This is a genomic window from Streptomyces sp. NPDC031132 (genome assembly GCF_055570595.1).
Map to the genome: position 1 here is coordinate 316754 of NZ_JBVIGX010000002.1, position 40490 is coordinate 357243.

General features: G+C 73.8%; 37 protein-coding genes, 1 other RNA gene and 2 pseudogenes. 21 read left to right on the forward strand and 19 right to left on the reverse strand.

The window, feature by feature from the left end:
- Positions 1 to 119: 119 nt before the first annotated feature.
- Complete coding sequence (locus tag ACZ49B_RS04440; RefSeq protein WP_468300321.1) at positions 120 to 1148, reverse strand: endonuclease/exonuclease/phosphatase family protein; 1029 nt, start codon at positions 1146 to 1148, stop codon at positions 120 to 122.
- A 340-nt stretch (positions 1149 to 1488) separates the two neighbouring features.
- Here ACZ49B_RS04440 and panB point away from each other — a divergent pair, with 340 nt between their 5' ends.
- The 3 genes from panB (at position 1489) to ACZ49B_RS04455 (ending at position 4343) form a co-directional block, all read left to right on the forward strand.
- Positions 1489 to 2349 (forward strand): 3-methyl-2-oxobutanoate hydroxymethyltransferase, encoded by an 861-nt coding sequence (gene panB / locus ACZ49B_RS04445; protein ID WP_468300323.1) that lies wholly within the window; start codon positions 1489 to 1491, stop codon positions 2347 to 2349.
- Positions 2350 to 2460: 111 nt separating this feature from the next.
- Positions 2461 to 3495, forward strand: coding sequence for an ATP-binding cassette domain-containing protein (locus ACZ49B_RS04450; RefSeq protein ID WP_468300325.1), 1035 nt, complete (start codon positions 2461 to 2463; stop codon positions 3493 to 3495).
- Positions 3492 to 4343 carry an ABC transporter permease gene (locus tag ACZ49B_RS04455; RefSeq protein ID WP_468300327.1) on the forward strand — a complete coding sequence of 284 codons (852 nt, stop codon included), beginning with the start codon at positions 3492 to 3494 and terminating at the stop codon, positions 4341 to 4343. The genes ACZ49B_RS04450 and ACZ49B_RS04455 overlap by 4 nt, the downstream gene beginning before the upstream one ends.
- A gap of 59 nt (positions 4344 to 4402) precedes the next feature.
- Here ACZ49B_RS04455 and ACZ49B_RS04460 read toward each other — a convergent pair whose 3' ends face one another.
- Positions 4403 to 7780: an AfsR/SARP family transcriptional regulator gene (locus ACZ49B_RS04460; protein WP_468300329.1), complete on the reverse strand. Its 3378-nt coding sequence runs from the start codon at positions 7778 to 7780 to the stop codon at positions 4403 to 4405.
- A 73-nt stretch (positions 7781 to 7853) separates the two neighbouring features.
- Here ACZ49B_RS04460 and ACZ49B_RS04465 point away from each other — a divergent pair, with 73 nt between their 5' ends.
- Positions 7854 to 8651, forward strand: a complete 798-nt coding sequence (locus ACZ49B_RS04465; protein ID WP_468300331.1) for a site-2 protease family protein — start codon at positions 7854 to 7856, stop codon at positions 8649 to 8651.
- Between the two features lie 4 nt (positions 8652 to 8655).
- Here the strand turns inward: ACZ49B_RS04465 and ACZ49B_RS04470 are convergent, their stop codons facing one another.
- Positions 8656 to 8841 (reverse strand): hypothetical protein, encoded by a 186-nt coding sequence (locus tag ACZ49B_RS04470; RefSeq protein ID WP_030291561.1) that lies wholly within the window; start codon positions 8839 to 8841, stop codon positions 8656 to 8658.
- Between the two features lie 141 nt (positions 8842 to 8982).
- On the opposite strand from ACZ49B_RS04470, the pseudogene ACZ49B_RS04475 reads away from it, so the two are divergent.
- Positions 8983 to 9876: pseudogene (locus tag ACZ49B_RS04475) on the forward strand (TerD family protein); the annotation flags it as partial.
- A gap of 64 nt (positions 9877 to 9940) precedes the next feature.
- On the opposite strand, the gene npdG reads toward ACZ49B_RS04475, so the two are convergent.
- Complete coding sequence (npdG, locus tag ACZ49B_RS04480; RefSeq protein WP_468300333.1) at positions 9941 to 10669, reverse strand: NADPH-dependent F420 reductase; 729 nt, start codon at positions 10667 to 10669, stop codon at positions 9941 to 9943.
- Positions 10670 to 10784: 115 nt separating this feature from the next.
- Between npdG and ACZ49B_RS04485 the strand changes: the two genes are divergently transcribed.
- Positions 10785 to 11393 carry a hypothetical protein gene (locus ACZ49B_RS04485; protein ID WP_468300335.1) on the forward strand — a complete coding sequence of 203 codons (609 nt, stop codon included), beginning with the start codon at positions 10785 to 10787 and terminating at the stop codon, positions 11391 to 11393.
- Positions 11394 to 11449: 56 nt separating this feature from the next.
- Here the strand turns inward: ACZ49B_RS04485 and ACZ49B_RS04490 are convergent, their stop codons facing one another.
- Positions 11450 to 11689: a hypothetical protein gene (locus ACZ49B_RS04490; RefSeq protein WP_468300337.1), complete on the reverse strand. Its 240-nt coding sequence runs from the start codon at positions 11687 to 11689 to the stop codon at positions 11450 to 11452.
- A gap of 82 nt (positions 11690 to 11771) precedes the next feature.
- On the opposite strand from ACZ49B_RS04490, the gene map reads away from it, so the two are divergent.
- On the forward strand, positions 11772 to 12629 hold the full coding sequence (map, locus tag ACZ49B_RS04495; RefSeq protein WP_468300339.1) for a type I methionyl aminopeptidase: 858 nt from the start codon (positions 11772 to 11774) through the stop codon (positions 12627 to 12629).
- A 180-nt stretch (positions 12630 to 12809) separates the two neighbouring features.
- Entirely contained in the window at positions 12810 to 13457 is a 648-nt protein-coding gene (locus ACZ49B_RS04500) for a biliverdin-producing heme oxygenase (RefSeq protein WP_468300341.1), read from the forward strand.
- A gap of 60 nt (positions 13458 to 13517) precedes the next feature.
- On the opposite strand, the gene ACZ49B_RS04505 is transcribed toward ACZ49B_RS04500, so the two are convergent.
- The 3 genes from ACZ49B_RS04505 to ACZ49B_RS04515 form a co-directional block, all read right to left on the reverse strand.
- Positions 13518 to 14189: a PhzF family phenazine biosynthesis protein gene (locus tag ACZ49B_RS04505; protein ID WP_468300343.1), complete on the reverse strand. Its 672-nt coding sequence runs from the start codon at positions 14187 to 14189 to the stop codon at positions 13518 to 13520.
- A 19-nt stretch (positions 14190 to 14208) separates the two neighbouring features.
- Complete coding sequence (locus ACZ49B_RS04510) at positions 14209 to 15621, reverse strand: HtaA domain-containing protein (RefSeq protein WP_468300345.1); 1413 nt, start codon at positions 15619 to 15621, stop codon at positions 14209 to 14211.
- Positions 15622 to 15697: 76 nt separating this feature from the next.
- Positions 15698 to 15934, reverse strand: a complete 237-nt coding sequence (locus ACZ49B_RS04515) for a hypothetical protein (protein ID WP_468300347.1) — start codon at positions 15932 to 15934, stop codon at positions 15698 to 15700.
- 80 nt (positions 15935 to 16014) lie between these two features.
- Between ACZ49B_RS04515 and ACZ49B_RS04520 the strand changes: the two genes are divergently transcribed.
- The 5 genes from ACZ49B_RS04520 to efeU all read left to right on the forward strand — a co-directional run bounded on the left by ACZ49B_RS04520 (position 16015) and on the right by efeU (position 21388).
- The gene (locus ACZ49B_RS04520) at positions 16015 to 16938 is read left to right on the forward strand and encodes a FecCD family ABC transporter permease (protein WP_468300349.1); all 924 of its coding nucleotides are present in this window, start codon (positions 16015 to 16017) and stop codon (positions 16936 to 16938) included.
- Positions 16939 to 16949: 11 nt separating this feature from the next.
- Positions 16950 to 17822 carry a heme ABC transporter ATP-binding protein gene (locus ACZ49B_RS04525; RefSeq protein WP_468300760.1) on the forward strand — a complete coding sequence of 291 codons (873 nt, stop codon included), beginning with the start codon at positions 16950 to 16952 and terminating at the stop codon, positions 17820 to 17822.
- Between the two features lie 196 nt (positions 17823 to 18018).
- The gene (efeO, locus tag ACZ49B_RS04530) at positions 18019 to 19167 is read left to right on the forward strand and encodes an iron uptake system protein EfeO (protein WP_468300351.1); all 1149 of its coding nucleotides are present in this window, start codon (positions 18019 to 18021) and stop codon (positions 19165 to 19167) included.
- A 29-nt stretch (positions 19168 to 19196) separates the two neighbouring features.
- Positions 19197 to 20501, forward strand: coding sequence for an iron uptake transporter deferrochelatase/peroxidase subunit (gene efeB, locus ACZ49B_RS04535; protein ID WP_468300353.1), 1305 nt, complete (start codon positions 19197 to 19199; stop codon positions 20499 to 20501).
- Positions 20502 to 20527: 26 nt separating this feature from the next.
- A complete protein-coding gene (efeU, locus tag ACZ49B_RS04540) occupies positions 20528 to 21388 on the forward strand; it encodes an iron uptake transporter permease EfeU (protein WP_468300355.1) in 861 nt (286 codons plus the stop codon).
- A 69-nt stretch (positions 21389 to 21457) separates the two neighbouring features.
- Here efeU and ACZ49B_RS04545 read toward each other — a convergent pair whose 3' ends face one another.
- The 3 genes from ACZ49B_RS04545 to ACZ49B_RS04555 all read right to left on the reverse strand — a co-directional run bounded on the left by ACZ49B_RS04545 (position 21458) and on the right by ACZ49B_RS04555 (position 23841).
- Complete coding sequence (locus ACZ49B_RS04545) at positions 21458 to 22018, reverse strand: GNAT family N-acetyltransferase (protein ID WP_468300357.1); 561 nt, start codon at positions 22016 to 22018, stop codon at positions 21458 to 21460.
- A 124-nt stretch (positions 22019 to 22142) separates the two neighbouring features.
- Complete coding sequence (locus tag ACZ49B_RS04550; protein WP_468300359.1) at positions 22143 to 23003, reverse strand: PhzF family phenazine biosynthesis protein; 861 nt, start codon at positions 23001 to 23003, stop codon at positions 22143 to 22145.
- A 76-nt stretch (positions 23004 to 23079) separates the two neighbouring features.
- Positions 23080 to 23841, reverse strand: a complete 762-nt coding sequence (locus tag ACZ49B_RS04555) for an SDR family oxidoreductase (RefSeq protein WP_468300361.1) — start codon at positions 23839 to 23841, stop codon at positions 23080 to 23082.
- Between the two features lie 108 nt (positions 23842 to 23949).
- Between ACZ49B_RS04555 and ACZ49B_RS04560 the strand changes: the two genes are divergently transcribed.
- Together ACZ49B_RS04560 and ACZ49B_RS04565 are read left to right on the forward strand one after the other, a co-directional pair.
- A complete protein-coding gene (locus ACZ49B_RS04560; protein ID WP_468300363.1) occupies positions 23950 to 25305 on the forward strand; it encodes a multidrug effflux MFS transporter in 1356 nt (451 codons plus the stop codon).
- Between the two features lie 134 nt (positions 25306 to 25439).
- Positions 25440 to 26456, forward strand: a complete 1017-nt coding sequence (locus ACZ49B_RS04565) for a small ribosomal subunit Rsm22 family protein (protein WP_468300365.1) — start codon at positions 25440 to 25442, stop codon at positions 26454 to 26456.
- Positions 26457 to 26466: 10 nt separating this feature from the next.
- Here the strand turns inward: ACZ49B_RS04565 and ddaH are convergent, their stop codons facing one another.
- The gene (ddaH, locus tag ACZ49B_RS04570; RefSeq protein WP_468300367.1) at positions 26467 to 27297 is read right to left on the reverse strand and encodes a dimethylargininase; all 831 of its coding nucleotides are present in this window, start codon (positions 27295 to 27297) and stop codon (positions 26467 to 26469) included.
- A 111-nt stretch (positions 27298 to 27408) separates the two neighbouring features.
- Here ddaH and ACZ49B_RS04575 point away from each other — a divergent pair, with 111 nt between their 5' ends.
- Entirely contained in the window at positions 27409 to 28038 is a 630-nt protein-coding gene (locus tag ACZ49B_RS04575) for a TetR/AcrR family transcriptional regulator (RefSeq protein WP_468300369.1), read from the forward strand.
- Between the two features lie 185 nt (positions 28039 to 28223).
- Positions 28224 to 28970: a bifunctional DNA primase/polymerase gene (locus tag ACZ49B_RS04580; RefSeq protein ID WP_468300371.1), complete on the forward strand. Its 747-nt coding sequence runs from the start codon at positions 28224 to 28226 to the stop codon at positions 28968 to 28970.
- 222 nt (positions 28971 to 29192) lie between these two features.
- Here ACZ49B_RS04580 and yaaA read toward each other — a convergent pair whose 3' ends face one another.
- Positions 29193 to 29993, reverse strand: a complete 801-nt coding sequence (yaaA, locus tag ACZ49B_RS04585) for a peroxide stress protein YaaA (RefSeq protein ID WP_468300373.1) — start codon at positions 29991 to 29993, stop codon at positions 29193 to 29195.
- 169 nt (positions 29994 to 30162) lie between these two features.
- Here yaaA and ACZ49B_RS04590 point away from each other — a divergent pair, with 169 nt between their 5' ends.
- Positions 30163 to 31608, forward strand: coding sequence for an RNB domain-containing ribonuclease (locus ACZ49B_RS04590; RefSeq protein ID WP_468300375.1), 1446 nt, complete (start codon positions 30163 to 30165; stop codon positions 31606 to 31608).
- Positions 31609 to 31718: 110 nt separating this feature from the next.
- Entirely contained in the window at positions 31719 to 32678 is a 960-nt protein-coding gene (locus ACZ49B_RS04595) for a helix-turn-helix domain-containing protein (RefSeq protein ID WP_468300377.1), read from the forward strand.
- A gap of 131 nt (positions 32679 to 32809) precedes the next feature.
- Here ACZ49B_RS04595 and ACZ49B_RS04600 read toward each other — a convergent pair whose 3' ends face one another.
- Together ACZ49B_RS04600 and ACZ49B_RS04605 are read right to left on the reverse strand one after the other, a co-directional pair.
- Complete coding sequence (locus ACZ49B_RS04600) at positions 32810 to 33646, reverse strand: hypothetical protein (RefSeq protein WP_468300379.1); 837 nt, start codon at positions 33644 to 33646, stop codon at positions 32810 to 32812.
- Positions 33647 to 34235: 589 nt separating this feature from the next.
- A pseudogene (locus tag ACZ49B_RS04605) lies at positions 34236 to 34442 on the reverse strand (MerR family transcriptional regulator); the annotation flags it as partial.
- Between the two features lie 14 nt (positions 34443 to 34456).
- Here ACZ49B_RS04605 and rnpB point away from each other — a divergent pair.
- Positions 34457 to 34858, forward strand: an RNA gene (rnpB, locus tag ACZ49B_RS04610) — RNase P RNA component class A.
- A 63-nt stretch (positions 34859 to 34921) separates the two neighbouring features.
- On the opposite strand, the gene ACZ49B_RS04615 is transcribed toward rnpB, so the two are convergent.
- Genes ACZ49B_RS04615 through ACZ49B_RS04625 form a run of 3 tightly spaced genes read right to left on the reverse strand, consistent with a single transcriptional unit; the run spans position 34922 to position 37826 of the window.
- Complete coding sequence (locus ACZ49B_RS04615; RefSeq protein WP_468300381.1) at positions 34922 to 36229, reverse strand: bifunctional RNase H/acid phosphatase; 1308 nt, start codon at positions 36227 to 36229, stop codon at positions 34922 to 34924.
- Positions 36229 to 36972 carry a zinc ribbon domain-containing protein gene (locus ACZ49B_RS04620; protein ID WP_468300762.1) on the reverse strand — a complete coding sequence of 248 codons (744 nt, stop codon included), beginning with the start codon at positions 36970 to 36972 and terminating at the stop codon, positions 36229 to 36231. Before ACZ49B_RS04620 ends, ACZ49B_RS04615 begins: the two co-directional genes overlap by 1 nt.
- Positions 36969 to 37826: a Nif3-like dinuclear metal center hexameric protein gene (locus tag ACZ49B_RS04625; RefSeq protein WP_468300383.1), complete on the reverse strand. Its 858-nt coding sequence runs from the start codon at positions 37824 to 37826 to the stop codon at positions 36969 to 36971. Before ACZ49B_RS04625 ends, ACZ49B_RS04620 begins: the two co-directional genes overlap by 4 nt.
- A 211-nt stretch (positions 37827 to 38037) precedes the next feature.
- Between ACZ49B_RS04625 and ACZ49B_RS04630 the strand changes: the two genes are divergently transcribed.
- The gene (locus ACZ49B_RS04630) at positions 38038 to 39102 is read left to right on the forward strand and encodes a hypothetical protein (RefSeq protein WP_468300385.1); all 1065 of its coding nucleotides are present in this window, start codon (positions 38038 to 38040) and stop codon (positions 39100 to 39102) included.
- 23 nt (positions 39103 to 39125) lie between these two features.
- Here the strand turns inward: ACZ49B_RS04630 and ACZ49B_RS04635 are convergent, their stop codons facing one another.
- A complete protein-coding gene (locus ACZ49B_RS04635) occupies positions 39126 to 40328 on the reverse strand; it encodes an ROK family transcriptional regulator (RefSeq protein ID WP_468300387.1) in 1203 nt (400 codons plus the stop codon).
- Positions 40329 to 40490 lie beyond the last annotated feature (162 nt).

Genomic DNA, 40490 nt, shown 5'->3' on the forward strand with positions numbered 1-40490 from the left:
AACAAAAAACGGGGCAGGAAAAGGGACAACCACGCCCCCGCGCCCCGCACAGCACGCCCCCCCCCCCCCCCCCCCCCCCCCCCCCCCCCCCCCCCCCCCCGACCGGTCCGGACGACCGGCTACTTCTTCACCGTCAGCCGCGCAGCGACGGGCAGGTGGTCGCTGCCGGTGCGCGGGAGGGTCCAGGAGGCCTCCGGCGTGATCCCGCGGACCATGATCTGGTCGATGCGGGCCATCGGGAACCGGGCCGGCCAGCTGAAGCCGAAGCCGTCCCCCGCCGCGCCCTGGGTGGAGCGCATCTGCGAGGTGACCTCGGACAGGGCCCGGTCGTTCATGGTGCCGTTGAGGTCGCCGAGCAGGATGACCTTCTTCAGCGGTTCGGCGGCGAGCGCGGCGCCCAGGGCGTCGGCGCTGTTGTCGCGCTGGTTGGCGGTGAAGCCGGCGTTGAGCTTGACCCGGACGGAGGGCAGGTGGGCGGCGAAGACGGCGATCCGGCCGTAGGGGCTGTCCACGGTGGCGCGCATGGCGCGGGTCCAGCCCATCTTGATGTCGACGGGCGAGCTGGCACTCAGCGGGTACTTGCTCCACACGCCGACCGTGCCCTCGACGGAGTGGTACTTGTACGTGCCCGCCAAGGCCTCCTCGTAGACGGGGACGACGCTGCCCTTGAGCTCGGTCAGGGCCAGGACGTCGGCCCCGGACTTCGCGACCCTGGCCGCCGTGCCGCGCGGGTCGGGGTTGTCGGCGTCGACGTTGTGGGTGGCGACCGTCAGGTTGCCGCCGGAGCCGGACTTGTCGAGGACGAGGCTGCCGAAGATGTTCACCCATACGACGGCCGTCAGCAGTATCGCGATCAGCGCGGTGGCCGACTTGCGGATCACGGCGGCGGCGAGCAGGAGCGGGACGGCCAGGCCCAGCCAGGGCAGGAAGGTCTCGGTGAGGCTGCCGAGGTTGCCGACGTCGTTCGGCAGCTCGGCGTGGAAGATCATGACCAGCGAGATCAGGGCGGCCAGGGCCGCGGTCACGATCCCGCGCCGCCAGATGCCCCTGTCTCTGCGCAGCCCGGCCAGTCGGCGCCGGAGGCGGGATCCGGAGGGCTCGGGCTCCGAGCCGCCGTTCCCCGTCTCCGTCATGTACGCCTGTGCCATGCCACTGCCCTCGCTGCCGTGCTTGCGCTCCGTCCCCGCTCCTTGACCCTAGGCGATGGACGCAGCCTTCCGTGCCGTTGTTCCGGCCGTACGTCCGGGAGGACGAACGGCCGTGTGGCCGGAGTTCCGCTTGTCACGAAACGCGTACATTGGCTCTCGCGCGCGTCGAACCGCCGCAGAGGGGACCATGAGGGGGCCAGGAGTGGTCCTGGTGTGAGCCAGGAGTGTGACGCACAGGTCTTCGCGCCACTTTCGCCACGGCCCGGGCAGGTGCCACCATGGTGGGTGAGTCCGGGGACGCCGTAAGGGCGCCTCGAGATGACATCAAGGAGCAGTTGCAATGACGCATGCCGTTTCGCCTGCCCGCGAATCCGCCTCCCCCACTCTGTACGGAGGCACGGGCACCCGGCGGATCACCGTCCGCGACCTCACCCTCGCCAAGGAGCGCGGCGAGAAGTGGCCCATGCTCACCGCCTATGACGCGATGACCGCGTCCGTCTTCGACGAGGCCGGCATCCCGGTCATCCTCGTCGGCGACTCCATGGGCAACTGTCACCTCGGCTACGAGACCACCGTCCCCGTGACGATGGACGAGATGACCCTGCTGTCGGCCGCCGTCGTACGGGGCACGAGCAGGGCCCTGGTCATCGGCGACCTGCCGTTCGGCTCGTACCAGGAAGGCGCCGTGCAGGCGCTGCGCAGCGCCACCCGCCTGGTGAAGGAGGCCGGCGTCGGGGCCGTGAAGCTCGAGGGCGGCGAGCGCTCGCTGCACCAGACCGAGCTGATCGTCCAGTCCGGCATCCCCGTCATGTCCCACCTGGGCCTGACCCCGCAGTCCGTGAACGCCATGGGCTACCGGGTGCAGGGCCGCGGCGACGAGGCCGCGCACCAGCTGCTGCGCGATGCCAAGGCGGCGCAGGACGCGGGCGCCTTCGCGGTGGTGCTGGAGCTGGTCCCGGCCGAGCTGGCCGCCGAGGTCACCCGGTCCCTGCACATCCCGACGGTCGGCATCGGCGCCGGCGCGGAGTGCGACGCGCAGGTGCTGGTGTGGACGGACATGATGGGCCTGACCGGCGGGAAGATGCCGAAGTTCGTGAAGCAGTACGCGAACCTCCGCGCGACCATGGGCGACGCGGCGAAGGCCTTCGCCGAGGACGTGGTCGGCGGAACGTTCCCGCAGGCCGAGCACAGCTTCCACTGATCGATCAGCGCCCCGTCCGACAGCCCGCCGACGCGTCGTCGGCGGGCTGTCGGCTTCCTGTCGGCGGCCTGTCGGTCCGCTGTCGGTGCGTTGTCGGTGGCGGATGGTCCCATGGTGCCCATGACGCGAAACGACAAGAATCCCCTGAACGGCTCGAACGCCGTCGAGGTACGGGGACTGGTCAAGCACTACGGCGAGACCAAAGCCCTGGACGGTGTCGACCTGGACGTCCGCGAGGGCACGGTCCTCGGGGTCCTCGGGCCCAACGGCGCCGGCAAGACCACCCTCGTGCGCTGCCTCTCCACCCTGATCGTCCCGGACGCCGGGACCGCGACCGTCGCGGGCTACGACGTGGTCCGCCAGCCGCGGCAGCTGCGCCGCACCATAGGCCTGACCGGCCAGTACGCCTCGGTCGACGAGAAGCTCTCCGGCTGGGAGAACCTCTACATGATCGGCCGGCTCCTCGACCTGTCCCGCAAGGACGCCCGGTCGCGCGCCGACGAGCTGCTCGAGCGGTTCTCGCTGACCGACGCCGCCAAGAAGGCCGCGATGAACTACTCCGGCGGCATGCGCCGCCGGCTCGACCTGGCCGCCTCCATGATCGGCCGCCCGGCCGTGCTGTACCTGGACGAGCCGACCACCGGCCTGGACCCCCGTACCCGCAACGAGGTGTGGGACGAGGTGCAGCGGATGGTCGCCGAGGGGGCCACCGTCCTGCTCACCACGCAGTACATGGAGGAGGCCGAGCAGCTCGCGAGCGAGCTGACGGTCATCGACAAGGGCAAGGTCATCGCCAACGGCAAGGTCGACGAGCTGAAGGCCCGGGTCGGCGGCCGGACCCTGAAGATCCGCCCCGTCGCCGCTTCCGACCTGCCGGGCATGGCCCGTGCGCTGGCGGAGGCCGGGCTCGACGGCGTGGCCGGTTCCCAGGCCGTGCCGGACGAGGGCGTGCTGCTGGTCCCGATCCTGAGCGACGAGCAGCTGACCGCCGTGGTCGGCCTGCTGGCCGCCCGCGGGTACGCGATCGCCGACCTCGGCACGTACCTGCCCAGCCTGGACGAGGTGTTCCTGGCCATCACCGGCCAGCGGCCCACCTCCTTCGAGGACTCCGTTCCCACCGAGAAGACCGAGGAGGTCGCGGCATGAGCACCGTAACCACGACGAAGCCCGCCCCCACCGCGCCCGCTCCGGCCCCGGTGGACGGCCGCTCCGGCGAGGGCCGCATCGGCCTGCGCGCCAACCTGCGGCACATCGGCGCCCTGGTGCGCCGCAACGCGCTGCAGATCAAGCAGGACCCCGAGTCGATGTTCGACGTCCTGTTCATGCCGATCATCTTCACGCTGCTGTTCGTGTTCGTCTTCGGCGGCGCGATCTCCGGCAAGGGCCAGCAGGAGGCGTACGTCAACTACGTCGTCCCGGGCCTGATGGCCATGATGGGCATGAACATCGCCATGGGCGTCGGCACCGGCGTCAACGACGACTTCAAGAAGGGCGTGATGGACCGCTTCCGGTCCATGCCGATCGCCCGGTCGTCCGTCCTGATCGCCAAGATCGTCGTCGAGCTCGGCCGGATGATGGTCGCCATCGCGATCCTGCTCACCGTGGGCTTCATGCTCGGCCTGTCGATCAAGACCTCGGTGTTCGACCTGTTCCTGTCGATCGGGCTGTCGGCGGTCTTCGGCGCCTCGCTGATGTGGATCTTCATCCTGCTCGGTCTGACCATGAAGACCGCGCAGGCCGTCCAGGGCATGGCGATGCTCGTCCTGATGCCCCTCCAGTTCGGCAGCTCGATCTTCGCCCCGCCGTCGACCATGCCCGGCTGGCTGCAGACCTTCACGGACTACAACCCGCTGTCCAACCTGGCCGACGCGGCCCGCGGCCTGATCAACGGCGGTGCGGTCGCCCACCCGGTGACGGTGACCCTGATCTGGTCGGTGGCCATCACGGCGGTCACCATGCCGCTCGCCGTCCGCAAGTTCCGCCAGAAGACCTGATCCGGGTCGTCGGTCCGTTCCGGATCGCGTCCCGGACGGACCCCGCACGGGGGGCCGGGTCAGACGAGGGCGGTGGCCTCCTCCAGGGTGAGGCCGCCGCCTTCGGCGTACGCGGACGCGTACGCGGCCTCGCCGAGCGCGGCCCGCGTCAGCTCCTCGGCCCGGGCGGCGTCCTCGCGTTCCGTGGTGATCGGGAAGTGCTGGTGCGGCAGCAGGGCCCGGTACGCGCCGAGCAGCCGGGCGGCGTCGTACGCGTGCTGCGGGCCGCCGAGGCCGGCGTGGGAGAGGGCCGCCGTGAGCAGGTACACGGCGGGCAGCTGCGGGGCGACCATCAGGGCGAGCGGGTCCTGGGCCGTCCCCATGGCCTGCCGGAGCAGGGCGAGGGCCTCCGTGTACTTGCCCTCCTGGTTCTCCAGCCAGGCCATCGTGCCGAGCAGGAACCCGTCGAAGATGGCGAACGCTCCGAACGCGAACTCGTCGCGCAGCACCTGGATCTGGGCACGGGCCTCGGGGATGCGGCCGGTGCGGCCGTAGATGCCGGCGAGGAACATCCGGGCGGCCGGCATGGCCTCGTTGCCGTAGCTCCGGGGGGTGCTCACGATCTCGTCGAGGAGCTCCTCGGCCTCGGCGACCGCGCCGGTCTCGACGAGGGTGCCGGCCATCCGCGCGCGCAGGACCGTGACCTGGGACGGGGCGCCGAGCCGCTCGGCGTGCTCGATCGCGGCTCGGAAGTCTTCGGCGGCCGCCGCGTACTCGCCCCGCTTCTCCCGGGATTCGGCGCGGGCGGAGAGGGCTTCGGCGCAGCCCCAGTCGTCGCCGAGCGACTCGAACAGGGCGTGGCTCTCGTCGGCGTCGCGGGCCGCGTCTCCGGACCAGGCGGCCCGGTTGGCCAGCACGTTGGCCCGTACCTGGAGGGCGGCGGCCAGCTCCCAGCGGTAGTCCAGCTCCCGGGCGGTGTCGACGGTGGCGTCGAGGACCTGCTGGAGCAGGCCGGAGTCGCCGGCGATCATGACGGCGTAGATCCACAGGCCCCCGGGGGTTCGGCAGGTCTGCGGCAGGCCGGGCCGGTAGGCTGCGACGATCCCCTCGATCTGGCCCCGGACCTCGGGCGCGCTCCAGCTCTCGTTGGTCTGGTCCCGCGAGGTGAGCTGGATCAGCCGGATGCCGCGCCAGGCCTCGGTGAGCAATTCCCCGGAGTACGGCGGGGGCGCGTCCACGAGCTGTGCGTACACCGGCTCGGCGGGGGTGACGGGCAGGGCGAAGGGGTCGGGGACGAGCGCGCCGGCGGCGGCGGACCAGTGCCGGGCCTCGGCGCGCAGGTCGTGCATCTGCCAGTACCAGGCGAGGGAGTGGACCAGGCAGAGCACCTCGTCGGTGTCGCGGGAGGCGAGGGCGCGGCGCAGTGCGGTACGGAGGTTCTCGTACTCGGCGGCGAACCGCTCCGTGGCCTCGCGCTGGTGGCGGCCGCGCAGCAACGGCTCGGTGGTGCGGGCGAGTTCGCGGTAGTACGTGAGGTGGCGCCGCTCGGTGTCGGCGCGGTCCCCGGCGGCCTCGGCCAGCCGCTCGGCGGCGTACTCGGCGACGGTCTCGAGGAGCCGGTAGCGCATGGCGCCGCTCTGGCCGGGGGCGGCGACGACGAGGGACTTGTCGACGAGGGAGCCGAGGACGTCGAGCGTGTCGGGCTCGGCGCACACGGCTTCGGCTGCGGCCACGTCGCAGCCGCCGGCGAAGACGGAGAGCCGGCGCAGGACGGTGCGCTCGGGCTCGTCGAGGAGGTCCCAGGACCAGTCGACGACGGCGCGCAGGGTCTGCTGGCGGGGCAGAACGGTACGGGCGCCGCTGGTCAGGAGCCGGAAGCGGTCGTCGAGGCGGTCGGCGATCTGGCGCGGGGTGAGCAGCCGCAGCCGGGCGGCGGCCAGCTCGATGGCGAGCGGCAGCCCGTCGAGGCGGCGGCAGATCTCGGCGGCGGCCTCGCGGTCGTCCTCGACGCTGAACCCGGGCCGGGCGGCGGCCCCCCGGTCGCCCAGGAGCCGGAGCGCGACGGGGTCGGGCAGCGGTTCCACCGGTCGCAGCAACTCTCCCGGCACGCCGAGGGGTTCGCGGCTGGTGGCCAGGATCCGGACGCCGGGGCAGCGCGCGAGGAGCTCTTCGGCCAGCTCGGCGGCGGCGCCGACGACGTGCTCGCAGTTGTCCAGGATCAGCAGCATCCGCCGCCGCACGCAGTGCTCCGCGAGCCGGTCGAGGGGCTGGTCCCCGGCGCGGTCGGTCAGCGCCCGCAGCTCCTCGGCGGCCGCGCCGCGCAGCTTGGTCTCCCGCGCGCCGAGCGCGGTGAGCGCGGCCTCGGCGACGTCCTCGGGATCGTCCACGGGAGCCAGCTCCACGAACCACACCCCGTCGGGCCAGGCCTCGGCGGCGCGCTCGGCGGCCTCCTGGGACAGCCGGGTCTTCCCGGCCCCGCCGGGCCCGAGCAGCGTCACGAGCCGGGCCCGCGCCAGATCCTCCCGGATGACCCGGATGTCCCCCTCCCGGCCCACGAAACTGGTCAGCCGCACCCGCAGATTCCCCTGCCCGGGCGGTACGAACGCACCGGCTGCCGCGCCGCCCGGGCCCTGGGCCGGGGCCGGTTGCCGCGGAGCGGAGGGGGCGGCCGGGGCGGCCCCGGCGGGGCTTTGCGCCGGGGTCGGGGCCGGGGGCTGCGCGGCGTGCGGGGCGGGGGGCGAAGCCGGGGACGGGGCCAGGAGGGAAGCGTGGAGGGCTTGGAGGGCCGGTCCCGGGTTGGTGCCCAGGCGGGCGGCGAGGGTGCGGCGGACGGTGTCGTAGGCGGCCAGTGCTTCGGCCGGGCGGCCCGTGCCCCGCAGCGCGCGGATCCGCAGGACCTGGAGCGGCTCGTCCAGCGGGCGCTGCTCGCACAGGGCGGTCAGCTCCGGGAGGGCGCGCTCGGCCTCGCCCAGGGCCAGGGCCGCCGCGAGCCGGCCCCGGCGCGCGTCCAGACGTACGGCCTCCCACCTGCCGGACTCGGCCGCCGGGTCCGGCAGATCCGCCAGTGCCGGGCCGCGCCACAGTGCCAGGGCCTCGTCGTACAGGCCGGCCGCCTCCGCCGGGTCCTGCGCCGCCGCTGCGGCCCGCGCGAGCCGCTCGAAGCGGTACAGGTCGACGTCCTCGCGCCCCGCGACCAGCAGGTATCCGCCCTCCGCCGACCGCACCGCCCCGTGCCCCAGTGCCCTCCGCAGCCGCGCCACCAGCGCCTGCAGCGCGGCCGGGGCATCCGCCGGCCGGTCCCCGTCCCACACCTCGGCCACGAGCAGGTGCACCGGCACCGCCCGCCCCGGGCGCAGCGCGAGCGCCGTCAGCAGCGCCCGCAGGCGCGCTCCGCCGACGGCGACGGGGGTCCCGTCGTCGCGGATGGCCTGGGCCGTACCGAGAATCGCGTAGCGCACCGGCCCATTGTCCCTGGCCCCACCCCCGACCCCGTACTCCTTTTGGCCGCATGCCCGGGGTAGGTTTCGCCGCATGGGTCATCAGGGCAGCCGCAGCGAGCGGCAGATCAGTTCCGTATTCCTCGGTATCGCCGCCGTCATGGCGGTCACCGGGTGGGCCGTGTGGACGGGGTACTCGACGAGCACCGGGCTCGCCGTGTTCCTCTTCGTGACCTCGGCCTGGATCGTCTCGCTCTGCCTGCACGAGTACGCGCACGCCCGCACCGCCCTGCACAGCGGCGACCTCAGTGTCGGGGCCAAGGGCTACTTGACGCTGAACCCGCTGAAGTACACGCACGCGCTGCTCAGCATCATCCTGCCGGTGATCTTCGTGATCATGGGCGGGCTGGGCCTGCCCGGCGGCGCCGTGTACATCGAGCGCGACCGGATCCAGGGCCGCTGGAAGCACAGCCTGATCTCGGCGGCGGGCCCGCTGACCAACGTGGCCTTCGCGATCGTCTGCACGGCGCCGTTCTGGCTGAACGCCCTCGACGGCGTCCCGCTGCCGTTCCGCTTCGCGCTCGCCTTCCTCGCGCTGCTCCAGGTCTCGGCGGCGATCCTGAACTTCCTGCCGGTCCCGGGTCTGGACGGCTACGGGATCATCGAGCCCTGGCTCTCGTACCGGATCCGCCGCGAGGTGGCGCCGCTGGCGCCGTTCGGGCTGATCGCCGTCTTCGCGCTGCTGTGGATCCCGGAGGTCAACGGGTTCTTCTTCGACGTGGTGCGCGATCTGCTGGCCTCGCTGGGCGTGTCGGACCTCGAGACCTACTGCGGCCGCGACCTCTACCGCTTCTGGCAGGACGCGAACGGCTTCTGCACGGCCCCGCAGTAGGCGGCTACCCCGCGGAGCGCGCGGCCTTCTCGGCCTTCGCCTTGCGCAGGTAGTACCAGGCCATGTTGGACGTGAGTCCGGCCAGCAGCACCCAGACGATCCCCAGGAAGCTGCCCTCCACGAAGGCGACCACGGCCGCGGCCACGGACAGCACGCAGACGACGATGGCGAACACGGCAAGGCGGGGCATGGGGAAACAGCTCCTCGGCGACACGGAACGGGTAGAGCCCCTCCAGTGTCCCCCATGCCCTGCAGTGCTCCCGTAAAGCCCCGCGCACTCCGCTTCCGCCCCCTGTTTCGCCGTTTCCCGATCTCCCGCCCACCACGCCGCGCCAACGACGTCGCCCTCGAGGGCACCGCCGTGGTGGACGTCAAGATCGACGGGCGGCGCAAGCACAAGGTCAGCCTCTGGCACCTGTCGTGGGCCGAGGTGGCCCACCAGGCCCAGATGCTGATCCGCCACGAGGGCGTGGGCAACGCCGCGCACGCCTGGCTGCTCCAGGAGCTGCTGGCGTACCTCCAGCACGAGCAGTCCGGCTGCCACGGATTCCAGAACATGGGAGCCGCCTGGGTGCCCGTACGCAAGGGCATCGAGGACGAAACCCTCGCCACCGACGATGCGCGCGCCGTCGAGGTGGTCGAGAGCCGGGAGCGGCTGATCCGCCAGGTCTGCCTGCGCCTGGGCGGCGAACTCGGCCAGAAGGCGCTCCCCGTACAGCGCGTCCGGCGCGGCAGCGATCCGCAGGCGCGCCGCAGCGCCGCCGCGGAGAAGCTGTGCCGGGACGGGCGGCTCTCCGCGGAGCTGCGCATCGACGGGACGAGCAGCGTCGTCGCCGTGACCGCCGATCTGCGGACGGGGAAGGTCCGCACCACGGTCGACGTGCCGGCGCCGGAGGGCTCGTATCCGCTGACCACCGTCAAGCGGCTGGTCCGGCTGCTGGCCGAGGCGCCCGCGGACCTGCACGTGGAGACCCTCGTCGAGGGCGGGAACGGGCCGCGCGGCACCCTGGAGCGGCTGCGCCCCGAGCCGGGCGACCTGCTGCCCAAGGGCGGCGCGCCGCTCAGCGGGTTCCGGCTGTCGCTGATCAAGGGCATGGGCAACACCCGCGGGAACACGGAGTCCGGGTTCATCCGCAGCGTCGACGAGGCCGTGGACCGCTTCTACCAGGGGGTGGTGGCGCATCTGGGTCCCGTCGAGGCGCGCGCCGGGAGCCGCCGGGGCTGAACCGCGGGGCCCCTGTGCCCGGCGGCCGCTCCGAAGGCGGCCGCCGGGCACAGGGGCGGGTGGCTCAGACGTCCGTGACGCGCAGGCCCGTGTGGGCCTTGTAGCGGCGGTTGGCGGAGATCAGGTTGGCGACGAGCGACTCCACCTGGTGGGCGTTGCGCAGGCGGCCCGCGAAGACCCCGCGCATCCCCGGGATACGCCCGGCCAGGGCCTGCACGACGTCCGTGTCGGCGCGGGATTCGCCGAGGACCATCACGTCGGTGTCGATCTCCTCGACGGACTCGTCCTGGAGCAGGACCGCCGAGAGGTGGTGGAAGGCCGCCGTCACCCGGGAGTCGGGGAGCAGGGCGGCGGCCTGCTGGGCCGCGCTGCCCTCGTCGACGTGGAGGGCGTACGCACCCTGCTTGTCGAAGCCGAGCGGGTTGACGCAGTCCACCACGAGCTTGCCCGCGAGGTCCTCGCGGAGGGCTTCGAGGGTCTTCGCGTGGCCCTCCCACGGCACCGCGATGATCACGATGTCGCTGCGGCGCGCGCACTCGGCGTTGTCCGCGCCCTCCACGCCGAGGCCCAGTTCGTCGGCGGCGCTCTGAGCGCGGTCGGCGGCGCGGGAGCCGATGATCACCTTCTGGCCGGCCCGGGCGAGCCGGTAGGCCAGGCCCCGGCCCTGGTCGCCGGTGCCGCCGAGGACGCCGACGACGAGGCCGGAGACGTCCGGCAGGTCCCACGGGTCCTTGGCCGGCGCCTTGGCCGGCGCCGTCGCGGGGGGAGTCTGAGTGCTGTCTGTGGAGGTCATGGGGGCGAGGGTAGTGCCGGGATCCGCAGAGTCGAACGGGAACGGGGCTGCGCCCGGCCGGGCGGAGCGGGGCGAAGCGCTCCCGCAGGTCCCTTCCATGCGGCAGGATGCCGACATGGACGCCGTGAGGGTCGCGCTGCTGCGCGAGGTGCTCGCCGGTACGCAGTGGCCCGGTGAAGCGCGCCGCTTCGCGGGATCGCTGCGGCGCTCCGTCTCGCCGGCCGGCGGGAACCTGCTGCTGGTCGGGACCGAGCAGTACGAGCCCTGGCACCTGGCGGCGCACCTGGTGGACGAGGCCGCCTGGTCGGGGCTGCCGGAGCTGGCGCCCACGCTCGTACGCCACCGCGTGCTGCCCGGGGAGCCGGCGCACCTGTCGGTGGGGCTGGGCCGGCTGGAGGCGGCCCGGCGCGGGCACACCCTGTTGGTGGTGGCGCCGGAGCAGCCCGGGGCGGGGCTGCTGGAGCGGGTGCACGACGCCCGGCGCGCGGGGGCGACCGTACTGTCCCTGGACGGTGGGGATCCGGATCTCGCCGCGCTCGCGCACGACGCCCTGTCCGTACGGGAAGGGGCCGGCGAGCTGGACCTGGACACCGTGCAGCACCTGGTCAGCGCGGCGGCCGGGGAGAACGGCCTGCCGGTCCAGCGCGGCGGGCCGCGGCGGCTGCGGGACCGGCTGGCGCGGCTGGCCGACCAGCTGACCGCGCCGCCGCTCAGCCGCTGGTAGAGGCCCCACGGGGCCCGGAGCCCTGGGGCCCTACGGCCCTACGGCGCCCTACGGCCCTACGGGGCGGCCGTGCCCTCGCCCTCGTCGCGGGACTTGTCGTTCCACTTGGGGTCGTTCTGCCATTCGAGATTGCGTTCCTCGGCGGTCTCCATGGCGTGCGCCGCCTCCTCCGGCGAGGTGTACGGGCCGAAACGGTCCTTCGCCGGGCACTCCGGACCTTCCTCGACCTTGCGGTGGACCAGGCAGTAGTACCACTCGCCGGGTTTGCCCACCTGACGCTTCTTGAACAGGGCCATCGTCCTCGGGCTCCTCTCGATACCTCTCGATACCGTTCTCTGCCGCCATGCTGCCCCATCCCCGCTGGATACACTCGCTTGCATGTCTGGCCAGTCGCTGCTCGTACCAGGCGAGCTCTCTCCCGCCCGTTCCGTTCCCGGAAACATCCGCCGGCCCGAGTACGTGGGCAGGCCCGCGCCCACTCCGTACACCGGACCGGAGGTGCAGTCCGCCGCGACCATCGAGGCCATGCGCATCGCCGGCCGGATCGCCGCCCAGGCGATGGAAGAGGCCGCCAAGCTGATCGCTCCGGGGGTGACCACCGACGAGCTGGACCGGGTCGCGCACGAGTACATGTGCGACCACGGCGCCTACCCGTCGACGCTGGGCTACCGGGGCTTCCCGAAGTCCCTGTGCTCCTCGGTCAACGAGGTCATCTGCCACGGCATCCCCGACTCCACCGTCCTGCGCGACGGCGACATCGTGAACCTCGACGTCACCGCGTTCATCGGCGGCGTGCACGGCGACAACAACGCCACGTACCTGTGCGGTGAGGTGGACGAGGAGTCGCGGCTGCTGGTGGAGCGCACCCGCGAGGCCCTGAACCGGGCGATCAAGTCCGTCAAGCCGGGCCGCCAGGTCAACGTGATCGGCCGGGTCATCGAGTCGTACGCGAAGCGCTTCGGCTACGGCGTGGTCCGGGACTTCACCGGGCACGGCATCAACTCGTCCTTCCACTCCGGCCTGATCATCCCGCACTACGACAGCCCGCACGCCACGACGGTCATCGAGCCCGGGATGACCTTCACGATCGAGCCGATGCTGACCCTGGGCACGCACGAGTACGACATGTGGGCCGACGGCTGGACCGTCGTGACGAAGGACCGCAAGCGCACCGCGCAGTTCGAGCACACACTGGTGGTGACGGACACGGGAGCCGAGATCCTCACCCTGCCGTAAGGGCCGGAGAGCCGGAAAACGGGAGGACCTGTCGGAGAATCTTCGCCGGAGGTGTTTTACCGACACCGCGTCGGGAAGACATTGACTTAGGTAAGCCTAAGCACGAGGATCGGGCGTGGCGGACGTGCCGTCACGCCCGGCGGGCCCGCCCGCCCCCCGTCCCGTCTCCGGAGGATTGTCTTGGACGCCTTCTCCACGGTCATCCGTGTCGCGTCGCACGAGCAGCACACCGAGGCAGAGACCTCGACCTTCATGAGCGACCTGCTCGGCGGCCGGCTCGGGGTGGACGCGTACACGCGGTACACCGAGCAGCTGTGGTTCGTGTACCGGGCCCTGGAGGACGCGGCCGAGTCCCTGAAGGACGACCCGGTGGCCGGCCCGTTCATACGGCCCGAGCTGATGCGCGTCGCCGAGATCGAGCGCGACCTGGCGCACCTGCGCGGGCCGTCCTGGCACGAGACGCTGATCGCGCTGCCCGCCACCGAGTCCTACGCGGCCCGCGTGGCGCAGTGCGCGGCCACCTGGCCGGGCGGCTACGTCGCCCACCACTACACCCGCTACCTGGGCGACCTCTCCGGCGGCCAGATCATCCGCGACAAGGCGGAGCGGACGTGGGGCTTCACGCGCAAGGGCGACGGCGTCCGGTTCTACGTCTTCGCGGAGATCGCCAACCCCGCGGCCTTCAAGCGGAGCTACCGCGAGCTGCTGGACGCGATCGCCGCGGACGACCTGGAGAAGCAGCGCATCATCGACGAGTGCAAGCGCGCCTTCGACTTCAACGGCGCGGTCTTCCGCGAGCTCGGCCGGGAGTTCCCGCTGAGCGCCTGACGCGCTCCGGCCTCCACCGCGGGGTCCGCACCGAGTCGGTGCGGACCCCGCGGTGCGTGCCTACTCGGTCCGCGCCTCGGGCAGCTTCGCGAAGCGGACGCGGCCGCCGATCTCGACGGTGCCGTCCGGGCCGGGCGCGGTGAGGATCTGGGAGCCCGCGCCCTGGGTGATGTTCAGGGCGCGGTTCAGCTCGGCGGTCAGCAGTATCGCGGCGGATCCGGTGGCCTCGTCCTCGGCGATGACCCCGTCGGGGCGGCGCGGGAAGCCGCGGGCCCGGATACGGCCCGCGGTCTCGTCCTCCCAGGCCCAGGCGTACAGCCAGCCCTCGCCGGGCGGCGGCGCGGGCAGCGCGTCGACCTCGGCGGGGCTCGCGTACTGCTCGGTGCGCTTGCCCTCGACCCACTCGGGGCGGGCCGTGATCCAGGTGAACTCCCCGTCGTCACGGGCCCATACGGAGCCGGCCGGCGGCTGGAGCTCCTCGATGTCGAGCAGCCAGGCGACCCCGACCAGCGGATGGCCGGCGAAGGTCATCCGCGTCCCGGGCGTGCGGATGTCGACGACCCCGCGTTCGGGGTCGTCGACGAACACCGTCTCGCTGTAGCCGAGTTCGGCGGCCAGCGCCTGCCGCGACGCATCGTCGGGGCAGGTCCGGCCGTCACGTACGACGCCGAGCAGGTTGCCGTGGCGCCCGTCGCCCGCGCAGAAGACCTTGAGCACATCTAGATCGTTCACGCGGAAATTGAAACACGGTTCAGATCTGGACGGCGCTCCGCCGGCGCGCGAGGAACACCGCGCCGGCACCCGCCGCGACGGCCGCGCCCGAGGCGGCGAGCAGGGCTCCGGCCGGGAGTTCGGCGCCGGTGCTGGCGAGGTTCCCGCCGACGCTGCCGCCGCCTACGGAGGCGCCCGGGCTGCCGGAGTTCGGGGTGGGGCCGCCGCCCGCCGGGAGGGCGGCGCCCTTGTCCACCGCCACGGAGAGGCCCAGCGGGTCGATCGCGTCTCCGGCCTTGTACGGGGACCCGGTGGTGTCGTTGGCGAAGGAGGCGGCGCCCTCGGCGGTGAAGACGGCCGGAACCGGGCTCAGCGCCAGTACGCCGTCCTTGGTCTTGTAGTCCGCCTTCGACAGGTCGAGCGTGGCGAACGGGACGTCCGTCTTGCTGCCGGAGGCGTTCTTGACGTCCACGTAGAGGGTGCCGGTCTTGCCGGCGGCGGCGACGCGGGGGTTGGCGAAGGTCACGTCGATGCCGTGGGCCGCGTACTGGAAGCGCAGGTTCCCCTCGAAGGAGGCGTTCAGCGTCTGCTTCTTCGCGTCCAGCTCGCCCTTGCCGAGGGCGAAGTCGAAGAGGTCGCCGTTCTTGGCGGCGCCGCCGGCCGGGGTGATCGAGCCCGCGCTCAGGACGTAGGTGCGGAAGGACTCCTTCACGCCCCACGTCAGCTTGGCACCGAGGATCTTTTGCGGGCCGTCGGCCGGAACCGTGGGCGTCGCGGAGGGGGTCGCCGACTTCGTCGGGGCCGGAGAGGGGGCCTCCGACGTCGTGGGGGTCGGGGAGGGGCTGGGCGGGGCGGGCTTCTCGAACTCCAGCTTCGCGGTGAGCGGGTCGCCCGCCTTGTTCTCGTACGAGGCCGAACCGAGCGCGTCCGCGGCCTCCTTGGTGAGGGTGGTCGCGAGGCCCTCCGTCGACCGGCCGGCGAAGGCCACCGTGGCCAGCGGCACGTCCTGGGTCGTGGCGCTGCCCTTGGTGACGTCCGCGGTGACCTTCTTGGTGCCGGTGTCGATGCGGAAGTCCGAGAGCTTGACCTCGAAGCCGTGGCCGGCCGGCGGGGCGGGCGAGGAGAAGGTGACGCTGCCCTTGAAGACGGCCTTCACGACGTGTCCGGCGGCAGGCTCGTACTGTCCGGTCGGCGCGCCGAAGCGCAGGCTGCCGTCCTCGTTCTGCTTGGCGCCGTCGGCCACGGTGATGGCGCCCTTGGCCATGCCGGTCACGTAGGCGCGGTAGCCGGCGAGCACACCCCAGTCGAGGGTGCCGCCGACGATCTTCACCGGGGCGGTCGGGGGACCGTCCGCGGCCGTGGCGGGCAGGACGAAGGCGGTGGCGCCGAGTGCGGCGGCGGTGGCGGTGGCGACGACGGCCGCGAGGGCGAGCGGACGGCGGGACGAGGACATTGCAGGGGCCTCCTGAGGGGCAACGGGGGTGGCTGACGGGGGTGAGGTGGAGGGCCGTCGGGGACGGGCGCGAGGGTCAGGGCTTGGGCTGCTGCGCGTCCGCGGCATCGGCGGGGCCGTCCGGGTCGCCGGGGCCGGACGGGGCGCCAGCGCCGGACGGGTCGCTGGGGCCGGACGGGTCGGCGGGGCCGGAGGGGTCGGCCGGCGTGACCGGGTCGTCCGGGCCCGCCGCGTCGCCCGCGGCGGCCTCCGTACGGCGGGTGCGGCGCAGCACGAGGTGGACCGCGCCGCCGGCCAGGACCAGGACGGCCACCCCGAGGGCGGCGTAGAGCCCGGCGTTCGAGGGCTCCGCCTCCTTCCGGGATCGGCGCGTACGGGATTCCCGTCGCGGACGTGCTCGGCTCCGTGCAGCACCGGCTGGGGCTCGGCGGAGCCGCGCTCGACCGGGTCGGCGAGAGCGTGCTGTGGAACGTACGGCTCCCCCGGGTCGTGCTCGCGCTGCTCGTCGGCGCGAGCCTGGGCTGCGCGGGGGCCCTGATGCAGGGGGTGTTCGGCAATCCGCTCGCCGAGCCCGGCGTCATCGGGATCTCCGCGGGCTCCGCCGTCGGCGCGGTCGCCGCCATCGGACTCGGGCTCAGCTTCTTCGGCAACTGGACCGTCACCGCCTGCGCGTTCGCCGCCGGGCTCGTGACCGTCGCCTCCGTCTACCTCCTCTCCCGCAACGGCGGCAAGACCGAGGTCGTCACCCTCATCCTCACGGGCATCGCCGTCAACGCCTTCGCCGGCGCCCTGATCGGCCTGTTCGTCTTCTTCGCGGACAGCGGCCAGGTCAACCAGATCACCTTCTGGCAGCTCGGCTCCCTCGCCCAGGCCACCTGGCCCAAGGTGCTCGCCGTCCTGCCCTGCGCGCTCGCCGGCCTGCTGGTCGCCCCCTTCCACGCCCGCGAGCTGGACCTGCTCTCGCTCGGCGAGCGGCCCGCCCGCCACCTCGGCGTGGACGTGGAGCGGCTGCGCCTCGCGCTCATCCTCGTCGTCGCGCTGCTCACCGCGGCGGCCGTCGCCGTGGCCGGCGTCATCACCTTCGTCGGGCTGCTCGTCCCGCACCTGCTGCGCATGGCGAACGGCCCCGGCCACCGCTTCCTGGTCCCGGGCAGCGCCCTCGCCGGCGCCGTGGTGCTGCTCGGGGGCGATCTGGCCGCCCGGACCATCGCCCGGCCCGCCGAGCTGCCGCTCGGTGTGCTGACCGCCCTGATCGGCAGCCCGTTCTTCTTCTGGCTGCTGCGTCGCACCCGCCGCAGGCAAGGAGGCTGGGCGTGAGCATCCCGTTCCTGCGGCGCAGCAGACGCAGCATCCCCGTCCGGCCGTCCCCCGGCGCCGCCTTCGCCGAGGCCGTCGGCCTCCACGTCCGGCTCGGCGAGCGCGCGGTGCTGGCCGGGATCGACCTGACCGCGCGGGCCGGCGAGGTGTTGGCCCTGGTCGGCCCGAACGGCGCCGGCAAGTCCACCCTGCTGGCCGCCCTCGCGGCGGATCTGCCCGCCGCCGAGGGCCTCGTACGGATCGACGGGCGCCCGGTGGACGACTGGGCCGCCCCGGATCTGGCCCTGCGCCGGTCCGTGCTCCCCCAGTCGGCGGAGATGTCCTTCCCGTTCCCCGTCGGGGACGTCGTACGGATGGGCCGCGCCCCCTGGGCCGGCACCCCGCTCGCCGACTGCGACGAGGAGGCGGTGGCCGCCGCCATGGCCGCGACGGAGGTGGCCGGCTTCGCCGCCCGCCCCTTCTCCGCGCTCTCCGGCGGCGAACGGGCCCGGGTCGCGCTGGCCCGCGTACTGGCCCAACAGGCCCCGCTGCTGCTGCTCGACGAGCCGACCGCGGCCCTGGACCTGCGCCACCAGGAGCTGGTGCTGCGGATCTGCCGGGAGCGGGCCGCGGCCGGGGACGCGGTGGTGCTCGTCCTGCACGACCTGGGCCTGGCCGCCGCGTACGCCGACCGGGCCGCCGTACTGCACGAGGGGCGGATCGTGGTGGACGGCCCGCCGGCCGAGGTGTTCGGGGACGAGTTGCTGAGCCGGGTCTACCGGCAGGCGGTCGAGGTCCTCCCGCATCCGCGGACCGGGGTCCCGCTCGTGGTCCCCGTACGGGACGAGGGCCGTTCCGCCGCGACGACCGCTGTTCCGCCGTACGGAAGAGTCATGTCGGCTTGACCTCGGCTTGACCTTTCCTTGGGTTGCTCCTGAAGGGGCCGTGACGGCCCCGTGTCCGGCAGCCGTTCGTGTGGCCTGAATCACTGGACGCGCGGGCATGGGTCAGGTAAGCCTCGGTTAAGTTAGGTCCGCCTCACCGGCCGCCCCTCTTGATCGGGGCGGCCGTCTGCCGAACGCCAGACAGCCAGGAGCCCCCATGCGTCCCGCCCGCCTCACCGTCCTCACCGCGGTCGCCGCCGTGTGCGCGCTCACCGCCGTCACCGGCTGCGCCGAGAAGAGTGGCGACGGCGACGGGGCCGTCAAGATCGCCGCCTCCGACAGCGCGTGCGAGGTCTCCAAGACGGAGTTCCCGGCCGGCAAGGTCACCCTCGAGGTCGAGAACAAGGGCTCCAAGGTCACCGAGGTCTACGTCCTCTTCCCGGACGACCGCATCGTCGCCGAGCGCGAGAACATCGGCCCCGGCACCAAGGCCTCCATCACCGCGGAGATCAAGGCCGGCGACTACGAGATCGCCTGCAAGCCCGGCATGAAGGGCGACGGCATCCGCCAGAAGGTCAAGGCCACGGGCAACGGCGCCGCCGAGAAGCGCAGCCCCGAGCTGGACGCCGCGGTCGCCGAGTACCGCAAGTACGTGCAGGAGCAGGCCGACCAGACCCTCCCGAAGGCGCAGGCCTTCGCGGACGCGGTCAAGGCCGGTGACGTCGAGGCCGCCAAGAAGGCGTACGCCGGGTCCCGCATCGGCTGGGAGCGCACCGAGCCGGTCGCCGAGTCCTTCGGCGACATCGACCCGAAGGTCGACGTCCGCGAGGACGGCCTGGAGGCCGGCCAGGACCCGGCGAAGGACTGGACCGGCTGGCACCGCCTGGAGAAGGCCCTGTGGGTCGACAACAAGATCGGCGACGACGAGAAGAAGCTCGCCGACACGCTGATCACCGACCTCACCGACTGGCAGAAGAAGGTCGGCCAGGCGGAGATCACCCCCACCTCGATGGCGAACGGTGCCAAGGAGCTGCTGGACGAGGTCGCCAGCGGCAAGGTCACCGGTGAGGAAGAGCGCTACAGCCACACCGACCTGGTCGACTTCAAGGCCAACGTCGAGGGCGCCCAGAAGGCGTACGAGCTGCTCAAGCCGGTCGCCGCGAAGAACGACCCGGCCCTGTCCGCGGAGCTGGACAAGCAGTTCGCCGCGATGAACACGCTGCTCGACAAGTACCGCGCCGACAAGAACACCTACGAGTTCACCTCGTACGAGACCGTCGGCCCGGACCAGCGCAAGGAGCTCTCGGACGCGGTCAGCGCCCTCGGGGAGCCGCTGTCCAAGCTTGCCGCCGCCGTCGCCAAGTAACGCGTATCAGGGGTACAGGGGTAACGGACATGTCTGACGAAACCAGCACCACCGGCGAGGCCACCGAGGCCGCCGCCGCGGACGCCGCCGGTGAGGCGACCGGCGGGCCGTCCCGCCGGGCCGTGCTCGGCTGGGGCGGTGCCGGGCTCGCGCTCGGCGCCGCAGCGGCGGGCGGTACGGTCGCCGCGCTCACCGACACCACGGACGCCGTTCCGGCTGCGCTCAGCGGTTCCGCCGTGCCCTTCCACGGCAGGCACCAGGCCGGTATCGCCTCCGCCGTCCAGGACCGGCTGCACTTCGCCGCGTTCGACGTGAAGACGAAGGACCGCGCGGAGCTCGTCCAGCTCCTCAAGGACTGGACGCGGGCCGCCGAGCGGATGACCGCCGGACTCCCCGTCGGCGAGGGCGCCGTCGGCGGCATGCCCGAGGCCCCGCCGGACGACACGGGCGAGGCCCTCGGCCTCAAGCCCTCCCGCCTCACCCTCACCATCGGTTTCGGCCCGGGCCTCTTCGCCAAGGACCGCTTCGGCCTGGAGGGCAGGCGCCCCGAAGCCCTGGTCGACCTCGAGGCGTTCCCCGGCGACAACCTCGACCCGGCCAAGAGCGGCGGCGACCTCTGCGTCCAGGCCTGCGCGGACGACCCCCAGGTCGCCGTGCACGCCATCCGCCAGCTCGCCCGCATCGGCTTCGGCAAGACCGCGGTGCGCTGGTCCCAGCTCGGCTTCGGCAAGACCTCCTCCACCACCCCGGACGAGCAGACCCCGCGCAACATGATGGGCTTCAAGGACGGCACCCGGAACATCGCCGGCACCGACACCGCCGCCCTCGACAAGCACGTGTGGGTCGCGGACGAGGCCAAGGGCGACTCGGCGTGGATGGCCGGCGGCTCCTACCTGGTCGCCCGCCGGATCCGCATGAACATCGAGATCTGGGACCGCACTCCGCTCCAGGAGCAGGAGGACATCTTCGGCCGCGACAAGGCCGAGGGCGCGCCGGTCGGCAAGTCGAAGGAGCGCGACGAGCCGTTCCTGAAGGCGATGAAGCCGGAAGCGCACGTCCGCCTCGCCCACCCGGACAGCAACAGCGGGGCCACCATCCTGCGCCGCGGCTACTCGTTCACCGACGGTTCGGACGGACTGGGCCGCCTCGACGCGGGCCTGTTCTTCCTCGCCTACCAGCGCGACGTCCGCAAGGGCTTCGTCCCGATCCAGCGCAACCTGGCCAAGAACGACGTGCTCAACGAGTACATCCAGCACGTCAGCTCGGCCGTCTTCGCCATCCCGCCGGGCGTCCGCGACAAGGACGACTGGTGGGGCCGGGCGCTGTTCGCGTAGTTCCGGCAGCACGGAAAGGAACCGACGTGTTCAGCAATTACCTGATCGGCCTGCGCGAGGGGCTCGAGGCCAGCCTGGTCGTCTGCATCCTCATCGCGTACCTGGTGAAGACCGGGAACAAGGACAAGCTGGGGCCGCTGTGGCTCGGCGTCGGCCTCGCGGCCGCGCTCAGCCTGGCCTTCGGCGCGGGGCTCGAGTTCGGCACCTCGGAGCTGACGTTCCAGGCGCAGGAGGCGATCGGCGGCAGCCTGTCGATCGTCTCGGTGGGCCTCGTGACGTGGATGGTCTTCTGGATGAAGCGCACCGCGCGGCACATGAAGGCCGAACTCCAGGACAAGCTCGACGCGGCCCTCGCGATGGGTACGGGCGCCCTGGTGACGACGGCGTTCCTGGCCGTCGGCCGGGAGGGCCTGGAGACCTCGCTGTTCGTGTGGCGGTCGGTCCACGCGGCCGGGAACGGCGCGGGTCCGCTGGTGGGCGTGCTGCTCGGGATCGGCTCGTCGATCCTGCTGGGCTGGCTGTTCTACCGCGGTGCGCTGAAGATCAACCTGTCCAAGTTCTTCACCTGGACCGGCGGGATGCTGGTCGTGGTCGCCGCGGGCGTGCTCGCGTACGGGGTCCACGACCTCCAGGAGGCCGAGTTCCTGCCCGGCCTCATGAACAGGGCCTTCGACGTCACCTCGGCGGTCCCGCCGGACAGCTGGTACGGGACGCTGCTGAAGGGCACGTTCAACTTCCAGCCGGACCCGACCTGGCTCCAGGTCGCGGTGTGGCTGCTGTACCTGGTCCCGACGCTGCTCCTGTTCCTCGGGGTGCCCGGCCGTACGACGGCTGCGGCGGCCCCGGCGAAGGCGGTCTCCGCGGAGGCCGAGACCAGCAGCTCGTAGGCATCGCCAGTCATGCGGAAGGGGCCCGGATCGGGATGATCCGGGCCCCTTCCGCATGCCCGGGCCGGTTCACCAGAGGCGGTCGACGAGCCCCGGGTACAGGGCGATCCGTGCTCCCGCGAAGGCGGCGGGATCGGTGTCCGGGCCGGGGAAGTCGGCCAGGACCTCCTTGGCGAAGCCGGGCGCGTCCGTGGCCAGCGGCTCCTCGGGCGTCCCGCCGACCAGTACGGTCCCGGGCAGCCGGGTGAAGCCGGCCGCCTCGTAGAAGGGGACGAGCGGCCGGTCGCAGCTGAACAGCACCAGGTCCACGCCCGGGTCGGCGGCCAGCGCCGCGCGGGCCGCGGCCACGAGCCGGCCGCCGTACCCGCGGCCCCGCGCGGTCTCCCGGGTCACCACCGCACTCAGCCCGGCGGCGCGGTACGTACGCCCCGCGTGCCGGACGGGCTTGTGCAGCAGCGCCAGCGAGGCGGCCACGGTGCCGTCCTCGTCCAGCAGCAGCATCACCCGGGGGGCCAGCGCGGGGTCGTGCCCGGCGCGGGCTCCGGGCCAGGCCTGCGCCTCCAGCGCCGCGACCTGCTCGGCGAGCCCGGCCGGCAGCTCCGCCTCGTCGTACGTCACCACCGCCGTCACGCGCGGGCCACCTCTCCACGGCCCGAGCTCCCGCGCGGGCGGCCCCGGCCGGACGGGCCGCAGAGGCAGCGCGGGCCGCAGAGGCCGGGCGGGCCGCCGGAGTCACCGGGCGCGGGTCGCGGGGTCATCCGATCCGGACCCCGCTGCCCCCCACCCGCACGCGGGGGTCGCCGGCGCGGAGTTCGACCGTCAGGACTCCGGGGCGGCCCATGTCCTCGCCCTGGCGGAGGGTGAGCACCGCGTCCGCCGGGGCCAGGCCGAGCTCGCGCGCGTACGCGCCGAAGGCGGCCGCGGCGGCTCCGGTCGCCGGGTCCTCGACGACGCCGCCGACCGGGAAGGGGTCCCGTACGTCGAACAGGGCCGGGCCCGCCCGGTGCACCAGCTGGACGGTGGTCAGGTCCAGGCGCCGCATCAGCGCCTCCAGCCGGGGGAAGTCGTACGCGAGGTCCGCGAGCCGGGCCCGGGTGGCGGCGCCGAGCACCAGGTGACGGGCTCCGGCGTAGGCGATCCGCGGCGGGACGGCCGGGTCCAGGTCGGCCTCCGGCCAGTCCAGCGCGGCCAGCGCCTCGGCGAGGTCGGCCGGGTCGACGTCCTCGACGTGCGGTTCGACGCTGGTCAGGACGGCCCGCAGGCCGCCCTGCCCGTCCCGGGTCACCGACACCGGCACCGTGCCCGCGGGGGTCGCGAAGACCAGCTCGCCCGGCCCGATCCGCTCGCCCAGCGCGACGGCGGTGGCCACGGTGGCGTGCCCGCAGAAGGGGACCTCCGCCTTCGGGCTGAAGTAGCGCACCGTGAAGGCCCGTCCCGCCTCCCCGCCGAGGCCCTCCGGCGGGGCGGTGAGGAAGGCCGTCTCGCTGTAGCCCAGCTCGGCGGCGATACCGAGCATGTCGGCCTCGTCGAGCCCGGTCGCATCGAGCACGACCCCGGCGGGGTTGCCGCCTGCCGGGTCGTCGGAGAAGGCGGTGTAACGCAGCACGTCAGTCATGATCACCCCAACTCCCGTACCGCTGCCCGCATTCCCGTGGCTCCGGCAGGCCGTCCGTCCGCCCCCGGCCAGGGGATCAGCCGCGCCCGATGTACGGCATCGCCGTCGCCATCACCGTCGCGAACTGCACGTTCGCCTCCAGCGGCAGCTCCGCCATGTGGAGCACCGTGCGCGCCACGTCGGCGGCGTCCATGACCGGCTCCACCGCCAGCTGCCCGTTCGCCTGGAGGATCCCGGTCTGCATCCGCTCGGTCATCTCGGTGGCCGCGTTGCCGATGTCGATCTGCCCGCAGGCGATCCGGTACGGCCGTCCGTCCAGCGAGAGGGACTTCGTCAGGCCCGTCATGGCGTGCTTGGTCGCGGTGTAGGCGACCGAGTTCGGCCGCGGCACGTGCGCGGAGATCGAGCCGTTGTTGATGATCCGGCCGCCCTGCGGGTCCTGCGCCTTCATCTGCCGGAAGGCCGCCTGCGCGCACAGGAAGGACCCGGTCAGGTTGACGTCGACCACCGAGCGCCAGGCCTCGTACGTGAGGTCCTCCAGCGGGACGCCGCCCGGGCCGAAGGTCCCGGCGTTGTTGAAGAGGAGGTCGAGGCGCCCGTGGTGCTCGCGGACCGCGGCGAACAGCGCGGCCACGTCGTCCGGATCGCTCACGTCCGCCCGTACGCACAGCACGTCCGCGTCGGCCCCGGCCGCCTTCGCCGTCTCCTCCAGCGGTTCGGTCCGGCGGCCGGCCACGGCCACCGACCAGCCGGCGGCGGCCAGGGTCAGGGCCACGGAGCGGCCGATGCCGGAGCCCGCTCCGGTGACCAGGGCGATCTTCTTCCCACTTGCGTTCATGGGGCCGCAGGGTACGTCACATGTCGCACCGCTCCACGGACGTTCCGACAGCTGAGAGCATGGGTCGGTCGGGGGTGTGAAAAGACGACGAAAAGACTGGAGTTCCGCATGCCGGAGAGAGGCCCCGCGACGGCCCCCTCGCACGAGCCGTCGCCCGAGACGCCCTCCGCACCGCAGACCGCTTCCGCACGGCAGACCGTTTCCGCGCCGCAGACCGTTTCCGCGCCGCAGACCGTTTCCGCACCGCTCACGTCCGCCCGCCGTACCGGACTGCTCGTCACTTTCATACTCGGCGGGCTCAGCGCCCTCCCCCCGCTGTCCATGGACATGTACCTGCCGGCCCTGCCGGAGGTCACGGACGCCCTGAACAGCCCGGCCGCCACCATCCAGGTCACCCTCACCGCCTGCCTCGCCGGCATGGCACTGGGCCAGCTCGTCATCGGCCCGATGAGCGACAAGTGGGGCCGCCGCCGGCCCCTGCTGATCGGCATGGTCGTCTACGTCCTCGCCACCGCGATCTGCGCCCTCGCCCCGACCGCCGAGCTGCTGATCGGCTTCCGGCTGCTCCAGGGCCTGGCCGGGTCGGCCGCGGTCGTCATCGCCCGGGCCGTCGTACGCGACCTGTACGACGGGGTCGAGATGGCCCGCTTCTTCTCCACGCTGATGCTCATATCCGGCGTGGCCCCGGTCGTCGCCCCGCTCATCGGCGGCCAGGTGCTCCGCTTCTCCGACTGGCGCGGGGTGTTCGTCGTCCTCACGGCCGTCGGCGCCCTGCTCACCCTCGTCGTCTGGCGCAGCCTCGGCGAGACCCTGCCGCCCGGGCAGCGGCAGACCGGCGGCGTGGGCTCCGCGCTGCGGACCATGCGCGGGCTGCTCGCCGACCGGGTCTTCGCCGGGTACACCCTGGCCGGCGGCTTCGCCTTCGCCACGCTCTTCTCCTACATCTCCGCCTCGCCCTTCGTGGTGCAGGAGATCTACGGGGCTTCGCCGCAGGCCTTCAGCCTGCTGTTCGGCCTCAACTCGGTCGGCCTGATCGCCGCCGGGCAGGTCAACGGGAAGCTGCTGGTCGGCCGGGTCCGCCTGGACAAGGTGCTGGCGGGCGGGATCGCCGTCATCACCGCCGCCTCGGTGGCGCTGCTGCTGATGGCGGCCGGGGTGTTCGGGGAGGTCGGGCTGGTCCCGATCGCCGCCGCGCTGTTCGTGCTGATGTCGGCGATGGGCGTGGTGCTGCCGAACACCAACGCGCTGGCGCTGATGCGCACCCCGCACGCGGCCGGGTCGGCCTCGGCCCTGCTGGGCACGTCCTCCTTCCTGGTCGGGGCGATCGCCTCGCCGCTGGTCGGCATCGCGGGCGAGGGCACGGCGGTGCCGATGGCGGTGGTCCAGCTGGTGTGCTCGCTGCTGGCGGCCGCCTGCTTCGCCGGCATGTGCCGCCCGTGGCAGAACCGGGAGTCCGCGGTCTGAGCCGGACGCCCGGGTCCCGGCCGGACGGCACGGGCGGGGGCGGGGGCACAGGCGGGGGCGGCCGCACAGGCGGGGGCACGGGCGGGGGCGGGGGCACGGCGTCCGGGGTGTCCCCGGCGCCGTAAACTTCCCAGGTGAACGCCTCCGCTTCCGCCTCCGTCCCCACCACCGCCGAAACCCTGCGGTCCGCGCTGGGCGGGCTGCTCGACGGGCTTCCGCCGAAGCAGGCCACCTCCGCCGTCGAGCGGCTGATCGCCAACTACCGCGGCCGGACCCCGACCGACGCGCCCGTCCTGCGTGACCGCTCCGACGTGGCGGCGTACGCGGCGTACCGGATGCCGGCCACCTTCGAGGCCGTACGGTCCGCCCTGGACGCGCTCGCCGAGGCCGCGCCGCAGTGGTCCCCGGCCTCCCACGTCGACGTGGGCGGCGGCACGGGCGCGGCGACCTGGGCGGTGGACGCCGTCTGGGACGGCCCGCGCGGCACCACCGTCCTGGACTGGGCGGAGCCGGCGCTGGCCCTCGGCAAGGAGCTCGCGGCGTCCTCCGGCTCGGAGGTGCTGCGCGCCGCCGAGTGGCGGCGGGCCGTCATCGGATCGGGGCTGGCCCTCCCCGAGGCGGACCTCGTGACGGTGTCGTACGTACTGGGCGAGCTCACGCCGGAGGCCCGCCGGGCCGTGGTCGCCGAGGCGGCCCGCGCCGGGCAGGCCGTGGTGCTGATCGAGCCGGGCACGCCCGAGGGGTACCTGCGCATCCGCGAGGCCCGCGACCAGCTGATCGGTGCGGGGCTGAAGGTCGCCGCCCCGTGCCCGCACGACGGCACCTGCCCGATCGAGGTCGGGAAGGACTGGTGCCACTTCTCGGCGCGGGTCAGCCGGTCCTCCCTGCACCGGCAGGTCAAGGGCGGGTCCCTCCCGTACGAGGACGAGAAGTTCAGCTACGTGGCCGCGACCCGCTTCCCGGTGGAACCGGGCCCCTCCCGGATCACGCGGAGGCCGCAGATCCGGAAGGGGCTCGTCCAGCTGGAGCTGTGCGGTCAGGAAGGCGAGGGCCTGACCCGGGTCAACGTGACCAAGCGCCACGGTGACCTGTACAAGGCGGCGCGGGACGCCGACTGGGGCCAGGGGTGGCCGCCGGCGGCCACTTCGTAGCCCCGCGGCGCTACATCCGCAGCTCCTGGGTGCAGCACTTCACGCTGCCGCCGCCCTTGAGCAGCTCGCCCAGGTCCATCGGGACCGGCTCGAAGCCCCGGTCCCGCAGGGGTGCGAACAGCCCGGCCGCCGCCTGCGGGAGCAGGACGTGCCGGCCGTCGGAGACGGCGTTCAGGCCGAGGGCCGCGGCGTCCTCGGCGCCGGCGATCAGCGCGTCCGGGAACAGCCGCTCGAGCACCGCCCGGCTGCCGGGCGAGAAGGCCGGCGGGTAGTACATGACCTCGTCGCCGTCGAGCACGCACAGCGCCGTGTCCAGGTGGTAGTACCGCGGGTCCACCAGGTCGAGGCCGATGACCGGCCGTCCGAAGAACTCCTGCGCCTCGTCGTGCGAGAGCGGGCTGGAGCGGAAGCCCCGGCCGGCCAGGATGTAGCTGGCGGTGACGGCGAAATCGCCCTCGCCCTCGTTGACATGGGACGGCTCGTGGACGTCCTGGAAGCCGTGGGTCCGGAACCAGTCGAGGTGGATCTCCGCCTCGGCGGCGCGCTCCGGGTAGGCGAACCGGGCGCCGAGCACCCGGCCGTCGACGACGAGGGCGCCGTTCGCGGCGAAGACCATGTCGGGCAGCTCGGGGTCCGGTACGAGCGTCTCGACGGTGTGGCCGAGGGAGCGGTAGCGGTCCCGGAGGTCTTCCCACTGGGCGTGTGCGAGGGGCAGGTCCACCGGTTTCGTGGGATCCATCCACGGGTTGATGGAGTACGTGACCTTGAAGTGTGCGGGTGGGCACATCAAGTAGCGCCGGGGTGTGGCGTCTCTGCGCAAAGAAGGCTCCTCACGACTCACGGGAGATGTGAAGAGAATCGTCTCCCCTCCGCGCAAACCGCGCAGTGAACTGATGGGGTGATTTACGGAATGACACAAAGACGAGACGTCTCGCGTTGATAATTTGTCCGAATGAGCAACAGAACGTCCGACGGCAGACCCCCTGACCCCGCCCGCCGCAGCGACCGCTCGCGGCGGGCCATCCTCGACGCGGCGCTCGCCTTGGTCGGGGAGGTCGGCTACAACAAGCTGACCATCGAGGCCATCGCCGCCCGCGCGGGCGTCGGCAAGCAGACGATCTACCGCTGGTGGCCGTCGAAGGCGGCGGTCCTGCTGGACGCCTCGCTCGCGCTCTTCGGGGACGCGGAGACCGAGGCCGGCTGGACGGGCTTCCCGGACACCGGGGACCTCGCGGCGGACCTCAAGCTGGTGCTGCGGGTGACGGTGGACCAGTTCAACGACGAGAAGTACGACGCGCCCACCCGCGCCCTGACCGCCGCCGGGGCGACCGACCCCGAGCTGAGCGCCCGCTTCACCGAGCAGCTGCTGGAGCCGCAGCTCGCCCTGTACGAGGCACGGTTGCGGGCGGCCCGGGAGGCCGGGCAGCTCGCGGCGGACGTGGACCTGCGCGTGACGGTGGAGATGCTGGTCGGGCCCCTGACGTACCGCTGGCTGCTGCGGACGGCCCCGCTGACGCACGCTTATGCCGACGCCCTGGTGGACCGGGTGCTGGGCGGGGTGGCGAAGGTCACCGAGGACTGACGGGCGGGTGGCCGGCCGGGGACAATTGGCCGAATTTCACGGGTATGTGACGGTATTCCGCGTACCTGTCCGCCCTCGGCCGGCGCCCAACCCCCACCCCCCGGTTGGGGAGAGCGGTCACCCGGACCGCAGGATGGTGGGACCATGTGAGGGTCTGCCGGGGAAACGGTGAGGTGAGGGGATAGATGGGGTCTGAGTCCGGCCGCGTCAAACGCGGCGAGCAGAGCAGGATTTCCCAATGGCTGCGCCGGCGGCCCAAACCCTCCCCCGAAGATCCCGAGCGCGTACGCGAGGCCCTTCTGCTGGCCGTGGCCGCCGCAGGCCTGCCGCTCGCCCCCGCCGCCCACCCCGCCGGCTACCGGTGTTCGTGCGAGCGGATCGGCTGTCCCACGCCCGCGCGGCACCCCCTCTCCTTCGCCTGGCAGACGCAGTCGACGACCGACCGTGCGCAGATCGAACGCTGGGCACGCAACCAGCCGCAGGCGAACTTCATCACCGCGACGGGCATGGTCCACGACGTACTGGACGTCCCGCTCGAGGCCGGGGCGAGCGCACTGGCCCGCCTGCTGGCGGCAGGCATCGAGGTCGGCCCGGTCGCGGAATCGGGCGGTACGGGCGACCAGGCCCGGATGCTCTTCTTCACGGCGACGCGCGGGACCCCCGAGGACGAGGACGAGTGGTGGCCGTGCGAGCTGGACTGCCATCCGGAGACGATGGACGAGCATCCGGGGTTGCGGTGGCACTGCCGCGGGAGCTACGTCCTGGTTCCGCCGGCCGCCCTCCCCGGTGACCTGGCGGTGACCTGGATCCGCGGTATGGAGCACGCGCTCCCGGATCCCCTCACGCTGCTGGAAACGCTGACGGACGCCTGCGCCACGTACGCGGTGGCGTCCGACCGGACCCCTTCGGCGGCCTGGCCCCTGAGCCGCTGACCCCGGCCCTGCGGGCCGGGCCCCGCCGCCGCCTGCGCTTCGCGGCGCGCAGCGGCAACGGCTGCCGCTGCGCGGGGCCCGTCCCCGCCCCGCCCTTTCTCCGTTTCCGGGGGCGCTGCCCCCGCACCCCCGCGCCCCAAACGCCGGCGGGGCTGGATCTTCCAGCCCCGCCGGCGGGGGTGGGGAAAGGCCCCGCGCAGCGGACCCGGACCGGACCGGCGGTCAGTGGATCTGGGTGACCACGACGTCCAGGGACCACGCCTTGGCCGGCTTCGTGGGGGCCTCGGCCTCGACGACGTAGCCCAGGTCGCGCAGCGCCGTGACCAGGTCCGCCGGGGTCGCGGGGACGGCCCCGGCCACGAGCAGCTCCCGCACCAGCCGGCCCTTCGTCGCCTTGTTGAAGTGGCTCACCACCGACCGCTTCTCCACCCCGTCCACGACCTGCGAGTGCAGCACCCGCACCGTCGCCGTCCGCCCCGCCACCTCGCCCTTGGGCTTCCACGCCGACCCGTACGCCGAAGACCGCAGGTCCAGCACCAGCCCGTCCCCCGCAGCAGCCGGCATCACCGCCGCCATCGGCTCCCGCCAGTACGCCCCCAGCGCACCCAGCGCCGGCAGCTTCACGCCCATCGAGCAGCGGTACGAGGGGATCCGGTCCGTCACCCGGACCGCGCCCCACAGCCCCGAGAACACCAGCAGCGACCGCTCCGCCCGAGCCCGCGCGCCTGCCGGCAGGTCCGCGAGGCCCAGCGCGTCGTACAGCACGCCGGTGTAGATCTCCCCCGCGGGCCGGGCCACCGCGGACCGCAGCCCCGCGTTCTTCGCCACCTCGCCGCGCAGCCCCTCGCTCAGCCCGAGCACTTCGCGGGCCTTCAGCTCGTCCCCCGCACACAGCTCGACCAGTTCCGCCAGCACGGCCGCCCGCGCCTCGGCCAGTCCGGGCAGCGACAGCGTCTCCGGCGACAGGGGCGCGCCGGAGCCGCCGGCGGCCTTTCCCTCGGACGGCGGCAGCAGCACGAGCACGGTGGTTCTCCTTCAGTACGACACGGCGCAGGGGGTGCGGCCCCCGAGCCAGGGTAAGGCTCTCGCCGCGCCCCCCGACGCCACCCGCCCCAGGGCCTGTCTTTCGGATCAGGCCGGGCCCGCGGCGCTGATCCGGCCTGATCCGAAAGACAGGCCCTACGCTCGACCCATGCCACGCCGTCATATGCACATGACCGGCGCAGACGGGGCTGCCCTGCGGGCCGCGCTGCGTGAACTGCGGACGAAGCTGGACGTACCCGGGGAGTTCCCGGCCGGGGTGCTCGCCGAGGCCGAGCAGGCGGTCCGCAGTCCGCGGCTCCCGGACCTCGACGCCACCGACGTCCCCCTCTTCACCATCGACCCGCCGACCTCCCGCGACCTGGACCAGGCCATGCACCTGGCGAAGCGCCCGAACGGCGGCGGCTACCGCGTGCACTACGCCATCGCCGACGTCGCCGCCTTCGTCACCCCCGGCGGCGCCCTCGACGCCGAGGCCCACCGCCGCGTCACCACCCTCTACTTCCCCGACGGCAAGACCCCCCTGCATCCGGCCGTGCTCTCGGAGGGCGCGGCCAGCCTGCTGCCCGGCCAGACCTGCCCGGCGCTGCTGTGGCGGTTCGACCTGGACTCCGCCGGCCGCGTGGAGACCACCGAGGTCCGCCGCGCCCTGGTCCGCAGCCGGGCCAAGCTCGACTACGACGGCGTCCAGCAGGCCATCGACTCCGGGACCGCCGAGGAGCCCGTCGCACTGCTCAAGGACGTCGGCCGGCTCCGCGAGACCCTCGAGCAGGAGCGCGGCGGCGTCTCGCTGAACGTGCCCGAGCAGGAGATCGTCGCGCAGGACGGCTCGTACAGCCTCGCCTACCGGGCCCCGCTCCCGGCGGACGGCTGGAACGCGCAGATCTCCCTGATGACCGGCATGGCCGCCGCCGACCTGATGCTCGCCGCAGGCGCCGGCATCCTGCGCACCCTCCCCAGCGCCCCCGACGGGGCGGTCGGCCGGCTCCGGCGCACCGCCACCGCCCTGCGGATCGACTGGCCGCACCACATGCCGTACGCCGAACTCGTCCGCACCCTCGACCCGCACCTCCCCGCCCACGCCGCCTTCCTCCAGGAGTGCACGGCGCTGCTGCGCGGCGCGGGCTACACGGTCTTCACCGGCGGCGCGACCCCGGACCCCGTCCTGCACGCCGCGGTCGCGGCCCCGTACGCGCACTGCACCGCCCCGCTGCGCCGGCTCGTCGACCGGTACGCCGGCGAGCTGTGCGTGGCGGCAGTGGCGGGGGCCGAGCCCCCGCAGTGGGCGCTGTCCGCACTGGACGCCCTCCCGCAGCGGATGGCCGACGGGAGCAAGCTGGCCAACACGGCAGAGCGGGAGTGCGTCGACCTCGTCGAGGCGGCCCTGCTGAAGGACCACGTCGGCGAGACCTTCGAGGCGACCGTGATCGACGTCAAGGACCACGAGCCGCAGGTGGGCACGGTCCACCTGGAGGAGCCGGCGGTGGTCGGCCGCGTCGAATCGCGGTCCGCGCAGCTGCCGCTGGGCGACCGCATCCGGGTCCGGCTGACGGAGGCCGACCCGGGCCGGGCGAAGGTGCTGTTCGCCCCGGCGTGACGGGACGGGCGACCTGCCCGGCTCCGCCGGACACCGCGGGTCGCCCGCCGGCCATGGTCCGGCCGCCCGCCGCCTGTCATCATCTGCGCACCAGGTGGGGAGGGCCGGCGATGGGTTCCGTCGACAGGTCCGTACAGCCGGCCGCACCGGGCTCGCGCCCGGACGCGCCCCCGAGTGCGCCCCAGAGTGCGCCCCCGAGTTCACCTTCGGGCGCGTGCCGCCGCAGGCCCGCCGCCGCGCTGCGCCCGCACATCGTCAACTACACCGGGTTCCGTACGGAGTTCAGCGCGCCCCGGCGCAGGCTCGAGCTCCCCACCGGACATGTGACGCTCGTCTTCCCCTTCGGCGAGGGCCTCTGGGTCGGCCGGGGCGGGCAGGAGCCGCCGGCGCGTCTGCGGCCCGCCTCCGGGGCCCTGGTCAGCGGCCCGCGCACCGGCTGGGCGGTCGGCGTGCACGAGGGCGCGGTGCACGGGCTGGAGGTCAACATGAGCCCGCTGGGCGCCTACCGGCTGTTCGGCATCCCGATGGCGCACTTCGGGGAGACGCGGGTGGACCCGGCCGAGGTGCTCGGGCCCGCCGGCCGGCACCTCGGCGAGCGGCTCCGGGCGCTGGGGTCCTGGCCCGAGCGCTTCGACCTGCTCGACGCGGTGTTCACCGCCCGCCTGGAGCGGGGTCCGCTCGTCGCGCCCGAGGTGCGCGGGGCGCTGTCCCGGCTGTGGGCCGACAGCGGCTCGCTGGCCCGGGCGGCCGCCGAGACCGGCTGGAGCGCCCGTACGCTGCGTGCCCGCTTCCGCGAGCAGGTCGGCCTGTCCCCCAAGGGCGTCGCCCGGGTGTTCCGGCTCCAGCACGCGCTGCGGCTGCTGGCGGCGGGGGTGGCGCCGGCCGCGGTCGCGGTGGCCTGCGGGTACCACGACCAGGCCCACTTCGGCCGGGACGTGAAGGCCATGACCGGGCTGGCTCCCGCTCGTCTCGCGGCCCTGCGGGGCGGGCTGCCGCCGGGCTCGGCCCTGGACCGGCTGCCGGGCCGGATCACCAGCGTGCTGCTCACCGAAGGAGCCGGCCCGCCGTGACGGCCGCCGCTGCGGGCTCCTGTGAACTGCCGGTGCGTGCCGTTTTTGACAAGACAGGGCCGCCGCGGCCCGCCACGCTCGGTCTACGGCTCCTCGTCCCCCGGAGAGTCCCGACGCAGTGCGGCAGCCCGTCACGGGGGTGCGGGTTGCCGCAGTGCGGCCACCAACGTGCGCGGGTCGTCGGCGTGGAAGCGGATGGTGCGGGCCTCGGCCCGGGAGCCGAGCGGCCGGGTGAACGGGAGCAGACGGTTCAGCTCCAGGGTCACCGTGGCCTGGCTGCCCACGATCAGGTCGAGCACCCCGTCCCCGGAGAGGGCGACGAGCCGGCCCTGCGGGTAGCGCCGGTCCACCCGGACGCAGGCCACCGCGTCCGGCGGGACGGTGAGGTCGAACAGCGCCCCGTAGCGGATCCGCAGGGAGCCGTCCCGGCGGACCACGTGCGGCCGGGTCACGCAGGCCGCGTGCATCGCCAGCACCAGCAGCACCCCGTACACGTCGAGGACCAGCACCGCCCGGTGCACGGCGGGCCACGGGATCAGGACGGCCAGCGCGACGGTCTCGATGACCGACACGAACAGGAAGCCGTACGTCATGGCGGTCTGCGGCCCCGTGTACCGCGCGGCGAGCTCGCCCGCACCCACCCCGTGCGGCGGCCGGCGCAGTGCCCACCGCATCAGCGAGGCCATGGCGCGCAGCTCGTGCAGCAGCAGTTTCCGTACGGGCACGGGTACGACGGCCCGCACGGCCTCCCGCCGGGCCGTCCCGGGGTCGTCGCCGCGGCCGCGCCGGTCGGCGTACAGCCTGCCCAGCACCACGGCTTCGAGCAGCAGCACGCCGAGCACCAGCGTCTCGGCCACGGCCGAAGCCCAGCCGGGCAGCCGCACCCCGGCGACCACGCACACCACCAGAACCAGTTCCCCCGGTATGACGGCCCCGGCCGCCCACCGCGCCACCCGTACGCCGCTCATCCCGGCCCCTCTCCGTGAACGCCCCCATCACCCGGCGTACGACCTCCGCCTGCGCGGGGGCGTACTCGGCGAGCAGCGCCTGCGTGAACCCCTCGCCGGCAGGCCGCCCGCCGACCGGGATCGCCGCGAACGCCTCGTCGGGGACGGCCGCCACCAGTTCGGCGGCGAGCGCCGGGATCCGCGGGTCGTCGACCGGGGCGTCGGCCAGCTCGTCCAGCCGCTCGTACAGGGCGAGGACGGACGGATCGGCGGCCAGCGGGGCAAGTGCGGCGTAGAGCTCCTCGCCGGCGGCGCCGGTCACGTCGAGCAGCGTCAGGTGCTCGCGGTCCATCGCGGCGCTCGGCGAGGCCGTCTTCGGCGCCTCGGCGAGCAGCGCGGCGAGGGCGGGCGAGACGGGCTCGGTCTCCCCGGGCGGCGCGGCCGGCAGCACGGCGAGCCGGCGCCTGCGCTCGGCCGGCTCGGCTTCCTGCCGGGCCAGGTCGGCGTCGAGCTCCTCGAGTACGTCGGCCAGCTCGCGCCCGGCGTCGTCCGCGACGACGTCGCGCACCTCGTCGAGGCTGAGCCCGAGCTCGGTGAGCCGGCGTACGCGCGCCAGCAGGACGGCGTCGCGCACGCTGTACGCGCGATAGCCGTTGGACCTGCGCTCCGGCTCCGGGAGCAGGCCGACGTGGTGGTAGTGCCGGATGGCCCGGGTGGTGACCCCGACCAGCGCGGCGATCTCTCCGATCCGCATGCCCTCCAGTAGAAACCCTGCCGCTGCGTCAAGGTCAAGCGCGGCGCCGTGCGCGGGTAGCATGGTCACTCGCAGAACAACCGGAGCGGGCGGCCGCGTCGGGGTCCCCGGATCCCGCCGAGGAACGTCCGGGCTCCACAGGGCAGGGTGGTGGCTAACGGCCACCCGGGGTGACCCGCGGGACAGTGCCACAGAAAACAGACCGCCGGGGGCTTCGGCCCTCGGTAAGGGTGAAACGGTGGTGTAAGAGACCACCAGCGCCTGGGGTGACCCAGGCGGCTAGGTAAACCCCACCCGGAGCAAGGTCAAGAGGAGTCGTCTTCGGACGGCTCTGCGCGAACGTTCGAGGGCGGCCCGCCCGAGTTCGCGGGTAGACCGCACGAGGCCGGTGGCAACGCCGGTCCTAGATGGATGGCCGTCACCCCGGCGACCGCGAGGTCGCCGGGCGACAGAACCCGGCGTACAGCTCCGGTTGTTCTGCACTCGACGTGGCCGAAGGGCCCGTCCCCGTCAGGGGGCGGGCCCTTCGCCGTACCTCACGGCTAGCGCAGGTGGGACGTCTCGTTCAGGAGGCGGACCGAGGCGTTGCCGTCGGCGTAGTAGGCCACCGCCGAGAGGGAGGCCGCGGAGAGCTCCATCCGGAACAGGGACTCCGGCGGGGCGCCCAGGGCCAGGCGGACCAGGATCTTGACCGGGGTCACGTGCGTGACCAGCAGTACCGTGCGGCCGGCGTGCGCGGCGAGCAGCCGGTCCCGGGTCGCCGAGATCCGGCGGGTGGCGGCCGTGAAGCTCTCGCCGCCGCCCGTCGGGGCCGCCTTCGAGGAGTCCAGCCAGGCCTGGAGGTCGTCCGGGAAGCGCTCCTGCACCTCGGCGAAGGTCAGGCCCTCCCAGGCGCCGAAGTCCACCTCGCGCAGGCCCTCCTCGACGGTGACCTCCAGCCCGAGGCGGTCCGCGACGGCCTGCGCGGTCTCCCGGCAGCGTCGCAGCGGGGAGCTGACGACCGTCTGGACGGTGCCCCGCGCGGCCAGCGCCTCGGCCACCGCCGAAGCCTGGCGGCGGCCCGCCGGCGACAGCTCCGGGTCGGCGCCGCCGCTGCCGGAGAAGCGCTTCTGCGGGGTGAGGGCCGTCTCGCCGTGACGCAGCAGGACGAAGGTCGCCGGGGTCCCCATGTCGGGGCCCCAGCCCGGCGTGGTGGTCGGGGCCTGGGCCGGGGCCGCCGCCGGGGCGGGGACGTGTCCCGGGGCCGTGGGGCCGGGCTCCGCGAACAGGGCGTCGGCTCCGGCCTCCTCGCGTGCCGGCGCGGCGGCCGGCGTACGGGACGTCGAGGCGAGGGCGGCCCGTACGGCCGCGGCCCCCTTCGCCGCATCCCCCGGAGGGCCCGCCGGCTGGGCGGCCAGGGCCGCCGAGGAAGCCGACGGCTCCCACTGCCTGCCGCGCTTGCCCGCGTCCATCGCCTCGTTGGCGAGCCGGTCCGCGTGCTTGTTCCGCTCGCGCGGGATCCACTCGTACGTGACCTGCGCGCGCGGCAGGATCGTCGCCGCCTCCGCCGCGAGGGGCTTCATGTCCGGGTGCTTGATCTTCCAGCGGCCCGACATCTGCTCGACGACCAGCTTGGAGTCCATGCGGACCTGGACCACGGCGTCCGGGGCCAGTTCGCGGGCCGCCTTGAGGCCGGCGATCAGCCCCTTGTACTCCGCCACGTTGTTCGTCGCGACGCCGATGTACTCGGCGCGCTCGGCCAGCGTCTCGCCCGTCGCCGGATCGAGGACGACCGCGCCGTAGCCGGCGGGCCCCGGGTTGCCCCGGGAGCCGCCGTCCGCCTCCACGACAAACCGCGGCACCGGCGGCATCAGATGCCCGAGTCGGCCGTACGGACCAGGATGCGGCCGCAGTTCTCGTGGCGTACGACCTGGTCGCGGGGCGCGGCCTTGATCTCGTTGACCTCGGCCATGTCGAGCTCCAGGCGGCAGCCCTCGCAGCGGCGCTGGTACAGGCGGGCGGCGCCGACGCCGCCCTGCTTGACGCGGATCTTCTCGTACAGGGCCATCAGGTCGGCCGGCATCGAGGCGACGATGACCTCGCGGTCCTTGGCGATCTTCGCGGCCTCGGCGTCGAGCTCGCCGGTCGCCGCGTCACGGCGGGCGGTGGCGTCCGTCAGCTTGGCCTCGAGGGCGGAGACCCGCTCGGTGAGCCCGGTGACCCGCTCCTGCGCGCCCTCCAGGCGCTCCATCACCTCGAGGACGACGTCCTCCAGGTCGGACTGGCGCTTGGCGAGGGAGACGACCTCGCTCTGCAGGTTCGCCAGGTCGCGGGCCGAGATGCCGGCGCCGGAGTCGAGCCGCTGCTGGTCGCGGGCCGCGCGCTGGCGCACCTGGTCGACGTCCTGCTCCGCCTTGGTCTGCTCGCGGGCGGCGTCGCTCGCCTGCGTCTGGGCCGCCACGAGCAGGTCGCGCTGCTGCGTCAGGTCCTTGGTCAGGGACTCGACCTCGGTGTGCTCCGGCAGCGACTTGCGCTTGTGGGCGAGCTGAGACAGCCGGACGTCCAGGGCCTGGACGTCGAGGAGTCGGATCTGGTCGGCGGGCTCGGCGTTCAGTTGGGGGCTCCAGAGATAGAAGGGGGTGTGACGGACGGCGCGTGGGCCGTCCACGGGTCGGTGACCGTGCGCGAGACGTGGGTGCGCAGACCCCAGCCGTGGCGCTCGGAGATCGCGTCGAGCTGCGCGGCGGCCTGCTCGCACCAGGGCCACTCGGTGGCCCAGTGCGCGGCGTCGACGAGGGCGAGCGGGCTCTGCTCGCGGGCCTCGGACACGGGGTGGTGGCGCAGGTCGGCGGTGAGGTAGACGTCCACGCCGGCGGCGCGGACGGCCGCGAAGTTGCCGTCGCCGGAGCCGCCGCTGACGGCGACGGTGCGGACGAGCATGTCGGGGTCGCCGGCGACGCGGATGCCCTGTGCGGTCTGCGGCAGCCGGGCGGCGGCGCGGGCGGCGAACGCCCGCAGGGTCTCGGGGTGGTCCAGCTCGCAGATCCGGCCGAGGCCGCGGCGGCCGTCGGGGTCGCTCGGATCGGGGATCAGCGGGCCGGTGATCCGCAGGTCGAGGGCGCCGGCGAGGGCGTCGGAGACGCCGGGGTCGGCGGTGTCCGCGTTGGTGTGGGCGACGTGCAGCGCGATGTCGTTCTTGATCAGCGTGTGCACGACGCGGCCCTTGAAGGTGCCGGCCTCGACGCTGGTGGTGCCGCGCAGGTAGAGGGGGTGGTGGGTGACGACCAGGTCGGCGCCCAGCTTCACGGCCTCGTCGACGATCTCCTGCACGGGGTCCACGGCGAACAGGACCCGGGAGACCTCGGCGTCGGGATCGCCGCAGACGGTTCCGACGGCGTCCCACTGCTCGGCCCGCGAGGGGGGCCAGAGAGCGTCCAGCGCGGCGATGACTTCAGAGAGACGTGGCACAGGCCAAGGCTACCGTCCGTACGGGAGCGGCAGAGTCCGTACGGGGCCCCGGTCGCCCGGGACCCCGTACGCCCGCTCCCCGCCTCAGCACAATCGCCCCCGCCGCCACAGCCGAACCGCCGGGCGGCCACCCGTATGTGTGAAGCCGGGAAGGTCGTGCTGTTCGGGCCGAAGTGCGAAAACTAGCTTCCTCCCCGGAGGTGACGCACGGATGACTGTCTGTGCCATCGAGATCACGACGACGGCCCCGTTCACCATCGCCGCGGACGGGTCGTACGCGGCCCGGCTGGCCGGGGACGGTGAGGCCCGCTACCCGGAGCGCTGGACGCTGGCCGGGCCCGAGCCGTACGCGGTGCCGCTGCCGCTCGCGCAGCCCGAGGAGGCCGACAGCGAGGTGCTGGCGCTGGCCGACGGGCGGGTGCTGATCCACCGTCGGGTCGCGCAGCGCCACGCCTTCGCGCTGCTCTACCCGACGGGCGGTGCCGCGGCCGGACCGCGCACCGGGGAGCTCCCGCTGGGCTCGGTGCAGCCCGGGGACGACGGCGTACGGGTGTCCCTGCTGCCCCCGTCCCCGGACGGATACGGCGCCTTCGCCCTGGCCGCCTCGGACGCCGGGACCACGGTCTGGCAGGTGGCCGGCGGCGTCTTCGGGCAGGTCGCCCGGATCCCGGGGCGGTGCTCCGGCGGCGTCTGGCTCGACCGGGGCGGTCGGATGCTGGCGCTGGACCGCGAGCTGGACGGCACCACCAAGGCCGTCGCGGTGGACCTGGGCCGCGGCGGCGAGGTGTCCCCGCTGCTCCAGATCACGGAGGGCAGCGACGACCGGCTGCTGCTGGCCGACCCCGACAGCGGGCTGCTGCTGATCCGCTCGGACGCCCCGGGCGCACCGCGCCTGGGCTGGGGGGTGCTGGGCAGCTCCCTCCCGGTGCGCTTCCCGGAGTGCCTGCGCGGGGAGGCGGGGACCCCGTTCGCGGTCCAGCCGGGCCAGGCCCTGATGCCGGAGACCTGCGGGGTCGCGCTCCGGCTGGAGGACGGCGGTATCGGCCTGTGGCGGCCCGCCGACCGGCACGTCTTCCGCCTCGGCGCGCCCGACGGCTGGCTCGGCACCGGGCTGTGGAGCCGGGAGGGCCGTCTGCACCTCCCGTACGCCACCCCCGAGGTCCCGTGCGGGATCACGAGCCTGACCCTGCCGGTGTCCCCGCCGCCCCCGGTCCGGCTGGACCCGCCGGCGGCGGCGCCGCGGCCCGTACCGCTGCAGCAGGCTCCGCTGCGCTGACGCGGGGTCGGGCGGTCAGGGGATCAGCGGCCCTCGAAGGCCAGGTCGCGGGCCGCGTCGAGCGCCGTGGCCACCGCGCCCAGCAGGACCGCGTCCTCCCCCAGGCTGCTGGGCGCCACCTTCGGCCGCAGCGGTGTGAGGGTGCGCAGCGTCTGCCGGACCGTGTGCAGCAGCAGGTCGGCGTTGTGGCCGATGCCGCCGCCGAGGACGACGAGGTCCGGGTCGAGGACGGCGGAGACCGCCGCGACGGTGTGGGCGAGGCGTTCGCCCTCGAGTTCCACGGCCCGGGCGGCGGCCGCGTCTCCCGCCCGGGCGGCGTCGAAGACGTCCTTGGCGGTGAGGGGTCCGGTCATGCCGTGGGCGCGGGCCGTCTGCACCACGGCCTCGGCCGAGACGGCGTCCTCCATGCGGTCGGCCGTGCCGTCGGCCGCTCCGTCGGCTTCGGGCTCCGGCTCCCGGCGGCCCGCCCACGGCAGGAAGCCGATCTCGCCGGCCCCGCCGTGCGCCCCGGTGAACAGCCGGCCCTCGTTGACGATGCCCATGCCGAGGCCGGTCCCGATCATGACGTAGACGAAGAGCCGGCTGCCCGCGCCGACGCCGTACGTGTACTCGCCGAGCGCCGCGAGGTTGGCGTCGTTCTGGACGGCGACGGGCAGGCCGAGCCCGTCGCGGATCCGGTCGAGCAGCCCCGGGCGGCCCCAGCCGGGCAGTTGCCGGGCGTACCGGACCCGGCGCTCGTCCTCGTCGTACACGCCCGGCGTGCCGACGACGGCCTGGGTGACCTTGCCCGGGTCCAGCCCGGAGTCGGCGACGAGCCCGCGGGCGGCGGACACGGCGAGGTCGGCCATGCTGTTCGCGGTGCGGGCCTGGTTGCGGACGTCGGAGCGGGCGACGACGGTGCCGTCGAGGTCGGCGAGCGCCACGCGCAGCCGGCTCCGGCCGATGTCGAGCCCGAGGGCGTAACCGGCCGTCGGATCGGGGGCGTACAGCACGGCGATCCGGCCCCGCTCGGGCGCGTGCGTACCGGCCTCCCGGACCAGGCCGGCCTGTTCGAGGGCGGCGAGCGCGCTGGAGACGGTGGGCTTGGACAGCCCCGTCTCGCGCGCGAGCTGCGCCCGCGAGGCCGCCCCGCCGGAGCGCAGCCGGTCCCACAGCAGCCGCTCGTTGGCGCTGCGCTGCCGTCGGGGGTTCCAGGGCTGCTCGGCACCCTCGTCGCTGCTGGTCATCAGGCCATTCTCGCGCAGCAGCGGGGGCACGGACCGGTGGCGGAACGGCAACGGGGGGGGGGGGGGGGGGGGGGGGGGGGGGGGGGGGGGGGGGGGGGGGGGGGGGAGGGGGTGGGGGTGGGGGGGGGGGGGCGGCCCCACAGCAACAACTTTTTTTTTTGT

Bases quoted from the DNA above. Each gene is read 5' to 3' on its own strand.
- ACZ49B_RS04440 (WP_468300321.1), bottom strand. From the start codon at position 1,148: ATGGCACAGGCGTACATGACGGAGACGGGGAACGGCGGCTCGGAGCCC.
- panB (WP_468300323.1), top strand. From the start codon at position 1,489: ATGACGCATGCCGTTTCGCCTGCCCGCGAATCCGCCTCCCCCACTCTG.
- ACZ49B_RS04450 (WP_468300325.1), top strand. From the start codon at position 2,461: ATGGTGCCCATGACGCGAAACGACAAGAATCCCCTGAACGGCTCGAAC.
- ACZ49B_RS04455 (WP_468300327.1), top strand. From the start codon at position 3,492: ATGAGCACCGTAACCACGACGAAGCCCGCCCCCACCGCGCCCGCTCCG.
- ACZ49B_RS04465 (WP_468300331.1), top strand. From the start codon at position 7,854: ATGGGTCATCAGGGCAGCCGCAGCGAGCGGCAGATCAGTTCCGTATTC.
- ACZ49B_RS04470 (WP_030291561.1), bottom strand. From the start codon at position 8,841: ATGCCCCGCCTTGCCGTGTTCGCCATCGTCGTCTGCGTGCTGTCCGTG.
- npdG (WP_468300333.1), bottom strand. From the start codon at position 10,669: ATGACCTCCACAGACAGCACTCAGACTCCCCCCGCGACGGCGCCGGCC.
- ACZ49B_RS04485 (WP_468300335.1), top strand. From the start codon at position 10,785: ATGGACGCCGTGAGGGTCGCGCTGCTGCGCGAGGTGCTCGCCGGTACG.
- ACZ49B_RS04490 (WP_468300337.1), bottom strand. From the start codon at position 11,689: ATGGCCCTGTTCAAGAAGCGTCAGGTGGGCAAACCCGGCGAGTGGTAC.
- map (WP_468300339.1), top strand. From the start codon at position 11,772: ATGTCTGGCCAGTCGCTGCTCGTACCAGGCGAGCTCTCTCCCGCCCGT.
- ACZ49B_RS04510 (WP_468300345.1), bottom strand. From the start codon at position 15,621: ATGTCCTCGTCCCGCCGTCCGCTCGCCCTCGCGGCCGTCGTCGCCACC.
- efeO (WP_468300351.1), top strand. From the start codon at position 18,019: ATGCGTCCCGCCCGCCTCACCGTCCTCACCGCGGTCGCCGCCGTGTGC.
- efeB (WP_468300353.1), top strand. From the start codon at position 19,197: ATGTCTGACGAAACCAGCACCACCGGCGAGGCCACCGAGGCCGCCGCC.
- ACZ49B_RS04550 (WP_468300359.1), bottom strand. From the start codon at position 23,003: ATGACTGACGTGCTGCGTTACACCGCCTTCTCCGACGACCCGGCAGGC.
- ACZ49B_RS04555 (WP_468300361.1), bottom strand. From the start codon at position 23,841: ATGAACGCAAGTGGGAAGAAGATCGCCCTGGTCACCGGAGCGGGCTCC.
- ACZ49B_RS04560 (WP_468300363.1), top strand. From the start codon at position 23,950: ATGCCGGAGAGAGGCCCCGCGACGGCCCCCTCGCACGAGCCGTCGCCC.
- ACZ49B_RS04575 (WP_468300369.1), top strand. From the start codon at position 27,409: ATGAGCAACAGAACGTCCGACGGCAGACCCCCTGACCCCGCCCGCCGC.
- ACZ49B_RS04580 (WP_468300371.1), top strand. From the start codon at position 28,224: ATGGGGTCTGAGTCCGGCCGCGTCAAACGCGGCGAGCAGAGCAGGATT.
- ACZ49B_RS04590 (WP_468300375.1), top strand. From the start codon at position 30,163: ATGCCACGCCGTCATATGCACATGACCGGCGCAGACGGGGCTGCCCTG.
- ACZ49B_RS04595 (WP_468300377.1), top strand. From the start codon at position 31,719: ATGGGTTCCGTCGACAGGTCCGTACAGCCGGCCGCACCGGGCTCGCGC.
- ACZ49B_RS04600 (WP_468300379.1), bottom strand. From the start codon at position 33,646: ATGAGCGGCGTACGGGTGGCGCGGTGGGCGGCCGGGGCCGTCATACCG.
- ACZ49B_RS04615 (WP_468300381.1), bottom strand. From the start codon at position 36,229: ATGCCGCCGGTGCCGCGGTTTGTCGTGGAGGCGGACGGCGGCTCCCGG.
- ACZ49B_RS04630 (WP_468300385.1), top strand. From the start codon at position 38,038: ATGACTGTCTGTGCCATCGAGATCACGACGACGGCCCCGTTCACCATC.
- ACZ49B_RS04635 (WP_468300387.1), bottom strand. From the start codon at position 40,328: ATGACCAGCAGCGACGAGGGTGCCGAGCAGCCCTGGAACCCCCGACGG.